Source organism: Rhodococcus sp. 1168, assembly GCF_002091955.1.
In the GTDB taxonomy this organism is placed as follows: Bacteria; Actinomycetota; Actinomycetes; order Mycobacteriales; family Mycobacteriaceae; genus Rhodococcoides.
On record NZ_MKKY01000068.1, the window covers coordinates 57,672 to 112,840 of the forward strand.

Below are 55,169 nucleotides of genomic sequence, written 5' to 3' on the forward strand. Positions count from 1 at the left end.
GCACCCGATGGTGCGGGGCCCAACAGGTCTACGCAGGGATCGCCCCCATGGCAACGGGGGCGGGTTCAGGGTCAGCAAGAGACAGCACATCGTGCGCAGAACCAGCCGCAGACCAATCTGTCGACTCGAACTGGAGCATTGCCGGCCGGGTCACCTGCCGATGGACCGGTCACTCCCACCGCGCAAGCTCGTGGCGAAAGTCAGGGTGCAAAGGCTCAGCGGCGGGAGGATGCCAAGTCCAAAGCTGCCGTCATAGACGGTCCGACTCGCCATATCGAACGCAAGGATCTGGCGAAGGACATGCCGGACTTGTCGTCGGTTCGACATCCCGCGCCCAGTAGCGACGCACAGAAGGCTCCTGCCCCGGTTGCGGTTGCTGCGCGGGTAGAGGGCGAGCCGCTCCGTGCCACCATCCAGATCCGTAAGATCGATCCTTGGTCGACCCTGAAGATCTCGCTGGTGATCGCGGTGTCCTTGTTCTTCGTCTGGATGGTCGCAGTCGGGCTTCTGTACGCCGTCCTGGACGGCATGGGCGTCTGGGACCGACTGAACAGCGCCTTCACCGAGATCGTCAACGAGGACGGTGGTGGCGGACTGGTGAGTGCAGGTCAGGTATTCGGCTACGCAGCTGTCATCGGAATCCTCAATGTGGTGTTGTTCACTGCGCTGACGACGATCGGATCGTTCATCTACAACTTGTCATCGGACCTGGTAGGGGGCGTCGAAGTGACGCTCGCGGATCGGGACTGACACGGCATACGACGGCACCGCATCGAGCCGTTTTGGAGTACAGCGGCTCGATGCGGTAACCTCACTCCTCGGTTCGAGGAGAATAATTTCCTCGAATTAATTGGTCCCTGTGACCGAGGTTCGAGGGCCTATAGCTCAGGCGGTTAGAGCGCTTCCCTGATAAGGAAGAGGTCGGAGGTTCAAGTCCTCCTAGGCCCACAACCAGAAGGCGGAGAGGATGAGATTCGTGAAGATTCTCCTCCTCGCCGGTGCGGTTGTGACAGTGATTTCGACAGTGACGAAGCTGCGAGCAGTGCGTAGCGGAGACGGTGTCTGGCACGAAGTCATAACTGACTGAACGTCCTTTGGTGAGTTGAAACCGGTTGTCGGAGACCGGTTGTTGTAAAAGGAAAGTGAACATGTAACGTGTTGTTCGCTCGCCGGATAGACCCGGGGCCTTAGCTCAGTTGGTAGAGCGCTGCCTTTGCAAGGCAGATGTCAGGAGTTCGAATCTCCTAGGCTCCACAGTTTCACGAAGTAAGAGATGACGTCCAGCACCAGCTGGGCGTCATCTTTTTTGTCCGCCGGTTATGGTGGATATTCGTAACGATCCTCTCGACTCACCGACCTCGAGAGAGTACTCACCGACCTCGAGAGTGATGTCCCCGGTGACTCCTTTCGGACCGGGTGTCCTCGGCGAGTGTTAAGGTCCGGCACGTAGAGCGCGTCTGCCTACGTTTCACAAGACGCGACCATGGGAGGTGGGCCATGCCGAGCAGGTATCTGGGACGCCTCCGCGTGTACCCGTACAGGGCCATTCGCGCGTGAGAAGACTCGAGCTCGATGAAGCTGCTCTGACACTGCTGGTTTTCGTCGTGGGAACGACGCTTCTTTCCATCGCTGGCGGAAGCGCATCGTGGGACCAACTGGGATCAGCTGGTCGGCTCGCAGTTTTCGCGGCGGCGGCTCTCGGTGTCGCCTCGGTGGTAGTGCTTCTGAGATCGAAGCAGCCGAGCCCGAAGCGCACCATCGGCAGTGTCACATTCATGGCGACACTCGCGCTGGCGTTGACGTCGTCCGTCAGCACCGCCCTGCCGACACTTCTTGTCAGCGTGCAGTCCGCGATGTTCTTGGGTATGCATGTCGGGGCGTTCTGGTCCGAGCGTAACGCGGGCATATGGGCTGCGTTCGTCGCGCTTTCGACGGTTGTTGGTACCTCCGTGGCGCCGTACGACTCGCCGTTCATCGCATACATCCTCATTGCGCTCGGCGTAGTCGTCTCCACCGAAGTTTTCGGTACCTTTGCCCGGCGTATGCGCTATTCGGCGACACACGACGTTCTGACGGGGCTTCTCAACCGCTTCGGATTCGAATCCAAGATAGACAAGATGCTCCCGGTCTGTGTTGCTCGCGGTCTGTCGGTCAGCGTGGCTGTGCTCGATCTGGACAACTTCAAGCAGATCAACGATGAATACGGGCACATCGCAGGCGACGTGTTGCTCTCCCGCCTGTCGAAGGCGTGGAAAGCCGAGCTCACGCGACGGGACGTGCTCGGCCGACTCGGGGGCGACGAGTTCGTCCTGTTCATGCCGGGCGTTCACGAGGGAGAGGCCTGGCACATCATCGAGCGGCTTAGGCGCGCACATCGTGCCGAGTGGAGTGTCGGACTGGTCTGCATGCCCGCTACGTGTCGCTGGGCGGAGATATACCGGGCGGCCGACGCAGATCTGTACCGCGCCAAGCGCAGCAGACCGGTAGCACAAAGGCAGCCCGGCGCTGCTGACACCGACTCCACCGGCGAACCGGACTGGAGAATACAGCCCTGACGTACCGCCCCCGGAATCTATCCACAGCCTGTGGATAGATTCCGCCCGACGAGCTGAAGAAAGCGTTGACTGTGTTCTCACGTCGACCGACCGGACGACGATCGGGTAGTCGACGGGGGATGGTTGCATGGTTACCTGGGGTGACATCCGGCAGTGGGACCCGGAAAAGATCGGGCTGCTTTCGCGCTCATTGGTCTGCACGTCGGATGGGCTGATGGAGGATATGGCCACGCTCGAGCGATTGTCCGAGACCCTCGAGTGGACAGGGGCAGCCGCGGATGCAGCGCGCGTAGAAATCCACAGCCTTCGTGACGGGTATTTTCGCGCCGCCGATCAGCTGATATCGATCGGAACCTGTGTCGAGGACCTTGCGTATGCGATGTACCCGCTCGTGGCTTCGGTTCTGGAATGCGACCGCGAAGCCCAGGACAGTGATGCCGACATCACCGACGACGGTGGGGTTCTGGATCGAATGACGCTGTACTCCAGCGCGTCCGAAGATGCATGGAGCCTCGGTCGTGATCGCCTCAGGCGAATACGCGACCTTCGGGAACGAGCCACCGAACTTCTGACGCGTGCTCGATACCTCGACGCGCAGGGAGCATCGACCCTGTTGGCACTGTTCGATTCGGTAGCGGCGACAGGGGCGGCCGTCTCCACGATCCTCGCTGCTGCACCAGAATCCAAAGTTGCAGTACCGACCGAGACGGCGGTACCGACCGGAAAGAGTGCATCCGCCAACGCCGCGTTCTGGGATTCGCTCACGATGGCTGAGCGGACCCGACTACTGGTCGATCGACCCGATCTGATCGGAAACCTGGACGGAATTCCGGCGGTGGTTCGAGATTCGGCTAACCGACGGATGCTCGTTCGCGAAAGAAGCCGCCTCGAGGAAGCTGCCACCGATCTGGAGGATCGCTTGAACGACAACATTTTCGGCGGAATGTTGGACAACGCCGATGCGGGGTTGGTACAGACACGTAAACGTTTGGCCGCGCTCGACGCGATCACGGCCACCCTCGACCAGGGGGATCGTCAACTGCTGGTCCTGGACAATCGGAGTGGCGAAGACACCTTGGCCGCGATCGCGGTGGGCAACGTCGACACCGCTACTCACGTGGCGGTGTTCGTGCCCGGCCTCGACTCGGATGTCCAGGGGGACTTGGGGCGATACGACGACGATATGGATTCACTGAAAAAAACTGTCGAACAACTACTTCCAAAGGATCCGCCGGAGACTGCAGCCTGCGTGACATGGATGAACTACGAGGCTCCACACCTCGGGTGGAACCTGTTGAACCCGGACCGTTCTGTCGTCTCCGGCTCAGCGGCGATCGCCGGCGGAGAGCGGTTGTCGACATTTCTCGACGGCCTCGACGCCGCGCGTGCCGAGGACCCACATTTGTCTTTGCTCGGTCATTCCTACGGTTCGCTCACCGCCGCGTATGCGGTCCGCGGTGCCGACGACACTGGCGTCGACGAACTGGTTGTTGTCGGGTCGCCAGGATTGGGAACCGGGACCGTCGCGGAGCTGTCCCTACCGCCAGGTCACGTATTCGTCGGTGAAGCGTCCGACGACACGGTCGCGGACCTCGGGGCCTTCGGCACCGATCCGAGCCGTCTCGACGGAACCGAACAGCTTCCTACCGAAGGCTCGGGATACCTACCGGCCGAGGGGCACGGAGGGTATTTTGCCGAGGGCACGGCCGCGCAGCACAACAGCGCGCTGGTCGTTGCCGGGCGCGCCTCCGAATTGGGCGGACGCGCGCCCGGCAACGACCGATAGCTACCGCTAGGGGTGATCGAGGGCGTCGGTCTGCCCGTTGGCAGCGTGCGAGACCTCGGACTCGTAGTCGGCGAGACTGGGTGGCGCGTCAGCGGGCGGCTGGAAAGTGTTGCGACGTCGAGTGGCCAGAACTGTGACGCCGGCAACTGCCCCGAACAGCGCTCCGAATACCAAAATGCGCTTCGTACGAGGTGAGACGCGAGGCTCGCCTTTTCGCTGGGCTGGACCGCTCTGCTTATGTCGGGCAATTTCGCGTCGGGCAAGCTTCAGTCCCCGGGTGGAGAGCTGGAGTCCGACGCTCGCTGCACCGCCACCGAAAACTTTCGCAGCCTGCACGGCAGAGCCACCAGTGGTCGCCGCAATTCCACGAATCCGGCCGGATTTCGATGTGCTCGTCATGGCTTCACTGTTCCATATGCAGGCGTAGAGCCAGGAATGAACACATCGAAGGACCGTTGCCGACCGCTCGGTAGAGCGTCAATGGCACGATGGAGGGGTGACTTCACCAAACAAGACCTCCACTGCCACGTTGCACACCAACCACGGCGACATCGTCATCGATCTTTTCGGCAACCACGCGCCGAAGACGGTCGAGAATTTCGTTGGGCTCGCGGACGGATCGAAGGACTACACCTCGACGAACGCGTCCGGCGGAAAGACCGGACCGTTCTACGACGGCGCCGTCTTCCACCGCGTCATCGACGGCTTCATGATCCAGGGCGGAGACCCCACCGGAACGGGTTCGGGTGGACCGGGCTACAAGTTCGGCGACGAATTCCACCCCGAGCTCTCGTTCGACCGCCCCTACCTGCTGGCCATGGCCAACGCGGGTCCGGGAACGAACGGATCGCAGTTCTTCATCACCACCGGCAAGACCCCGCATCTGAACCGTAAGCACTCCATCTTCGGTGAGGTGACGGACGAGGCGTCGAAGAAGGTAGTCGATTCCATCTCCGGAACTGCTGTCGGCCGTGGCGATCGTCCCGTCGAGGATGTCGTCATCAACAGCGTCACCATTGCGTAATCGTTCTCTCCTGAGAAACGCTCACACCACCAATTCAGGTGCTCGACAAAATTCACCGTAGAGGAATTTCACCATGACCGACCCCGGCTGGGGTGGCGCGCCCGGCGATCAGCCAACCCCACCCCAGTCGAGGTGCGTCCGGCATCCCGATCGAGCGACCGGACTGGCGTGCTCGCGATGCGGACGCCCAGCGTGCCCCGAATGTCTACGACCTGCAGCAGTCGGGCAGCATTGCGTCGACTGCGTGCGTGACGCCAATGCTTCGGTACGGCCGATCAGGACTGTCGCCGGTGCTCGGGCGGGATCGACGTACGGACTCGTCACGTACATCCTCATGGCCCTCAACGTCCTCGTCTTCGCGGTGACGGCGATGCAATCGCGCGATGTGATGGGCAATACCGACGCATCGTCGCTGTTCAACGCGTGGGCGCTGTTTCCACGCGCGGTCGCTACCGGTGACGTCGAGCGCCTCATCGGCAGCGGCTTCCTGCATATCGGGCCGATCCACCTGCTCGTCAACATGTTCGCGTTGTACATCATCGGCCGCGACGTCGAAATGATTCTCGGTCGAAGCCGATACCTGGCGGTCTACTTCGTCTCACTACTCGGCGGCAGTGCCTCGGTCATGGTCCTCGAGTACCCGCTCACCGTCACCGCAGGAGCTTCCGGAGCGATCTTCGGGCTGTTGGGTGCGCAAGCGGTCATTCTGCTGAAGCTTCGGCGCAGCCCGACTCCGATTCTCGTGGTTATCGGCCTCAATATCTTCATCAGTATTTCGATCCCCGGAATTTCGCTCTGGGGGCACATGGGCGGCCTCGTCGCCGGCGCTGCTGCGACCGCCGGCATCGTGTTTCTGCCCAGTCGGAATCGAACACCGCACATCGGGTGGATCGCCGTCGGTGCCGTCGCAGCCGTATGCGTGGCAATCATCGCAGTTCGCGTGCTGTCGCTTCGCTCGATGATGGGTCTGTAAAACCCACCAACACCGTCGGAACAACCCGCCCGGCTCGTCAGCCCGCGGGTACGAACCCGTGCCGGACGAGCTCGTCGAACACTGTCTCCGGGCTGGTTCCGAGATCCCAGCGACCGAAGATGATCAGCCGATCCTCGCTGTCACCCGCGCGTTGGACGTCGATTTCGATCATCGGAACGCGCCGCCCGAGTCGGGGGTATCGAGCGAGCTTGATTCGCACGATCTCGCTCGGGAGGTACGCCTGCACTCCCGACAGGCGCTTCATCGACAGTGTTCCGTCGACGATCGCCAGTCTCGGCCGCTGCAGGGCAGCGAGTCCCGCGATCGTCCACAGGCCGATAGCCGCAATCGAGATGAGAAGTCGGCCCGTGGCGTCGGTACCGGTCAACAATGCCGCTCCGAACAGTGCGAATCCGCCCAAGATCATGGCGATGACAGCCGAAAGAGGCGTCGCCCAGCTCAATCTATCCACAGGCTGTGGAGACTCGGAAAAGTTATCCACAGGCTTCATCCACATTGGGGATGAATGACACGCGTGTAACTAACTGCCGACGGGACCGTGTCATCGCCACTTCATGGTCATGACGAGACCGACGACCATGAAGCCGAAACCGATCAGAAAGTTCCATGCACCGAGGTCGTTCATCCACGAGATACTGTCGGCAGCCAAGTAGTACACGATGAGCCATAGCAGCCCTACCAGCATGAACCCGAGCATCACCGCCACGAAAAGTGGGCTCGACGGGCCGGCCTTCAGCGCTCCGGCGGATCTGGTGCCGGGTGCAATGGAGTAGTCCTTCTTTTTCCGAACCTTCGATTTCGGCATGTTCAACCCTTCGTAGTGTGCTGACGCTCGTACAGACGACTTACCGGTACACGACCCGTCGACCTGTGGATAACGGTTGTGGACAACTGCAACAGGTAGCGTCCTCGCTAGTAGAGTTTCGCACTGTTATCGCCCCAACACTGCTTTGCCTGGCGTTGTTATCCACAGGCCCGGTTTTTTCGGACCGGTCACCGTATGCCCATACACGCTAGCTCAGCGCAATCTCACGAGAGAGCATCGGATGAAACCATGATCGAGGAATCGACCACCAGAGAGCGCCTCGCGGCGCGTGGCTGGCAGATCTTGGTTCTCGTCGTATGCCTTGTCGTCGGGGTACTCCTGGCGACCACCAGAGTCGTATCTCAAGGTGACGAAATCCGTCGAAGCGACACCACCAGGTTGTCGGATCTGGTCGGGGCAGCCCAGAGCAGCAGTGACGATGCCGAGTCGATCAGAAACGACCTGGCCCGGCAGGTCGACGACTTGCAGCGCACCGCGGGTTCCTCCGACGTCGAAGTGGGACGTGCGCTGGCCGCGGCCGATCCGCTCGCCGCCCAGGCGGGGGTCGAGCCGGCATCGGGGCCAGGTGTGGTCGTGACGTTGACCGACGCAGCCCGCGGCCCGGACGGGCGGTACGCATCTGACGCGTCGCCGGACGACCTCGTCGTGCATCAACAGGACGTGCAAAGTGTGCTCAATGCACTGTGGACCGGCGGCGCGTCGGCAATGGCCATGCAGGATCAACGGATCACGAGCCAGGTCGCGCCGCGCTGCATCGGTAACACGCTTCTGCTGGGTGGGCGCACGTACAGCCCGCCCTACGTGGTGACGGCCTTGGGAGACCCCGAGCGACTCTCTGCGGCCCTCGCCAACAATCCGGGTGTTCGGGTGTTTCGGCAGTATGCGCTTCGTTACGGGCTGGGTTTCGAAGAAACACGTTCCGACGCCCTGACCGTGCCCGGCTACACCGGACCGATACGGATCGGATTCGCACAGCCTGCGCGGTGAGCGCCTTTGCAGTAGTCCGCCACAGAGTCGCTAAGGACGTCGGGGCGATTCGTGCTCGACGCGCTCGCCTATCCTTGCCCCATGCGCATTCTGGTCGTCGACAACTACGACAGCTTCGTTTTCAACCTCGTCCAGTACCTGGGCCAACTGGGAGTCGACGCGACAGTCTGGCGTAACGACGACGACAGGTTGACCGACCGGGCCGCCGTCGTTGCGGACTTCGACGGCATTCTGCTCAGCCCAGGGCCGGGGACACCGCACCGAGCGGGAGCCACGATGGATCTCGTGACCGCGGCCGCTGCGTCCGGTACTCCACTGCTCGGGGTGTGTCTGGGACACCAGGCAATCGGTGCGGCCTTCGGTGCGACCGTCGACCGCGCGCCTGAACTACTGCACGGAAAGACCAGCATCATCCACCACACGGGCGTCGGCGTCCTCGAGGGACTACCCGAGCCGTTCACCGCTACTCGATACCACTCGCTGACCGTCGTCGAGGACACCATCCCCGATGAACTCGAGGTGACCGGACGCACCGACTCCGGCCTCGTGATGAGCATGCGCCATCGGACGTTGCCGATACACGGCGTCCAGTTCCACCCCGAGTCGATTCTCACTCAGGGTGGCCACCGGATACTGTCCAACTGGCTCGCCGTCTGCGGACTCGAGCAGGACGAGCGCCTCGTGGTCGAACTCGAGGCGCAGGTCGCACTCGCGTTCAGCTGACGCTCTATTTACCGGGGTGGAATTCCCAGGGTTCCCACGTTCACGTTGAGCGACTGGGACTTGGTGATTTCCGAGCCGGCGGGTTCGGCCTGATTGACGATTCGCCCCACCAGGGTCGGGTCGAGCTGACTCTGCGGGGTCGAGGTGATGTTGGCTGAGGTACCCGTCCATCCGGCTGCCTCGAGTGCCGACAGTGCTTGCGCCGGCGTCATCCCGACAAGATCGGGCATGGGGATTTTGTCGCCGTTCGACACGCGCAGTGTCACGGTGTCACCTTCGGCGGCGTTCGATCCACCTGCCGGGCTCGTCGAGACAACCTCTCCGACGGTCTGACCCGAGTCGATGTTCTCGATCTGAACCTTGAAGCCGGCAGCCTCGATGTTGAGACGCGCTACGTCGACCTGCTGGCCAGTGACATCGGGAACACGGATCTGCGACGGGCCACTGCCCAACGTGATCTTGACGGCGGAGCCGACGGTGATGCCGACACCGGTCGACGGATTCTGTTCGACCACCTTGTCGAGATTCTCTGGTGTCGAAGCCGCTCGTGCCACGGAAGTGTCGAGTTCGAGACCGATCGCGGACAATGCCTGAGTTGCCTGTTGAGCAGTCTTGCCGGCCAACGCCGGAACCTGCACCTGCTCCGGACCGGTCGAGATATCGAGGTCGACCGTGCTCGGCAAATCGACCTGCGTTCCAGCGGGTGGCTGCGAGGCGATGACTCTGCCCGCGGCGATCGTGGGATCGGGCTTCTCGCGGGTCTGGACCCGAAGTCCTAGGTCTGCAAGAGCTGAAGTCGCCTCCGCGGTCGTGAGATTTGCGACGGTGGGGATGGCGACTCGATCCGGTGAGGAATCGCCGCCGAGAGACAACAGGAACGCGGTGATGATGCCGACCACGACTATCGCTGCCAGCGCGATCACTGCTATTCGCAGTCCTCGACGCTTCGAGGTGTTGTCTTCGCCGCGTTGCGCCGGAGGCTGCTCGGCCGGCCGGTCGGTGTCACCCGATCGGAACTGTGACTCCCGCGAGTCCATCGAGCCGAGGATCGTGGTGCGGTCCTCGTCGTTCATGACGGTGGGCGCCGAGGGGCGCTGCCCGCCGAGCACTCGCACCAAATCGGTGCGCATGTCCGCTGCCGACTGGTAGCGGTTGGCCGGGTTCTTGGCCATGGCCTTGAGAATGATCGAGTCGAGCTCCCGCGGGATCGCAGAATTGACCGAGGACGGTAGTTGCGGATCTTCCCGCACATGCTGATATGCGACAGCTACCGGTGAGTCCCCCTTGAACGGGGGCTCACCGGTCAGAACCTCGAACAGGACGCAACCGAGCGAATACACGTCCGAGCGGGCGTCCACCTGCTCGCCTCTGGCCTGTTCGGGGGACAGATATTGAGCTGTTCCGATCACTGCGGCGGTCTGCGTCATCGGACTCGCGCTGTCCGCAATCGCGCGGGCGATACCGAAGTCCATCACCTTGACTGCACCGGCGTTGTTGATCATGACGTTCGCTGGTTTGACGTCGCGATGCACGATTCCGTTGCGATGACTGAAGTCGAGAGCCGCACAGACGTCGGCGATGACCTCCATCGCGTGGCGCGGTGTCATCGGACCGTCGGCGCGGACGATGTCACGCAAAGTATTGCCGTCGACGTACTCCATGACGATGAACGGCAGCGGACCGGCTTCGGTCTCGGCCTCACCGGTGTCGTAGACCGCCACGATCGCGGGATGGTTCAGAGCTGCCGCATTCTGCGCCTCGCGGCGGAACCGAAGATAGAACGTGGGATCGCGAGCGAGATCTGCTCGCAGCACCTTGATGGCTACATCACGGTCGAGTCGATTGTCGCGCGCAAGGTGGACCTCGGACATGCCACCGAAGCCGAGAATCTCACCCAACTCGTAACGGGAGGAGAGACTGCGGGGAGTCGTCATGGTTGTCCTTGTCGATCAGGTCCGAGTTGCGGTTTGGAGGCGCCGCCGGCTCCGGTGTCACCGGAATCTTCTTCGTCACCAGCGCCGGGCAGCGACGGGAGAGTCAACCGCGGCAAGGTGAACTCAGCGCTCGTCGTCGTCGCCGCTGGGGCCGTCGTTGTCACCGGCGGCGCGGTGGTCGTGGTCGGCGGTTCCGTCGTGGTGGTCGTCGGGGGCGGGGTAGTCGTGGTGGTGGTTTCCCGGGTGGTGGTCGGTTCCGTGGTCATCGGTTCCGTGGTTGTGGTGGTCGTCGTGGTCGGGGCAGGCTTCGTCGTCGGCGGCGTGAACGGCGCCGGTGTTCCCTCCCCACCCGTCAGCAGCACGTATCCACCGATGATGATCGCCAGCGCCAGGAGGCCGGCGCCACCCCAAGCAAGGGCTTTCTGGGCAGAGGTCATCCCCGTGGGTTCCGGCGTGGCGGGAACCGCAGCGCCCGTTGACGGCCCGGTGTATCGGTTCTGCGACGTCGGCATCATTTGAGTGCTGTTGGGATTGGTGCCGGGAGCGGCCACGACGCCGGGCATCAGTACGCGTCCGGTACCCGGACCACGACCGTTTCCTGGAGCTGGAGGTCGTCGACCGGCACGCACCGCGGCCACAGCGTCTGCGAACTCGCCGCCGTTCGCGTACCGGGCGACGGGATCCTTGGCCATGGTGATCTCGATGAGCTCGCGCACCGATGGCGGTAGATCTGCGGGCAGCGGTGCAGGCATCTCGCGGACATGTTTCATCGCGACGGTGAGCGCACCGTCGCCGACGAACGGCCGCGTACCCGAGAGCACTTCGTAGCCCACGACACCGAGGGAGTAGACGTCGCTCGCCGAGGTAGCTTCGTCGCCGAGAGCCTGTTCGGGAGCAATGTACTGGGCTGTCCCCATGACCATGCCGGTCTTGGTTACCGGGGAGGCGTCGACAGCTTTGGCGATGCCGAAGTCGGTGATCTTCACCTGACCTGCGGGGGTGATCAGAATGTTGCCCGGCTTGACGTCGCGGTGAACGACACCTGCCGTGTGCGCGATCTGTAGCGATCGACCGGTCTGCTCGAGCATGTCGAGGGCATGCCCGAGTGGCAGCTTCCCGATCCGTCCGAGTACGGCGTTCAACGGCTCACCGTTGACGAGTTCCATGACGAGATAGGCCAGGGACTCGCCTGCTTCGTCGCGCGTCTCGCCGTAGTCGTAGACCCCGGCGATACCGGGGTGGTTGAGCTGCGCCGTCGTACGCGCCTCGAAACGGAAGCGCGCCAAGAACTCCGGATCCTCGGAGAACTCGGCTTTGAGAACCTTGACGGCAACCTTGCGGTCGAGACGATTGTCCATCGCCTCCCACACCTGGCCCATACCGCCCGTGGCGATCAGCCGTAGGAGGCGATAGCGCTGTGCGATGACGGCACCATTTTTCAGTGGCATGTTCTCAGGTCACCTCCCTTGCAATCCGGCAGCGATGACCGCGCGCCCGATCGGTGCGGCAACCGAACCACCGGTGGCTGCAAGTGCACGGTCGCCACCGTCCTCGACGAGTACGGCGATCGCAATCTTCGGTGCCTCGGCCGGCGCGAAAGCGATGTACCACGCGTGCGGAGGTGTGTTTCGAGGATCGGTCCCGTGTTCGGCAGTGCCGGTCTTCGACGCGATCTGCACGCCGGGAATCTTGCCCTGTGATCCGGCGTTGTTCTCGGCACCGATCATCAAATCGGTCAGAGTCGAAGCGACCTCCGTGCTGATGGCCTGGCCTTCCGATTGTGGCTTGGTGGTCGACAGGTCCGACAGATCCGGTGCCTGCAGCTGACTGATCAAGTGCGGCGCCATCCGAACTCCGTTGTTCGCCACTGTTGCTGCGATCACGGCATTCTGTAGCGGCGTCAGCGCAACATCTCGCTGACCGATACTCGTCTGGCCCAACGCAGCATCATCGGGGATGGATCCGATCGTGCTGTCGGCGACGGGGAGCTGCAACGACGTCGTATCTTCCCCGATGCCGAATGCACTCGCGGTATCTCGAAGCGCATCGGCACCGGTCTTGATGCCGAGCTCGACGAAGGCGGTGTTACAGGATCGAGCGAACGCCTCACGTAGCGACGCCGTCGCCCCGCCACCGCACGTGCTGCCGTTGTAGTTCTCGAGGGTGGTCTGGGTGCCGGGAAGGGTGATGTTCGACGCCGCCGTCAGCTGATCGTCAGGTGTGGCGCCGTTCTCGAGGGCCGCCGCCGTGTCGAGGACCTTGAAGGTCGATCCCGGCGGGTAGGTCGCCGATACCGCACGATTCAGCAACGGCTTGTCAGGATCGGCGTTCAGTGCATCCCACGCCTCGGTGGTCTGTTGTCCGTCGTGGCTCGCCAACGAATTGGGGTCGTAGCTCGGTGCACTCGCCATCGCCAGGACGTTGCCCGTGGAGGGCTCGATCGCGACGACGGATCCGGTGTAACCCTTGGACGTGAGCTGGTCGTATGCCACCTGCTGAACGACGGGGTCGATGGTGGTCACCACGTTGCCCCCGCGCGGGTCGCGTCCGGAAATCAGATCGAAGAGGCGACGACCGAACAGACGATCGTCCGAACCGTTGAGCACCTGATCTTCGGTGCGCTCGAGGCCACTGCTCGAGTAGAGCATCGAGTAGAACCCGGTGACCGGCGCATTCGCCAACGGGCTCGACGTCGCAGCCGGATTCGACGGGTAGGTGCGCAGGTATTTGTATCGGTCGTCGGTGGCGAGCGATGCGGCAAGGACCTGACCCCCCGCCGAAATCTGTCCGCGCTGGCGGGAGTACTCGTCGAGTAGAACGCGCGAGTTACGCGGGTCGGTCCGCAGATCGTCCGCCTTGATCACCTGCAGGTAGGTGGCATTGGCGAGAAGGGCCACGACCATGACCATGACGGCGATGGAGACCCGTCGAAGGGGAGTGTTCACGGGCGTTTCACCATTTCGGTCGGCGCTTCCGCGATCGGTGTCGCCACCACAGGCTTCTTGTTCGGAACGGCAGGCTCACGCGCCGCGTCGGAGATCTTGATCAACAAAGCCAGCAGTAGATAGTTGGCGAGTAACGAGGATCCGCCGTACGACATGTACGGGGTGGTGAGTCCGGTGAGAGGAATCAGCTTGGTTACTCCACCCACCACGACGAACAACTGAATGGCGATGGTGAACGCGAGACCGGCAGCGAGAAGTTTGCCGAAGCTGTCCCGAACCGCGAGCGCGGTGCGCAGGCCTCGGATGATGAAGACCAAGTAGAGGACCAGGACTGCAGTGAGTCCGATGAGTCCGAGCTCCTCGCCGACCGTGGCAATGATGAAGTCGGTCTTCGCGAACGGGACCTGCGACGGACGACCACTGCCCAGACCGGTTCCCGCGAGGCCACCTGTTGCGAAGCTGAACATCGACTGGACGATCTGGTAGCCGGTGTCGTTGTAGTCCTCGAACGGATGCAGCCAGGTGTCGGTGCGGATCTTGACGTGTCCGAAGACTTGATAGGCGAACAGGAAGCCGATCAACAGCAGCGCGAATCCGATGATGAGCCAGCCGACGCGTTCGGTGGCGATGTAGATCATCACCAGTACGGTGCCGAAAATCAGCAGCGAAGTACCGAGGTCCTTCTCGAACACGAGAACAGCGACCGAGACGATCCACACCAGCAGAATCGGACCGAGGTCGCGCGCACGAGGAAAATCCATTCCGAGCACATGTTTGCCCGCAGTGGTGAACAGTTCACGCTTGGCGACGAGGAGCGAGGCGAAGAAGATCAGCAAGAGGATCTTTGCGAACTCACCGGGCTGAAGGCTGAAGCCGGGCAACCGAATCCAGATCTTCGATCCGTTGACCTCGGAGAACGCCGACGGAAGCAGTGCGGGAATGGCGAGCAGCACCAGACCTGCCAGACCGACGGTGTAGCTGTAGCGCGCCAGCGTGCGGTAGTCCCGCAACAGAACCAGCACGGCAATGAAGCCGGCGATCGCAAGGGTCGTCCACAGAACCTGCTGATTGGCGTCCGGCGACGGGATTTCCTGACCCAGGTAGGCGGCCGATTGCTGGTCGGCGAGATCGAGGCGATGGATCAGCACGAGACCGAGACCGTTCAACAGCGCCACGATCGGCAGCAGCAGCGGGTCCGCGTGTGGGGCGAACCTGCGGACCGCGAGATGCGCCACCGTGACCAACGCCAGATACGCCAGCGAGTACTTGACGAGATCGAGGGTGATGGTTTGTTCCTGGCTTGCCTCTACCAACACCAAGGACATCGTGGTGATCACTACCGCTATCCCGAGCAACAACAACTCGACGTTGCGTCGGTTCGACTGAACGGGTGCCGGAGCAAATCCTTCCGGCGGACTCGGAAAGGATGCCCCCGCAGACGAATTGGAGCTCATCAAATACCGGCCCTACAGTTCTGACCTGCTACTTGCGGTGCGGACGGTGCTGGGGTGGGCGTTGGTTCGGGGAGGACCGGTGGCGGGGCATCGGCCGCCGGTGGCAAGGCCGGGGCACCGGGTGGCGGTGGCACGGGTGGCACCGGTGTCGTGAGGGCCGGTGTCGTGAGGGCCGGGGTCGCAGGCTCGGGTTCGGGTTCGCACAGCGGCAACAGATCACCGGAGGCGAGCTGCTTCATCTGTCCGTTCGCATCGTCGAGCTTGCCCGACGGAAGTCCGGCTCGCACCTGTTCCCGAGCGGCGGGCACCAGATCGTCGACCTCGAAGACGTCACACGAGCTCGAGGCAGAATCCGGGCCGCGCAGGGTGAGCGCGCCGTCTGCGTCGAGGCAGCCGATGGCGTGGACCGTCTGAAGCGAGTAACCCAGTATCGAACCCGGCACTCCGCGCATGACGGCGACGCGGTTGTTCTCCTCGCCGACGTAGTAGTTGCTTCGAATCGCCGCATTGGCAACGAAGGCACCGCCGACCAGCAATGCGATGAGTGTCAACGCGATCAGTGACCAGCGAAGCTTGTGCGGCTTCTTCTCGGGTTCCGGTGCGGGAGCAGCGATTCGCTTCGGAGTCGACCTCGGCGGTCGCATTGCCGCAGCACGACCGGCGGCGGTGTTGAGCGGTGGTGAGTACTCTTCTTCCTCGGTACTGGCCGCACCCCCGACGATCGGGTGACTCTGGCCGTAGTCGAGGTCGATGACGTCCGCGACGACGACAGTGACGTTGTCCGGTCCACCGCTTCGCAGAGCAAGTTCGATGAGGCGGTCGGCGCTCTCGGCGCAGTCGCCCTCGTTCATGGTGTTCTCGATGGTTTCGTCGCTCACCACGTCGGACAGTCCGTCCGAGCAGAGCAGGTAGCGATCACCCGCACGAACCTCACGAACGGTCAGCGTCGGTTCGATCTCGTTGCCGGTCAATGCCCGCATGATGAGAGAGCGCTGTGGGTGTGTGTGCGCCTGCTCGGGTGTGATCCGGCCTTCGTCTACGAGAGACTGAACGAAGGTGTCGTCGCGAGTGATCTGCGAGAGCTTGGTGTCGCGAAGCATGTACGCCCGCGAATCGCCGATGTGAACGAGGCCGATCTTCTTGCCTGCGAAGAGAATTGCAGTGAGCGTCGTGCCCATCCCGTCGAGTTCGGGTTCGTCTTCGACCTGATCGGCGATGGAGGCATTGCCCTCCCGGGTCGCGGCTTCCAGCTTGCCGAGGAGGTCGTCACCGGGCTCGTCGTCGTCGAGGTGGGCGAGGGCAGCAATCATCAACTGCGAAGCGACCTCGCCCGCGGCGTGTCCGCCCATCCCGTCGGCCAGCGCAAGGAGGCGCGCTCCTGCATAGACGGAGTCTTCGTTGTTCGACCGCACGAGTCCGCGGTCACTGCGGGCCGCATAACGCAGTACAAGAGTCACGGGCGCAACTCGATCACAGTTTTGCCCACACGCACCGGAGTGCCGAGTGGGACGCGGACGGCAGTGGTCACCTTGGCCCGGTCGAGGTAGGTGCCATTGGTCGAACCGAGATCTTCGACGTACCAGTCACCACCGCGTGGCGAGATCCGTGCATGTCTGGTCGACGCGTAGTCGTCGGTCAGCACGAGTGTCGAGTCGTCGGCGCGGCCGATGAGAACCGGTTGCGTGCCGAGCGAGATGCGGGTTCCGGCGAGACCGCCCTGTGTTACCACTAGATTCTTGGCAACCTTCTGTTTGTTGAACGAGGGAAGAACCTTCGAGCCTCGGGAATAGCGTGCAGGCATACGCATGCCGGACGCGGCATATATGTCGCTACGTAGGGTTCGCAGGACGGCCCAGACGAAGAACCAGAGCAAGAGTAGAAAACCCGCTCGGGTCAGCTGCAGAATCAATCCCTGCACAGCCGTCCACCTCCTTTGCCACATCTGTGTCGACCAGCGTGGAGAACACGCCGGTTCCTTCCCCCATGCACGCACCACGTGCAGACGTTTTCACACACAGCATCCTAGAGAGAAGCTGTGTGTGTCGATCACCATACTGGCGGGGTGCGCTAAACGATGCGGACCAATATTTCGGAGTGTCCGGCGCGGATGACGTCGCCGTCTGCCAACTGCCAATCCTGAACCGATGCGCCGTTGACGGTGGTGCCGTTGGTCGAACCTAGATCGGACAACATCGCGACGCGTCCATCCCACCGAATTTCGACGTGTCGCCTGGAGACGCCGGTGTCCGGGAGCCGGAACTGGGCATCTTGGCCACGCCCGATGATGTTCTGGCCTTCGCGGAGCTGGAAGTAGCGGCCACTGCCGTCTTCGAGCTGCAATGTCGCGGCCAGGCTCTGAGCGTCGTTGTACGCGGGCTCGGCGTAACCGTAGTCGGGCTGTTGATATCCGCCCTGCTGGTACCCGCCCTGCTGGGACTGATAGTCGTATGCGGGCTGCTGATACGACGCGGGCTGTTGGTAGGCCACAGGCTGCTGTGCGGGCTCGGCGTAGCGCTGGTCCCCGTAAGCCTGCTGGGGCTCGCCGTAGGCCTGCTGCTCTCCGTAAGCGGGCTCGGCGTACGCCTGCTGGCCATACGCCTGCTGGTCCACGTAACCCTGCTGGTCCACGTAACCCTGCTGGTCCAGGTAACCCTGCTGATCGGAGTAGGCCTGCTCGGGCGGCGGCTGAGCCGAGTACCCCTGCGAGTAACCACCCTGCTCGTAACCCTGATCCGAATACGACTGCTGGTCGTACCCTTGATCGCTGTAAGCCTGCTGTTCGTAGCCCTGGTTGTACTGATCGGCTCGGGGCTGACCCTGCTGCGGGGGAGCCTCGGAATCGGCACCGTAAGCGCCGTTCGCATACGGAGCGCCGTTGCTGCGCGCGTCGTATCCGTTCTGGTCGCGTGCCGGCGCATAACGCGGATCTTGGCCGGGAGCCGGATACCCGTTGCGGGCGCGCGGATCGGGGCGAGAGCCGTCGGCGGGTTCGCGTTGCGGGTCGTAGCCTGGGTTCTGCGTCATGGGGCCGGCTCCTGATGTCGACTTAGGTGGGGCTGACGGTCGCGGGGGGCGTTGGCCGGCCGCCGAGGCGTTTCCGGTTGCAGTCGACGATCGTCCCACATCGGGATCGACCGAACCACTGGCCCGGAACTGACCGGTGTGCAAGGTGGGCGACGGTTCGAATCGAACCACGACATCCCCGTACGTCTGCCAGCCCTGATCACGAATGTAGTCACCGAGGTGGCGCGAAAAAGCCTTCACGGTCAGATCGTGATCTGCGGCGAGTCCGTCGTGGTCGGAACTGTTGATGGTGATCACATAGCTGTTCGGTGCGAGGTAGTGGCCGCCGTCGAGTGGACGGACCAGATCCGACGCTTCCTGCTGAAGCGCTGCTTCGACTTCTTGCGGAACCACTCCGCCACCGAATACTCGGGCGAATACGTCACCGACCGCGCCTTGCAGCTTTCGCTCGAAACGCTGGACAATTCCCATGGTGACCTCTCCTCCCATCTAGTGCTCAGGTCTGCATTGTTCCTGCTCGAGGAACGAACTTCGTGTTGGAACCGAACGCGTGACCGCGAGCGCGTGTCGGCTCGAGGTCTTCGTCCATGCATGATATACGTTGCGGGCCGGTAAGCACCCGTGCGCTGAACGGTCGATATCTCGATTTCTTCGTCGCCCGATGTGCATGTTAACGTTCACCGGTCACCCGGGCGGGTGGCGGAATGGCAGACGCGCTGGCTTCAGGTGCCAGTGTCCTTCGGGACGTGGGGGTTCAAGTCCCCCTCCGCCCACAACACTGGTCGCAGCTGATTCGTTCGCTGCGGCCAGTGGTTTATTTACGACCGAGATGTCGCGATGAACAGAGAGAGGCCCGACCGAATTCATTCGGTCGGGCCTTCCTTTTTGCCCCGGTCAGGCCCCCTTCTTGATCATCTCGGCGCACTTTTCACCGATCATCATCGTGGTGATGTTGGGGTTGACGGCGACGATTTTCGGCATGATGGACGCATCGGCCACGCGCAAGTTGCGAACCCCCTTTACTCGCAACTGCGGATCCAGGGGTGCGTCGGGATTGTCGGCCGCGCCCATCGATACCGAGCCTGTGGGGTGGTAGACGGTGTTGTGGGTGCGCGTGATGTAGTCGGCGATCTCGTCGTCGGTGCGCACTTGCTCACCCGGGAACAATTCCATTCCCGCCCATTCGGCCATGGCAGGCTTCTCGACGATCTCGCGGGCCAGCTTGATCCCATAGGTCATGACCTGCATGTCGTACGGGTCCGAGAAGTACTTCGGATCGACCCGCGGCTTGTCGCGGAAGTCTCGGCTGCGTAGACGAACTGTGCCGCGCGAACGTGCGTCCGTGACATTCGGGGTCAGACAGAACGCGTTCTCCGAGGTGGGATAGCCCTGGCGCAACGTGTGCATGTCGAACGGGGTGTTGCCGAAGTGGAACATCAGGTCCGGTCGGTCGCGTTGCTTGTCGATGCGGGTGAAGATTCCTATCTCCCACCACTGCAACGACTCGGCGACCATCGGCTTCTTTGCGTCCCACGAGATGACGCCCTCCGGATGATCCTGCATGTGCGAGCCGACTCCAGGTGAGTCCACCACCACCTCGACGCCTATTTCGCGCAGGTGGTCGGCGGGCCCGATACCGGAGAGCATGAGCAGCTTGGGGGAGTCGATCGCACCGGCCGAGACGATGACCTCGCGATCGGCATGGATGGTGTCGGTGTGCACGAGGTCCGGGTTCAAAACCTGGACGCCCGTGCATCGTTTGTCGCCGTCGATGATCAGCTTTTTGACCCAGAGTCCGGTGAGGATCTCGAGATTGGTGCGCGTGTTCATGATCGGGTGTAGATACGACACCGACGACGAAGACCGCACACCGTCCTCCAGCGCGTTCACCTGGAAGAACCCGGCGCCTTCGACAACCGTGCCGTTGTTGAACTGCACGGTGGGGATGCCGGCTTGCTCACACGCTTGGAGAATCGCCACACCTGCCGGGTCCACGGCTTCGATGTTCCGGATGCGTACCGGCCCGTCGTGACCGTGGTTCGTGCCCGCTTGATCGTTGTTCTCGAGCTTTCGAAGCAGCGGGAGCATCTGCTCGGAATCCCAACCGACGGCGCCGTACTTGTCGGCCCATTCGTCGAGATCCTCGGCAGGCGGCCAGAAAGCGATGCACGAGTTGTGTGAGGAACAGCCGCCCAGCACCTTTGCCCGCGACTGGCGCATGAACGAGTTACCGTGCTCCTGCGGTTCGATCAGATAGTCCCAGTCGAAACCAGATCCGAGCAGTGCAGGCCAGCGGGTGAGCTGGAGGACGGCGTCGACGCCGACGTCGCTCGGGCCGGCCTCGATCAACGCGACGGTGACGGACGAGTCCTCACTGAGACGTGCTGCCACCGCCGCGCCGGCGCTGCCACCGCCGACGACCACGTAATCGAATCGCTTTTCGGACATGTTTCTTGCGCCTCTCCTCGAATCGAACCGAACCGGACAATCGGTGGTGTGCTCAGTGCTGAGGGAACCAACCGGTGACTGCGGGCCGGAGGTTCTGGTAGATGTGCTTGATCTCCTGGTATTCGGCCAGACCGGTCGGACCCAGTTCGCGGCCGTTGCCCGACATGCCGAATCCGCCCCACTCGGCCTGTGGCAGGTAAGGGTGGAAGTCGTTGATCCACACGGTGCCGTGGCGCAACCGCGCAGCCACGCGTTCGGTCTTTCCGGCGTCTTGGCTCCAGACACCGGCGGCAAGCCCGTATCGAGTGTCGTTGCCGATGGCGATCGCCTCCTCTTCCGTGCGGAAGGTCTCCACGGTGACGACGGGACCGAAGCCCTCTTCCTGCACAACCGACATTGCGGTGTTGCAGCCGTCGAGGACCGTCGGCAGGTAGTAGAAGCCCGACTCGAGTTCACCGGTGCCCCATTCGGCGCCGCAGCCGACGACGGCCCCTTCCGCGATGCCTGCGTCGACGTAGGCGGTGACCTTGTCACGATGATCGGCGGAGATGAGGGGACCTGTCTCGGCCGCTTCGTCGAACGGCCCGCCCAAGCGAATCTGCTTGGCGCGGCGGATCAACTCCTGAACGAAGCGGTCATGGATGGATTCCTCGACGATGAGACGCGCTCCTGCCGAGCACACCTGGCCGCTGTGTACGAAGGCTGCGTTGAGGGCATTGTCGACGGCCGCGTCGAAGTCGGCGTCGGCGAAGACGACATTGGGGTTCTTTCCGCCGAGTTCGAGCGCCACCTTCTTGACCGTCTGCACTGCCGCGGCACCGACGACGCGGCCCGTCGCGAGCCCGCCGGTGAACGAGACCATGTCTACATCGGGATGTTCCGACAGCGGCGCGCCCGCGGTGGCACCGGCGCCGAGCACGAGGTTCGCCACGCCCGCCGGTAGTCCGAGCCCGTCGAGCACATCCATCAGGAGCATCGCAGTGTGCGGGGTGAGTTCGCTGGGCTTGAGTACGAAGGTGTTGCCCGCTGCGAGAGCGGGTGCCACCTTCCACGCCACCTGCAGCAGCGGGTAGTTCCAGGGGGTGATCATTCCGCAGACACCGATCGGCTCGTAGACGACCTTGCTCACGACGTCGGGCATGCCCGGGTCCACGACTCGCCCTGCCTGCTGCCCGGCGAGCACGCCGAAGTAGCGGAAGCTGGCACTGATGTCGTCCATGTCGATTTCGCTCTCCACGAGGCGCTTGCCCGTATCGAGTGACTCCGCGCGGGCGAACTCGTCCTTACGTTGTTGAATCGCATCGGCGACCCGTAACAACAACGCACCACGTTCGGTCGCAGGAGTGGAACTCCACATTCCCGCGTCGAATGCGCGTCGGGCGGCGGCGATGGCGGCGGCGGTATCGGCACCATCTGCTTCGTCGACGGTGCCGACGAGCTCGCCGTTCGCCGGGCAGTGAATCTCCCGAGTTTTGCCGTTGACCGCGGAGGTCCACTCACCATCGATGAACAACGTCTTGGGCATGAGGCTGGTCTCCTTGCTGCATGGGTTGTGCTGTCAGGGCTGTTCGTGCGGGTGGAAACGGTCAAGAACCGCTGTTCTCCTCGATCTGGAGGAAAGCCAGATGCCCCTCGTAATGGTCGAGGATGTCTTCTATCACCTGGTCTTTCGTGTATCCCATGATGTCGTAACCCTGACCGGAACCACCGTCCAGATAGACCTCCATCCGAAAGTACTCGTCCTCGGTACGAGGCAGAGTCAGCCCGAAGGACGGGACGGCGACCTTGCGGCGCCAGACCTGATAGTGGAACGGATGAGCATGGTCTGCGCCGACCTCGAGTTCGTACATGTCCTCGGCGTCGTCGACGGGCCCGCATCGAGCATCGATCCCTTGCGCCCGCATTTCTTCGACGACCTCGTTGAAACTCGGCAACACCACCTGGCGTCCGAATTCCCGAACGCGATCTTCACCGGGAAATCTGAGAACCTGACTGAGTCGATGCCGCCAGGTCCAATCGACTCCGCGGTTGCCTCCGATGCGGACCGAAAGTGAACCCGGCAGGCTCTGCTCGACGCTTTCGATTCGGAATGTCTCCACTCTCAGCGATCGGTAGAGCCCGATCATGACGAGGATGATGACGAAGGCAAAGGGCAAGCCCATGATCACCGCAGCATTCTGCAAAGCTCCGACACCGCCGACGAGGAGCATGGCCACGGTCAGGCCGCCGGTCGCCAGTGCCCAGAAGATGCGGAGCGCCGCGTTGCCGTCGTGCTGCGGGCTCGGCAGATGCGAGGAGAGGTTGGCCATCACCAGTGCGGCCGAGTCCGCGGACGTGACGTAGAAGAGAAGTGCGGTGAAGGTGGCGAGGGCGGCGATGAAGATGAATGCCGGGTAGTCCCTGAGGAGTTCGTAGAATGCGCCCTCCGGGTTGAGGATCGCTTGTTCTCCGAATTCGCTGTCACCGCCGCGAACCCGCTCGAGGGCAGAGTTTCCGTAGACCGAGGCCCACATGAGGATGTACAGAAAAGGGATCGTCAGTGTCCCGATTACGAACTGGCGGATGGTGCGGCCTCGGGAGATCCGCGCCAGGAACAGGCCGACGAACGAGGCCCACGCGATCCACCAGGCCCAGAAGAACAGGGTCCAGTCGGTCATCCATGTGCCGGTGTCCTCGAATGCGAAGGTCTGACCGACCATGTTGGGGAACAGCCGGACGAAGTCGCTGACGTTGAGAACGAGGGCGTCGAGCAGGAACTGGGTCTGGCCCATGACGAGTACCCAGATCGACAGTGCGAACGCCAAGAACACGTTGAGAAGCGAGAGAATCTTGATGCCCTTGTCCACGCCCGAGGTGGCCGAAAGTGTGGCAATCGCAACACCGACCGCAACAATGCCGATTTCGACACCGGTGCTGACCTCGAGTCCGAAAACTATGTTCAATCCCACGTTGATCATCACCACGCCGATTCCCAGCGAGGTCGCCACGCCGAAAATCGTTCCGAGTAGCGCAGCGAAGTCGACGGTGTCGCCGAGCACACCTTTGACGCGTTTGCCGAAGATGGGCGCGAGTGCCGAGCGGATCGCCAACGGCTGGTTCTTTCGATATGCGAAGTACGCCAACGCAATCCCCATCAAAGCGTAGAGACCCCATCCGCTGATTCCGTAGTGGAAAAGCGTCCATACGGTCGCCTCGCGGGCAGCATCTACCGAACCGGCTTCTGTGCTCGGCGGTTGGAGATACTGCGTCACCGGCTCGGAGACGGCGAAGTACATCAGATCGGTGCTGATGCCGGCAGCGAAAAGCATCGACGCCCATGACAGCAAACCGAACTCGGGTTGCGAGTGAGCGGGCCCGAGCTTGATTTTTCCGAATCCCGAGAGGGCCAGGTAAACAACGAAGACGAGCACGATCGCGACCAATGCCACGTAGAACCACCCGAACCAGTCCGACGTCCACGTCACTGCGCTGCCGAGGACACTCTCCGCGTTCTCCGGTGCGATCAGTGCCCAGATCGTAATCGCAAGCGTGAACAGCGCGGCGGGTACGAAGACCCGCCAGTTCACCCGCGATCGAGGTTCCGGTTCTTCGGCCACATCTGGCTTGGATCTCTCGACCGATGAACTCACGAATCTGTTCCCTTCTGTTGCCTGCGCACTCGGACGGTGGTGTGGGCACTGTGTTCGCAAACACAGCAAAACACTGGAGATGACGCTTCCGTGGTCCTTACCCTAGCCTCGCTGGACCCCGGCTCTGGGCCCTTTGAGCTGCGAGAATTCGACGTAGCACAGGATGCAAGGTCCAGTCCGTGGCACACCGTTTCGGACGACTACGGCACCGCCTTCGTCTCCCTGCGGAGGCCGGATCCGCCACCGCCGGGTCGGACTGTCGATGCCCAATGCACTGGTCGCCGAGTGCAATCCGGCTTTCGACCGGACTGTGGTCGACAGTTCTGCGCTCGGCGGGCGCACGCCCGACAGCCGAAGGTGACGAATTACACCGACGTAGTTTCCCGATGCCCTTCGGTAACACCCGGATTGTGAGCCCGACTTCGTTTCCGGGTAGTGCCACGCTCGAGTTGTTCATCGCGAACGAAAGCAGAGCGCAAGGCCGATATGGACGCACAGAGAGTTTTGCGAAACCCCAGGTCGAGAGCATAAATAGGTTAACCTTATTTGCAGTGTTACCTGGGTACTGATTTATCGTTTGTCATAGGACCGGCGTACAAACGGCCGATCCACCCGAACGAGGCTTGCGTGTGCCCCCGAGCTGATCTGCTCGACGGTAGGCAAGGCCCGACGCTCGGGGGTGCTGCTTCAACGGCGAACGGCACCCAACAGCCGTCCGCGACGGCCGGCGATCTGTGCCGAGCCGCTCTGGCGTACTTGAAAGCTGGACTTATCCGAAGGCTAGGTATGAAGCACACTCCGGGCCCGCAAGGCCTCTACGATCCCCGTAACGAGCATGACTCCTGTGGAGTGGCGTTCGTGGTGGACATACACGGTCGCCGTAGCCGTGACATCGTCGAAAAAGCCATCACTGCGCTGGTCAATCTCGAGCATCGGGGCGCCGCCGGCTCCGAACCCAACACCGGTGACGGTGCTGGAATCCTCATCCAGGTACCAGACGCGTTCTTGCGAGCCGTCGTCGATTTCGAACTGCCCGCCGCGGGTGCGTACGCCACCGGAATCGCTTTTCTGCCGCAAGGCAAAGCCGATGCTGCTCGCGCGTGCGAGGACGTCGAGAAGATCGTCGCGAACGAGGGCCTGACCGTCCTGGGCTGGCGTGATGTTCCCACCGACGACTCCTCTCTAGGGGCGCTCGCACGAGATGCGATGCCTACGTTCCGTCAGTTGTTCTTCGGCTCTTCCGATTCCTCCGTTACGGATATGGATCTCGAGCGCCGCGCATTCGTCATCCGCAAGCGCGTCGAGCACGAGCTCGGCGAACAAGGACCCGGCAAAGGCGGCCCCGGCCGCGAGACCGTGTACTTCCCGTCCCTGTCCTCGCAGACGTTCGTCTACAAGGGCATGTTGACGACCCCTCAGCTCAAGGGCTTCTACATCGATCTGCAGGATGATCGTGTCGAAAGCGCACTCGGGCTCGTGCACTCACGATTCTCGACCAACACGTTCCCGTCCTGGCCGCTGGCGCACCCGTTCCGTCGCGTCGCGCACAACGGCGAGATCAACACCGCGACCGGCAACGAGAACTGGATGCGCGCCCGCGAGGCTCTCATCACCTCCGACGTCTTCGGTGGTCCCGACGCGCTGAAGAAGATCTTCCCCGTCGTCACCCACGGTGCAAGTGACACAGCTCGTTTCGACGAAGTACTCGAACTGTTGCACCTCGGCGGCCGCAGTCTTCCGCATGCCGTGCTCATGATGATCCCCGAGGCCTGGGAGCGTCACGAGAGCATGGACCCCGCCCGTCGTGCGTTCTATCAGTACCACTCTTCGCTGATGGAGCCCTGGGACGGGCCGGCCTCGGTGTGCTTCACCGACGGCACCCTCATCGGAGCAGTGCTGGACCGCAACGGTCTGCGCCCGAGCCGGCTGTGGGTCACCGACGACGGCCTCGTCATCATGGCGTCCGAGGTGGGCGTGCTCGACATCGATCCGGCGAAGGTCGTCAGCAAGGTTCGTCTTCAGCCCGGACGGATGTTCCTCGTGGACACCGCTCAGGGTCGCATCGTCTCCGACGACGAGATCAAGGACGAGCTCGCTGCTGAGCACCCGTACCAGCAGTGGCTCGACGACGGTCTCACCGAGATCGACGATCTACCCGACCGCCCGCATGTGCACATGCCGCACGATCGCGTTCTGATCCGTCAGCAGATTTTCGGGTACACCACCGAAGAGCTGAGTGTTCTGCTCTCGCCGATGGCGAAGAGCGGAGCCGAGGCCATCGGCTCGATGGGTACCGATACTCCGATTGCGGTTCTCTCTGCCCGCCCGCGGATGCTGTTCGACTACTTCTCGCAGCTGTTCGCGCAGGTCACCAACCCGCCGCTCGACGCGATCCGCGAAGAGATCGTCACGAGCCTCGGCGGCACCATCGGACCGGAGGGCGACCTGCTCGCCCCGGGCGCCGACGCGTGCAAGCAGATCGTGCTCCCGACGCCGATCCTGCACAACGATGACCTGTCCAAGCTGATCCACATCAACGACGACGGCACGCAGGAAGGCCTGCGTTCGGTGGTCGTGCGTGGTCTGTATCCGGTGGCCGAGGGCGGCGAGGGGCTTCGACAGTCGCTCGAGGCGATTCGGGCACAGGTGTCTGCCGCGATTTCCGGTGGAGCGCGCATCGTCGTGCTCTCCGATCGTGAATCCAGCGAGAAGCTCGCGCCGATCCCGTCGCTGCTGCTGACTTCGGCGGTTCATCAGCACTTGGTCCGCGAGAAGACCCGCACCAAGGTCGGCCTGATCATCGAGTCCGGTGACGCCCGCGAGGTGCACCACATGGCGCTTCTCATCGGTTTCGGCGCGGCAGCGGTCAATCCGTACATGGCGTTCGAGTCCATCGAGGACATGATCGAACGCGGTGCCCTCGCCGATATCGAGCTCGACAAGGCCGTCGCCAACTACATCAAGGCGGCAGGCAAAGGTGTCCTGAAGGTGATGTCCAAGATGGGCATCTCGACGTTGGCGTCGTACACCGGTGCGCAACTGTTCCAGGTGATCGGCCTCGCGCAGACCCTGGTGGACGAGTACTTCACCGGACTCAACAGTCAGCTCGGTGGTATCGATCTCGACCAGATCGCCGCTGATGTGCAGACGCGTCACGGCATCGCCTATCTCACCAACCGGCACGAGCGCGCGCACCGTGAGCTCGAGACGGGCGGCGAGTATCAGTGGCGTCGCGAAGGGGAGTACCACCTCTTCAACCCGGACACCGTGTTCAAGCTGCAGCACTCTACTCGCACCGGCCAGTACGACGTCTTCAAGGAATACACGAAGATGGTCGACGACCAGTCGGAGCGCCTGGCATCACTGCGCGGACTCTTCCGCTTCAAAACCGAAGATCGGCAGTCCATTTCGATCGACGAGGTCGAACCGGCCTCGGAGATCGTCAAGCGCTTCTCGACGGGCGCGATGAGCTACGGCTCCATCTCCGCCGAGGCGCACGAAACACTGGCGATCGCAATGAACCGCCTCGGCGCCCGCTCCAATTCGGGTGAAGGCGGAGAAGACGTCTCGCGTTTCGAGCCCGACGAGAACGGCGACTGGCGACGCAGTGCGATCAAGCAGGTCGCGTCGGGACGCTTCGGTGTCACCTCGCACTACTTGACCAACTGCACCGATATTCAGATCAAGATGGCTCAGGGCGCGAAACCTGGTGAGGGTGGCCAGCTTCCGGCGCACAAGGTGTATCCGTGGGTTGCCGAGGTTCGGCACTCGACGCCGGGTGTCGGCTTGATTTCGCCTCCGCCGCACCACGATATCTATTCGATCGAGGATCTGGCGCAGCTGATCCATGATCTGAAGAACGCCAACCCGCAGGCGCGCATTCACGTCAAGCTCGTCTCTGAACTCGGCGTCGGCACGGTCGCAGCGGGTGTCTCCAAGGCGCACGCCGATGTGGTCCTCATCTCGGGTCACGATGGCGGTACCGGTGCAACGCCGCTGACATCTGTCAAGCACGCAGGCGGGCCGTGGGAACTCGGTTTGGCCGAGACTCAGCAAACGTTGCTGCTCAACGGTCTTCGTGATCGCATCGTCGTCCAGGTCGACGGACAGCTCAAGACCGGGCGCGATGTGATGGTTGCGGCTCTGCTCGGTGGCGAAGAGTTCGGTTTTGCAACCGCGCCTCTCGTCGTGACGGGATGCATCATGATGCGCGTGTGCCATCTCGATACGTGTCCTGTCGGTGTTGCCACGCAGAACCCGCTGTTGCGCAAGCGTTTTGCGGGCCAGCCGGAGTTCGTGGAGAACTTCTTCATGTTCATCGCCGAGGAAGTTCGCGAGCTGATGGCCGAGCTCGGATTCCGCACGCTCGACGAGGCCGTCGGCCAGGTTGCACTACTGGACACCACCGCAGCCAAGGACGCGTGGAAGGCATCCAAGCTCGATCTGTCGCCGATTCTCGACGAGGTCGAGTCGGCGTTCATGAACCAGGACCTCTACAACACCGGTACCCAGGATCATGGCCTCGACAAGGCACTCGACCAGCAGCTCATCGTGCAGAGTCGTAATGCTCTGGACAAGGGCGAGAAGGTGTCGTTCTCCTCGAAGATCACCAACGTCAACCGCACGGTCGGCACCATGCTGGGCCATGAGGTGACCAAGGTGTACGGCGGCGTCGGCCTGCCCGAGAACACCATCGACATCACCTTCACCGGCTCGGCGGGTAACAGCTTCGGCGCTTTCGTGCCGGCTGGAATGACACTTCGCCTCCACGGCGACGCCAACGACTTCGTCGGCAAGGGTCTTTCCGGTGGACGCATCGTCATGCGGCCCTCGCTCGATGCACCCAAGGGTTTCGTCGCCGAGGAGAACATCATCGGCGGCAACGTCTTCCTGTTCGGCGCGACCAGCGGTGAAGCCCTCATCCGAGGCGTCGTCGGTGAGCGTTTCGCAGTACGTAACTCCGGTGCGGTGGCCGTCGTCGAAGGTGTCGGTGACCACGGTTGCGAGTACATGACCGGTGGCAAGGTCGTCGTCCTCGGCGAGACTGGTCGAAACTTCGGTGCCGGCATGTCCGGCGGCGTCGCATTCATCTTCGACCCGGCCAAGACGTTCGAGGCGAATCTGAACACCGAGCTCGTCGATATCGAGGACATCGAAGGCGAAGAGTTCGTCTGGTTGAAAGACATCGTCACCCGTCATCACGAGGAAACGGGATCCGAAGTTGCAGAGCGAATCCTCAACGATTGGTCACAACAGGTGAACCATTTCGTGAAGGTCATGCCGCGCGATTACAAGAAGGTACTGCTGGCCATCTCCGAAGCCGAGAAGAACGGCGCGGACGTGGACGAAGCGATCATGGAGGCAGCTCGTGGGTGACCCACAAGGATTTTTGAAGCACACGGTTCGTGAACTGCCGAAGCGTCGACCCGTCGACCTGCGGCTGATGGACTGGAAAGAGGTCTACGAGGACTTCCCCAAGGAAGCTTTGCAGACGCAGGCGAGCCGCTGCATGGACTGTGGTGTTCCGTTCTGCCACAACGGCTGCCCCCTGGGGAACCTGATTCCCGAGTGGAACGACCTGGTGTTCAAGGATCGCTGGCGCGAGAGTATCGACCGCCTGCACGCCACGAACAACTTCCCGGAGTTCACTGGACGACTGTGCCCTGCCCCGTGCGAGGCGTCGTGTGTATTGGGAATCAACCAGGATCCCGTGACGATCAAGCAGGTCGAGGTCGAGATCATCGACAAGGCCTTCGAAGAGGGCTGGGTCACTCCCGTCTACCCGACGTTCCTGACGGGCAAGAGCATCGCCGTCGTCGGTTCGGGACCTGCGGGATTGGCCGCCGCCCAACAGCTCACGCGTGCCGGACATACCGTCACCGTGTTCGAGCGGGCAGACCGCATCGGTGGACTGCTGCGCTACGGCATCCCCGAGTTCAAGATGGAGAAGCGCCACATCGACCGCCGTCTGGCACAGATGGAGGCCGAGGGCACGGTGTTCCGCACAGGTGTCGATGTCGGAGTGGACATCTCTGCTGAAGAATTGCGCGCAGACTTCGACGCCGTCGTTCTGTCCGGTGGTGCTACCGCGTGGCGCGATCTGCCGATCGAGGGACGTGAACTCGAGGGCATCTACCAGGCGATGGAGTTCCTTCCCGGTGCAAATCATGTGCAGCAGGGCGATTACGACGCTCCGCCGGTCACCGCGAAGGGCAAGAAGGTCGTGATCATCGGTGGTGGTGACACCGGTGCAGACTGCCTCGGTACCTCGCATCGTCAGGGCGCCGAGAGCGTCCACCAGTTCGAGATCATGGCTCGCCCGCCGGAGGAGCGTGCGACGTCCACTCCGTGGCCGTTGTACCCGTTGATGTTCCGCGTCGCTTCGGCTCACGAAGAAGGTGGCGAGCGAGTGTTTTCGGTCAACACCGAGCGTTTCGTCGGTGCAGACGGCAAGGTCACCGGACTCGAAGCGCACGAGGTCGAGTTCAAGGCAGGCAAGTTCGAGAAGGTCGAGGGCAGCGAGTTCACCCTCGAGGCCGATCTGGTGCTTCTTGCGATGGGCTTCGTCGGTCCCGAGAAGCCGGGGCTGCTGACCGATCTCGGCGTGGACCTGAACGAGCGTGGCAACGTCAAGCGCTCGAACGAGTGGGTCACCAACGTGCCCGGTGTGTTCGTTGCCGGTGACATGGGCCGTGGGCAGTCGCTCATCGTGTGGGCCATCGCCGAAGGTCGTTCGTGTGCGGCTGCCGTCGATACGTTCCTCGAAGGTGTGACGGCCCTCCCATCGCCTATCGTCCCCACCCAGGCGCCGCAGCGCTGATCGGTTGTGCCAGAACGAGGTTATGGACGGAAAGCAGGTTTTTCCGCTCCATAACCTCGTTTTCGTTTCCGATGGTGAGATGTCCTGGTTTTAGGTAGCCTCCGTTTACCGATTGGGCATCGATTCGACATCTGGGAGTGGCATCCTCACCCTCGAAGTCGAAAGTCCGCTACTGCAGTGAGGCCGCAACCATGCGCGTGAAGAAGTTCGTCGCCACCATCGGAGCAGTCGTGGCGGTCGCCGCTGGGACGTCGGTCCTGTCGACGGCGACTGCGTCGGCCGATCCGAGTGGTTGCCCGGATCTGTACGTGGTCGCGATCCCGGGGACGTGGGAGACGAGTTCGGGCGCGGCGCCCAAGCCAGGCATGCTCACTGCCGTCACCGACCGCATCGCGAGTTCTTCCGTGCGCACCGATTACGTGTCGTATCCGGCCACCGCGTTTCCTTGGGAGGGTGGGGTCTACGGGGAGTCTCGCGCGATCGCCACGGCGAATGCGGGCGGGATGCTCGAAGCGATGGCCGCGCAGTGCGGTGCAACGAAGTTCGGCATCATCGGCTACAGCCAAGGTGCCGACGCGGCAGGCGATCTCGCTGCATCGATCGGAACGGGCCTCGGCGTCGTGCCGGCGAATCGGGTCGTCGCGGTCGGTCTCATCTCCGATCCGAAGCGTTCCGACGCTGATGCCTTGATCGGCCCCGAGGTCGTCGGTACCGGTGTCGGTGGCCCGCGCGTCGGCGGGTTCGGTTTCGTCAGCCCGGTGGTGAAGACCTTCTGCGCGATCGGTGATCTGTATTGCTCGACGCCCAAGGACGACTACATTTCCCGGCTGGCAGGTTTCCTCGCGGTCTCCTCCGATCCGAACCCCGATGTGATCGCGAAGGCGCAGCAGGAAGCGCAGATTCTCATCGGCGATCTGTCGGCAGCGGGCGGGCTTCCAGTACTGCAAAGTCAGCTGACCGATCAGGCGAACGAGCAGCGCCGCCGTGAAATCGAGGCGTTCTATCGTTCCGGGATCCACCAGGAATACGGAAGTTACGCCGTCGACAGCAGTGGAACGAGTGCCACGTCGTGGTTGGCGAACTACTTGCGCGATCAGGCCTGAGAAGGTCCGGTTTCGACACCGGTCGGCCGGGTCCGCAGCAGGAGACAGACCACTATCGCCGCTGCACCCATCCCTAGTGCGCTCCACGTGGCGGCGAGGGTGAGCCCGTCGACGAACCCGGCTGCTGCAATCTCGCGCAGTGCCGAATCCAGCGGTGGCGGAAGGTAGTCGGCAACGGTCATGCCGCCGCCGACGGTCTCGGATGCCGGCCCGGCTATGTCCGGCGGCGTATCAGGGGGCAGGGCGTCCTCGAGTCGGTGGCGGTAGACAGTCGATCCGATAGTTCCGAGGATGGCGATACCGACGGCGCCGCCGAGTTCGGCGCCGGTCTCCGACAGCGCCGAGGCTGCGCCTGCTTTCTCCGGTGCTGCAGCTGTGAGGACGATGTCGGAGTTGAGCGTCGAAGAGGCACCGACTCCGAGCGCCAGCAGGGACATGCCCACTACCAGAAGCGGCAGTCCGGAATCGGGTTGGATGAATGCCATCGTCGCGGCGCCGACGGCAATCAACGCGAGTCCGCCGGCGATGATCGCTCCGGTCGAGACGATCTTGCTCAGGCTCGGCGCGAGTACCGCCCCGGCTCCGGCTGCGATTGCGGGGATCAGGAGCCACAGACCCGCCTCCAGTGGCCCGAGTCCCACGATCAGCTGCAGATACTGCGAGGCGAATAGACTGAATCCGGTGAGCGCGAAGATCACCAGGAATTGAACGAGTACTGCTGCGCTGAAGGCACGTTCGGCGAACAGGGTGATGTCGATGAGTGAGTCGCGCCCTCGCCCTCGCCGTTGCCTTCGCAGGAACAGCAAGCCCAGAACAATTCCGGCGGTAGTCGTGGCGTCCCGGATCGGGATCCTTGAACTCCGACACCAACAGCGGCGCCGAGATGAGCAGGACGACCATGATCGGAATATTGATCAGGAACACCGAGCCCCACCAGAAGTGCTCGAGCAATGCCCCACCGATGACGGGGCCGAGGGCGCCGCCTCCGGCGAACCCGGCGGTCCACAGTCCGATCGCTTCCTTACGTTGGCCTGGGTCATGAAACATGTTGCGTATCAACGATAATGTGCTCGGCGCAATGGTGGCGCCGCCGATGCCCAGAAGTGCTCGCGAGAGAAGAAGTATCTCGGGTGACGTCGAGAAGGCTGCGAGCAGCGATGCAGCGCCGAATACGACTGCACCGATCATCAGAAGTCTGCGACGGCCGATCCGGTCACCGACAGAGCCCATCGTGATGAGCAGACCGGCCAGAAGGAAGCCGTACAGGTCGAGAATCCACAGTGTTTGGTTGCTGCTCGGGTCGAGGTCTGCGGTCATGAAGGGAAGCGCCAGGTAGAGCACCGACATGTCCATCGAGACCAGCAGGATCGGAATCACGAGAACACTCAGTCCGAGCCAATCCTTGCGGGTTGCCTTCGGGGAGTCGCCGGTCATGGATCTCTACTTCCGCCGCAATCACTTCTTTTGTTCGCCAACGCCGATGCGGATGACCCACATGACGGTACCGTCGAATTCGGTGGTTGCCTCTCAGGTGGCCACATACGAGAGGACGCAGTATGCCCAGTGAGCTGAAGGTTGTCGCCACCATCACCGCCAAGCCGGAGTCGGTCGATGTCATACGAACCGGTCTGGCAACGCTGGCCGAAGAGTCGGCGAAGGAGAGCGGGAACGTCTCCTACGAACTGTTCGAGTCAGTCTCCGAGCCGGGCACTTTCGTCACCATCGAGGTGTGGGGATCGCAAGAGGACCTCGACGCACACATGCAGACACCCCACCTGCAGAAGGCGCTCGGCGAGTTCGGCGCGCACCTCGCCAGTGCGCCGTCCATTCACCCGCTACGCGTAGTCGGCTAGTTCTTCGCTCGCTTCGCTGTCGCCGGGTTCGGTATCGAGAGTTCTGTAGACGATCCCGGAGACAGCGAGGAGAGCGACGGTCAGGCCGATAGCCAGCCAGCCTGTCGAGGTGACCTGTCCATATCCGATCTCGCTCGCGCCCGCCGCGGTGTAGCTCATCGGCATGAACGCCGACAGGTGCCCCCAGATCGAGGCACTGCTCGCATAGGCAGCTCCGCACACCACGACCTGGACGAGCACTAGGCCGATGTCGACCGCTCGGCCGCCGACGTTGCCGAGCAGTCGTTGGATTGCGCCGGCGGGCGGCCGAATAGGCGGCCGCGGAAGCGACGAGGAACAGACCCGCTGCCAGTAGGGCGCCGATCCCCGTGTCGGGCGCGGTGAACGCGAACGCCAGTGCTGCACACACCCCGACGGCGAAGACGGCGACCGCGGCGACCCTCCAGCCGAGGCGAGAATCGCCTCTGAGGACCCGTACCAGGCTAACCGCACCGACAGCACCGACCGCGACCAGAGTTGCAACCAGATACGGCGTGCTCGACGCGGCTGCCTGCGTCACCTTGGCCTCCGAAGTACGGGCCGGTGAGCCCGCGCCCAGCTCCTTGGCCGTCGGGAGTCCGGCGGTTGCTTCTTGGACATTGGTCGCGATACCGCTGACGATTCCGGAGACCGGGCCGACGGCCGTCACCAACTGGTCGGTTCCGGCTCGAAGTTGACCGCCGCCGGCGTCGAGCTGGCCCAGTCCGTCTCGAAGTTGGACGGTAGCGTCACCGAGCTGTCCGGTGGCAGTGAGGAATTGGCCGGACGGATCGTTCAGCTCACCGGACAGTTGCCGCGCACCGCCCTTGAGGGTCTGCAGCTGATCGAGCGTCGACGGACCGAATCCCTGAGTGTTCAGGGTGTCGATCACCGAGCGAATCTGGCCGGAAATGGCGTCGGATCCGGGGTGCGGGAAGCTGTCGATTTGTTGTGCGGTGGCTTCGAGCTTCGCCGTGAACTCACCCTGCTGAGCGCCGAAGCCGGCGAGCTGGTCGACAAGTTGATCGACTCCGCCGCTGATCTGGGAAGCACCGTCGCCGAGTTGCCCGATGCCGTCACGGTATTGGCCGAAGCCGTCGGCGAGCTGAATCGTGCCGTCGTGAGCTTGGGTTATTCCGTCGGCGAGGACGATGACGCCGTCGTTGAGCTGCTTACCGCCGTCGGTCAGCTGGGAGACGCCCCCGGACAGGAAGCTGATGGGCAATCCCGCTTGCTGCAGGCTCTTCCTCGAGGTGGCCAGGGGGTCGCCGGTGGAGGCTGTGGGTGAACCCGCTGCCGTGTTCGTGGTGGCCGGCACCGAGTCTTCGGGGCTCAGGTCGTAGCCCGCACCGAGTGCGAACGCTCCTGCTGCTACCAGCGGAAAGGCTAGAGCGACGAGAGCGACGAGAGCGGCGGTCGGTTGCCGGAGGATTCGAAATTTACCCATGGTGGTTTCGAGGCTAACCGGCCCCTGACGCCACTATGACCCCGCGAAGCGGTGGTGTGGACTGAAACACCGCCCTGAGCAGGCACTTCAAGAGCTCTCTGTGGAGTTGGCGAATCGGTCTCTGTTGCGAGGCAGTAGATCCCACACGTGCTGCGTCTCGTTGACCGCCGCGACCGATCGACTACCGTTGCGGGAGTAGAGGATTCGAGTGACCGAACAGTAGTCGATCGGGAATCCGAGAACCGTGGGGGTGTGCAGGATATCTTGCAGCGCGATGTTGATGACACCGCCGTGGGCGAACACCACAACCGTATCGGTGTGTTCGACTCCCGAGACTGCTGCTTCGATGCCGGCGAGTACTCGCGCACGAAACGTATCCTCGTCGACCTCCTCGGGCAGGTGTCCGGCCTTGATCCGGTCGAATGCGTCGCGGAACTCGGTGCGCGCAAGTTCGATCGGAACGTAGCCGCCGAAATCTCGGTCGTACTCGGTGAGACGCTCGTCGGACTCCAGCGTCGATGCCAGCTCGGCGGCCAACACCGAGCCGGTCTGCTGGGCGCGGAGTTGAGTGCTCGAGACCGTCTTGGCGATCGAAAACCGGGCCAGCGCGGCAGGGATGCGGGCGGCCTGTTCGTGGCCGAGTTCGGCAAGTGGGGGATCGGCGGTGTCTTCGGAGCGCTGCGGGAGCGCATGGCGAACCAGTATGAGCTGCACGTGTCTACTTAACCACCTTGCCTACCTGACCACCGCGCCTACCTGACCACCGCGCCTACCTGACCACCGCGCCTACCTGACCACGAGACTGCGGCCGTTTCGGATCGTCAGCGCGCGGAAGGCCTGCACGTGGCTCGCCGGTATGCGCTCGGACCAGACCATGCCGATGCGTCGTCGGGCAGTCGGATCGGCCAGGGGTACTTCCACCGTCTCGTTTTGTGGCCCGCGAATTGTGGGAAGAATACTGATGCCCAAACCGGCTCCGACCAGTCCGCGGATCGTGTGGATGTCCTGTCCTTCGAACGCGATGTGCGGGGACATGCCTGCCTCGGCCCACAGGCCTTCACAGATCGAGCGCATGCCGAATCCGTGACCCATGGCGATATAGCGCTCCTCGGCAGTGTCGATGACGTGCACGGCGCGGCGACCGGCCAGGCGATGTCTGGTGGGTACGACCATGACCAGCCGCTCGTCGTAGAGCTGGAAGGAATTGGCATCGGTGTGCTCGGTACTGAGCGAGACGAAGGCGAGGTCGGCGGAGCCGTCGTCGAGGCGGTCGAGGCAGCGCGAGCGTGCACCCTGATCGAGATCGAATGTCACGGCCGGGTGACCGGTTCCGAACGCCTTGATCAGTGCCGGCACGATGTCCTCGCCGAGCGTGTTCTGGAATGCGATGGAAATTCGGCCGCGGGCCTTCGCGTCGTGCTCGCTCATTGCGTCGAGGCCGGCCTCCAGATCGACCAGGGCCCGTTGCAGATAGGGAATCAGGGTTCGGCCCGCGGCCGTCATCGCGATATCGCGTCCGCGACGCTCGACGACAGCGACCCCGAGGATTGCTGTTGCCCGGGCGATCTGTCGGCTCACGGTCGGTTGTGGGAGCCCGAGCAGGTGGGCGGCTTCGGTGATGTGCTCGGTTTCCGCGACGGCGACGAGCGTCGGGATGAGGGGGAGTAGTTCTTTCGATTCCGCGCGCACCTACGCAATGATATCGCTGGCGTATGGATCGACGAGTGTACATGCATTGGACGCATGTACACGGCAGAGATAGCGTAGAAGAAATGAGATCATCGACGACCGATGCGGGCGCCGACCTTCTCTGGGAGGGGCATCCTCGCGGGTCGCGCGAATACAAGCGTCTGGTTGCGGCTTTGTTGTTCGCGGGTATCGCGACTTTCGCGCAGCTCTACTCGGTGCAGGGCATTCTTCCGCTCATCGCGGCCGGCCTCGACATCACCCCGTCGCAGTCCTCCCTCGCGGTCGGATCGGCCACAGTCGGGGTCGCGGCCGCGGTCCTGCCCTGGTCGGTGGTCGCCGATCGCATCGGACGAGTCCGCGCGATGACCATATCGGTGATCGCCGCAACGATTCTGGGATTGATGGTTCCGCTGTCTTCTTCGCTGCCGATGCTGCTGTCGATTCGCTTCTTCGAAGGCGCAGCGCTCGGCGGTCTCCCCGCGATTGCCATCGCCTACCTGAGCGAGGAAGTGCACGGCAAACACACTGCGCTCGCCGCAGCGACGTACGTCTCCGGTACTTCCCTGGGTGGCTTGCTGGGCCGGATCGTGGCCGGCCCAGTTGCGGAGTACACCAACTGGCGCATCGGAACCTTGACGGTGTCGGTGCTCGCCGCGGTCGCGGCTGCCCTCTTCGTGTGGCTGGCACCGACACCGCGCAGATCTCCCACCGTCTCCCGCGACGGCCCCTCACTGCCGAGACGTCTGTGGACCAACCTCCGCGAGCCCGGCATGCTGACCCTGTACGGCCAAGGCTTCCTGCTGATGGGCGGATTCGTCGCAATCTACAACTACCTCGGCTTCCGTCTCGAAGCCGGCCCGTTCGGGCTCCCGCAGTCCCTCATCAGCCTCATCTTCGTGGCGTACCTCAGCGGAACCGTGTCCTCGCGCATCGCCGGACAACTGGCGGTCCGCCACGGCAGAAGCGTCGTGCTCGCCGGTTCGACGGCCACCATGGCCATCGGCGTCGCACTGACCATCAGCACCAATCTGATCGTCATCCTGGCCGGCCTGGTTGTGCTGACCATCGGATTCTTCGCCGCCCACGCCATCGCGTCGGGATGGACGGGTCAGCGTGCAGTGGTCGGACGCACGCAAGCGACGTCGTTGTACAACCTCTTCTACTACGGCGGATCCAGCGTTCTCGGTTGGCTCGGCGGAGTGGTATTTCAGATGTACGGCTGGACCGCGATGGCGCTGTTCGTCATCGGTCTGACCGTGACGGCCGGTGGATGGGCATTGCTACAGGGCACACGACTGAAAACCACGCTCCCGGCCCCGACGCCCCAGGTCACACCGCAGCACTGAGTGCGACGGCCAAGGGGACGACGCTCAGACAGCAAATCGCCAGTATCAACAACGCGATGACGCCGCGACGATCCCATTTCTGCTGAGCTCCGGCGGCCGCCGAGACGAACAGGACGAATCCGATGCAGACCGAGCCGATGGTGATTGCGACGGGTGTGGACAGCACGACTAGCTGGTCTTCATGCTGCCCCAGCCGACATATGCGTCGACCGAGAGGTGACCGGTGATCCGCGGCTGGTCGCGCACCGGGTACTTGTCGCCGGTGTAGTGGGTCGAGATGCGGTCGATGTCGACCAGATCCGGATCGTCCTGCAGCGCGATTGTGCCGTGAATGGTGATGTGGGTGTACCAGCTGGCCTCGTCGAGCACCGAGATGGACACCCTGGGGTTGCCGCGGATGTGCTCGAGGCGCTTACGCCCGGCCTCGAAGTTCAAGACGATCCGGCCATCCTCCCACAGGTACCAGGTGGGGGCGGTGATGGGAGTTGCATCTGCTCGTACCACCGCCATGACTGCGGGGTTCGGCTTCTTCAGCAGCTCGATGGCCTCTGGCGGCAACGGTGGTTTCGGCATGACGCAACTCTACTTCCGGCCGAGAACGAACGAGGTCGGTCTCGGCCGGAAGAGAGAACTACAGGGTGGGGAGTTTGACGATCTGCCCGGCGTAGGACAAGCCGGCTCCGAAAGCGAGGAGCAGCGCGGTGTCGCCCGCCTTGGCCTTGCCGGTGCGGAGCAGTTCCTCCATGGCCAACGGAATCGACGCGGCCGAGGTGTTGCCGGTCTCCTCGATATCGTTGGCGACGACAGTGTCGTCGCCGAGGTGCAGGCTCTTGGCGAGCAGTTCGGTGATGCGGCTGTTGGCCTGATGCGGGATGAACGCGTGCAGTTCCTCGGTCTTGATGCCCGCGGCGTCGATCACCTTCTGTGCCGCCTTGCCCATTTCGAACGCGGCCCAGCGGAACACCGAGATGCCGTTCATTCTGATCCAGGGACGCTCGGCACCCTCTGTGGTGATGTAGTCGTACCAGTCGATCGTCTGGTAGATCGCATCCGCCTGTGAACCGTCGGAGCCCCAGACGGCAGGCCCGATCTCGGTCTCGTCGCTCTGGCCGACCACTACCGCGCCCGCGCCGTCGGCGAAGATGAATCGCGTCGTGCGGTCGTACGGGTCGGTGGTCTCGCTCAGCTGCTCTGCGCCGATGACGAGGACATACTTGGAGGTTCCCGCCTTGACCAGATCGGAAGCGACGGCAAGGGCGTAGCAGAATCCTGCGCAGCCGGCGCCGATGTCGAACGCGGCAGGACCCTTGGTGCCGAGTGCGTGCGCAACCTTGGCGGCAGCCTGCGGGGTCTGCTCGAGGTGTGTCGACGTCGCGACGATGACGGTATCGATGTCCTCGGCCGAGACGCCGCTTGCCGCGAGAGCCTTCTTGCCGGCCTCGATGGCCATGAATACGACGTTTTCCTCGGGCTTGGTGAAGCGGCGATTCTTGATGCCCGTCCGCGTCTGAATCCACTCGTCGCTCGAGTCGATGGTTTCGCAAATTTCGTCGTTGGTCACCACCCGCTCGGGGCGGTGGACACCCAAGCCTAGAAGCTTGGACTGTCGGCCGGAAGTTGTGCTGATCGATGCACCCATCTGTGTTCCTCTCGTGCTACCGCGCCATCGCCGAACTGTGGATCGGGTCTTGGGCTACGGGCTCGGGAAGACACGTTACGTGCGTGGAGTTCGGTACGTCACACCAGTTCGGCGATCAGGCCTGCCACCTCGGCAGGGCGGTCGATCATCGCGTGATGATGGGCGTGCGTGACGCCCGTGAATTCGGCGCCGAGATAGTGGGCCAATCGCCGTTGCTTGGCGATCCAGCGTCGTCCCCATGGTGTCGGCCGACCGGTATGGGCGGCGGCGACGGTGACCGGCACATCCGGCATCGGATGGCTGCGCCTGATCCGGTTGAGTTCGAGTGCCATATCCGGGTAGACGAAGTCCTCCACCAGCACCGCTTCGAGGTACGACGGTGTCCGATAGATCTGTGCAATCCAGTCGTAGGTTTCGATCGGAATGCCGTCGGGAGGGATGGACTGATTGAGAATGCGTCGCACGGTCGTTCCGAGTACTCGCTGCAGTCCGAGTGTTGTCAGTGTCCTCGAGAGGGCATATGCCGCCGAAATACGACAGCCCCTCGGAATCAGATGCCACGGATCGCGCTCCGCGCTCGAGTCGAGCAGCAGGATTCCCGCCGTACGCGACGGGTACAGCCGAGCGAACGCCTCCGCGTAGAACCCCGCGATCGAGTGTCCGACGATTACAGCTGGGGCTGGCAGCTCGAGGGCGTCGAGAACACCGAGAATGCGAGCTGCCTCGGCCTCGACGGTGGGCGTGTGGCCGCGCGGAAACGATTCGCTGAACCCGAACCCGGGTCGGTCGAACACGACGACCGTGTGAAATGCCGACAGAATCGCGGCCGTGTCGTTCCAGTCGAACCAATTGCCTCCGAGTCCGCCGCACAAGACGATCGGCGGACCACCACCGGTCACCATGACGTGGGTGCGCAGTCCGTCGACTACGACGAACCTGCCGGGAGGTGATTGTTTCATGTGAAACATTCCGATTTTTCGTTACTGTCGCGGCTTCGCGAGGGGGAAGGCCAAGGTCTCGCGGATGCTGCCACCGGTGATCAACATGACGACGCGATCGACGCCCATGCCGAGGCCACCTGTTGGCGGCATGCCGTACTCGAGTGCCTGCAGGAAATCCTCGTCGAGCGACATCGCTTCCTCGTCACCGCCCGCCGCGAGAAGAGATTGTTCGGTCAATCGGCGACGTTGATCGACGGGGTCGGTGAGCTCGCTGTACGCGGTACCCAGTTCCACACCCCACGCGACGAGATCCCACTTCTCGGCGACACCCGGAATCGATCGATGCGGACGGGTCAACGGCGACATCGAAGTCGGGAAGTCTTTGTAGAAGGTGGGGAACTTGGTGTCGTCCTCGACGAGATGCTCGTACATCCCCTGTGCGACGGCGCCTGCATCCCAACTCTTTTCGTATGGAACGTCGTTCTCCTCGCAGAGTCTGCGAAGTTCGGCGAGTGAGGTGTCGGGGGCGACCGGGACGCCGAGCTTCTCTGCGACGGCCCCGTGCAGTGTTTTGACGGGCCATTCACCGGAGATATCGATTTCGATCATCTCGCCGTTCGGGCCGTCCGGTCGGAGGACTATTTCACGACCGTGTGCGGCGATAGCGGCCTGCTGAATGAGCTGTCGGCACAACACCATCGCTTGCTCGTAGTCACTGTGCGCTTCGTACGCCTCGAGAATGGTGAACTCCGGGTTGTGCTTGAAGTCGGCGCCTTCGTTGCGGAACACTCGACCGATCTCGAATACCTTGTCCATGCCGCCGACGCACAGCCGTTTCAAGTACAACTCGGGTGCGATCCGCAAATACAGATCGAGGTTGTAGGCGTTGATGTGGGTGATGAACGGGGCCGCGTTCGCTCCGCCGTGAACCTGCTGCAGGATCGGCGTCTCGACCTCCATGTATCCGCGGTTCGACAGTGAGTCCCGCATCGATTTGACGACGTTGCTGCGAGCGATCATCAAATTCCTTGTGCTGCGGTTGATCGCAAGATCGATGTAGCGTTGACGCACCCGAGACTCAGGGTCTTTGAGGCCCTTCCACTTGTCCGGCAGCGGATGCAGGCATTTGGCATTCATCCGCCAGTCGCCGGCGAGCAGTGAGAACTCACCCTTGTTGCTTCTTCCGATTACTCCGCTGACCTCGATCAGATCACCCAGGTCGAAGTCGGCATCGAATTCGTCCAGCTTGTCCCCGACGCGCGCGCGGTCGAACAACACCTGAATGTCTTCGGTCCAGTCCCGCACGATCGCAAAGGCGACCCCGCCGTAGTCCCGAATCCGCAGTAGGCGACCGGCAATCCGAACCGTCGTTCCTTGGGGGGCCGCCAATGCCTCGGCGACGGAATGCGTCGGCGGATGTGCGACGGGGTAGCCCGCAGTGCCCTCGCCCTCGAGGCGCTCGAGCTTGGAGATCCGGACGCGAACCTGGTCGGGGCGCCGCGGTCCCTGCGGCTGCTCGTCTTCCTCCTCTAAATTTTGCGGTCCGCTACCGTCACTGTGGATGTCGGTACTGTCGGCGAGAGCTGCCGGCACAGCCACGTGGCTACCGGTGTGTTTGCGTGCGCGCCGGAAACTCGGCAGCGTCAGGAAGCCCTCGGCGATCGCAGATGCGATGCCGACCTTCGGTAGTACGCGACTGTCGGCGAAGCACAGATAGCGCGGTTCCCAGTCGGGTTGATACTTCAAATTCGAGCGGTACAGCGCCTCGAGTTGCCACCACCGCGAGAAGAACACGAGCATCGAACGCCAGATCCGCAGTACCGGCCCAGCTCCGATTCGACTGCCCTCCTCGAACACGGATCGGAACACCGCAAAGTTCAACGAAATCTTACTGACACCGAATTGATCTGCACCGGTTGCCAGTTCGGTGACCAAAAGTTCGATCACTCCGTTGGGGGATTGGGGATCGCGTCGCATCAGATCCAACGACACACCGGTCCGACCCCATGGCGCCAACGACAGAATTCCGACGGTCTTCTCACCCTGCGTGGCTTGAACCAGCATGCAATCGCCGTCGAGCGGATCACCGAGGCGTCCGAGCGCCATCGAGAATCCGCGCTCGGTCTCGGTGTCACGCCACGCGTCGGCGCAGTCGATGATCTCGGCCATCTCGGGTGCAGGAATGTTGCGGTGACGACGTATTTCCACCGTTACACCCGCCTTGCGTGCACGTGTGACGGCTTGGCGGACCGGCCGCATATCGCGGCCGTTGAGGTTGAACTTCTTGGTGTACAGGATGGCTTCGTCGCCGAGTTCGAGGACGTTCAGACCGGCTCGCTTGTAGGCCGTCGCGCCGATTTCGCTGGCCCCCATCACTGCAGGCGACCAACCGTACTTTTCGGCCAACTCGAGCCACGCGTCGATGGCGTGCGGCCACGCCTCGGGATTGCCGATGGGATCACCGCTGGCCAAGCACACTCCGACCTCGACGCGATACGTGACCGCAGCCTTACCGCTCGGGGCGAACGCGACACCCTTGTCACGCCGGGTGGCGAAGTAACCGAGGGAGTCGTCCGCTCCCCATTTGTCGAGGAGGCCGCGCAGTGCCGACTCGTCGCTACCCGTCAGCGCATTGGTCGAACGCTGCGACCGGAACAGGGTGACCACGGCCGCGAGCAAGGCGAGTGCGCCGAACAGACCGAGCAGAGTATTGACGAAACCGTGTGGGTGACCACTGAATTGCTCGTTGTCGACCGTCGCCAATGCCGTGACGCGGTTGAAGGCCCACAGGAACGTCTCGTTCTCCGGGAGCGTGCCGGGGAACAGTGCGACCAGAGCCCAGCCGAGCAGGGTGCCGACTATCGCGCCCAGAACCAGAACTCCGAGAGCTTTCCATACGGCGCCGCGCCGTACGCGGGTGTAGAACTCCTTGCGTGCCGCCACCAGAATGCCGATGACGACGACGTGGACGCACAGGGCGACCCAGGCGTTGGCGTTCTTCTCCTGGATGCCCTCGGCGAGATCGGTAAGTGCGAAGAGCACGAGATAAAGCGTCAGGAACCACCAGGCGATGCGCTTACGGCTTGCCAATGCTGCCGCGGTGAGACCGACTACCAGCGCCCACGCCAGTGAGGTGTCCGGGGCATCGATGTAGAAGTTGTTCACGTACTCTCGCGGCACTCGTATGGCTTCTCGCAGCGACGGGGAGATACTCCACAGAAACACCAGCACTGCGAAAGTGCCGAGAATCAGCCCGGCAATGTGTGGAACCTGCGCCAGCCGACCGTGTTCGGGTGGCGCGAAGGACCGCGCGGGCTTCTCCTCCCCGCGAGCGGACTTCTTCGGTGACACCGATGTGCTCGTCAAGGCCCACTCCTGCCGTCAGCGCTGTCGACTACTCAGGGCCAACGGTAACGCCGACGACAGGTTCAGGGGGGATCATTCGGCAGTCGAGAGACCGCGCGCCTTGGTTAGGAGGCTTTCCAGGACCGCCAGATCAACTTCTCGACGATGATTGCGGGACCTTCCGGCCGAGCGGAAGCGTATTGGTCGTACTTGTCCACGAGGGCATCGATTGCTGCTTTGCCCTCGTCGGAATGGGCGTCGACGACACGGGCCGATCCGCTGGCGCGAACCCACCACAGGTTGTCCCACTCGTCTTCGTAGTTGTCGACGATGAGGCCCACAGCCGGGTCGGCGCGGATGTTGTCCAGGCGCTGGAGTTTACGGGTGGATTTGGGCTTCCAGTCGATGGCAGTGACGATGCGATCGTCGACGACGGCGAAGACGACAGGCACGAGATGTGGTGTGCCGTCGGGATTGATCGTGGACAGAATTGCTCGTTGGGCGGCGGAAAAGCGAATGGTGTCGTCGGCGATCTTCACAGTTGTTTCCTTGTCGATCCGGGGTGCGTGAAAGCTCGCGCGCGGTCATGCAGAGGCGCTGTGCGCGCCGTCCTGACATAGGACGTTCTCGAGCTGGACGGCTGTCATCGGACGACCGAGAAGGTGGCCTTGCCCGAAGGTGACTCCCATGTCAGCGCAGGAAGCCATTTGCTCGGGCGTTTCGATACCTTCGATAACAGTGTCCTTGCCCAGGTCGTGCGAGACGTCTACGACAGCTTTGCACAGCGCGGAGATGGCGCGCCTGCGCTGAAGGTTCTTGCTGTCGAAGTGCTGGGTGAGTGATCTGTCGATCTTGAGGATGTCGACGGGCAGGATCGCGAGGCGTTCGAGCGAGGAGAAACCGGAGCCGAAGTCGTCGATCGCGACGAGAACCCCATGTCGGCGCACGTCGAGTAGTTGGTACTGCACGGCGTCGACGTTGTGCAGCGACTTCGATTCCGCCAGTTCGATCACGACGCGTCCGGGCTCGATGCCGAGTGCGTCGATGACGTCGATGACGTCGGTGGCCAGTGTTCCTGCGGCGAAATGCAGCGGGCTGACGTTGATGCCGATCTGCGCCGCGATGCCGCGATGCTGCCAGGAGGCGATGGTCCGGCCGACCTCGTTGAGAATCCAGTTGCTCAGCGGGATGATGAGGCCGGCGTCTTCGGCGAGCGGGATGAAGGTGTCGGGCATCAGCAGACCCAGTTCAGGGTGATTCCACCGAATGAGTGCCTCGGCGCCGATGACGATGCCGGAGGAAATTTCGACGATGGGCTGGTAGAGCATCTCCAGTTCGTGTTCGGCCATGGCCACCCCGCGTAAGCGTTCGAGCATTTCCAGCCGAGTGCGGTTACTGTCGCGCAGGTCGGTCGAGAACACCTGGTGGCTGCTGCGCCCCAGCGATTTGGCCGCGTGCATCGCGGTGGTTGCGTCGTGAATGAGTTGAACCGGGTCGGTGTTCTCCGCGTCGGAGGTGGCTACGCCCACGCTGGCAGTGATGGTCAGCTTGCGATTGCCGAGCTCGAACGACGGCTCGAGGACGCTGACGAACCCGGCGGCAAGTGCGCGTGCCGCGATGGACTGACATCCGCGGGCGATGACCACGAACTCGTCGCCGGTCAATCGGCCGAGGGTGTCACTGGGCCGCGTCGACGCATCGATTCGGTGGGCGACGAGGCGGAGCAGTTGGTCACCCTGTGTGGGACCGAGGGCGTCGTTGAACTCCTTGAATCCATCGATGTCGACGAGTAGGACGCTGACTTCGTTGTCGGTGGTGCGCCGCTGCAATTCGCCACGCAACAGTGTTTCGATCTCGTCCCGGCTGGCCAGGCCTGTCAGCGGGTCCTGCCGCGAAGCCCCACCCAGCTCCGCCGCAAGCGCGGTGATGTCGGTGTGGGTGATGTAGAGGCCGCTACCGTCGGTGAGCAGCGCGGCTCGCATGCGGTACCAATAGTCGTTTTCGTGCGTGGACCAGCGGAAGTCGAAGGTATGCATCGCCGAGTCACCGCCCACGAGTCCCTGGAGTCCGGTCAGAACGATCGCTGCGTCCTGGTTTCCGGACTCGGCCGCAGCGCGCCACAAATCGAAGTAGTCTCCACCCGGAACGCAGTGCGAACCACCAGGCCGACTACCCCAGAACTGACCCCACAGTTGGTTGACCAGCACGATGGTGCCGTTTGTGTCGAGTACAACGGTTCCAGCGGGGACTGCGTCGAGCATGGTTTGGGCAAGCTCGTCGGTCCATTCGCTTCGACCGCTGCCGAGCCGTTCGGTCGTGACGTCCAGAGCCCAGATTGCGTAGCCACCCGAGCCCGGGTTGACCTTGTACGACAGCCACTTCTGCAGTGCGTACGAAAAATCTTCGACTACGCCGGACCAGCCGGGGAGGCTGCACTTGGCTAGAAACTCTGCCCGAGCGGCTTCGTTGAACCACGCCTCGAGTTCGCGTCCGAGAAGGCGATCGCGTGTCGTGTGCAGCAGATGCGCAGCGGCAGGGTTGGCATAGGTGATGACAAGAGAAGTGTTGACCAGCAGGAGAGCTTCGGGGATCGACTCCAGCTCATCACGTGGCGCTGAATGTGGATCGTCGATTCGTGGTCGGGGCATGGAAGGATCTCGGCTCATACTCCCCCCCTGTGACTGGTCGACCAAAGGCAAGAATAGCCCGAAAGTTTGCTTTCGCGCTAGAAACAGGGTGATTGCCTTGTTTTGATAGTTGTTTGAACGACTTTTGTCCGAAAGTCGCTCAGACCGAACCGACATTGGCCGGCTCCAACAACCGCTGAACCATGCATTGGAGAACATCGATCCCGTCGGTCGACAGTACGGACTCCGGATGGAACTGAACCGAGGCGAATCCGGCGCCGCGCAGCGCAGTGACGCCATGGGAGTCTATCGAGCATTCCACCCCTGAAATCTCGCCCGGCAGCGCGGCGAATGCGTTGTAGAAACCGAGTGTCCGACGCTCTCCGAACAGCTCGACCTCCCGCTGAACTCCCTGCTGCGGATGAGAAAGCGCGACGACGTCCAGACCGAGAATCCGTGCGAGAACCTGGTGACTCAGGCAGATCGCGAGTAATGGCGCCCCGTTGTCGAGTCGAGCGCGGACGGCCCGCTCCACTGCACGAATTCGGTTGTCGGGAGCAAGGTTCGGATCTCCGGGCCCGGGTCCACACACCAGCAGGTCGGCGTCGGTGCCGGAGTACTCCTCCCATCGAACAACCGATACGTCCATGCCGAGGTGGCGGAGCTGATGGGCGATCATCGCCGTCCACTGATCCTCGAAATCGACGACGACCGCTGTCCGACCCAGCAATTCGGGCAGTACGACCAGTGGTTGCTGGTCGAGCCAGAACGACGCCAGCTTCTCGTTGCGCAACGCCAACGCGTCGGCGACGCCCGGATAGGTGTCGAGACGGACCGCGTCCGTTCCGCGTGGACGTGCCGGTTCGATACCGAGGGCGGCGAGTACGCCGCCGAGCTTCGAACGGGTCTCGGCCACTTCGTGTTCGGGTACCGAGTTGCGCACGAGGGTGGCGCCTGCCGAGATTTTCAGCTCACCGGCAGGCGAGATCTCGCACGTGCGGATGAGGATCGGCGCATCCAGCGTGCTCACCCCGTCGACGCGCTCGAACAGTGCCAGAACGCCGGAATAATAACCGCGCCCGTTGGCTTCGTATCGCTCGATGACGCGTGCGGCATTTTCGATCGGTGAACCGGTGACGGTAGGTGCGAACATCGTCTCCCGCAGGATCTCGCGTGGATCCAGCTCACTCTCGCCCAACAGGATGTACTCGGTGTGCGTCAGGTGGCCCATCTGTTTGAGGCGCGGACCGATGACGCGGCCACCGTTTCCGCAGATGCGGCTCATCATCTTCAGTTCCTCGTCGACGACCATGAACAGCTCGTCGTTCTCTTTCGCATCACCGAGAAAGTCGAGAACACCTGCACCCGAGGGGCCTTCGACAGGGTGCCGGTAGGTACCGCTGATCGGATTCATCGTCGCCGTAGTGCCATCGAATCCGACGTGCCGTTCCGGGGTCGCACCTACGAGTGTGATCTGCGGTGTGTGAACGAAAAACGTCCAGTAAGAACCCGATTCACCGACCAACAGTCTTCGGAAGATTTCGAGTCCACTGGCGATCGGGTCGTCCAACTGGGCCCGAAAGTCGCGGCGAATGACGAAGTTCGCGCCCGCACCCCGGCCGATCTCGTCGGTGAGCACCCGCTCCACGACCGCAGCGTATGCGTCGTCTTCGGGCTCGAACCGGCCGTGGAGAAGGTTCAGTTCGGAGTTCGGAAGTGCGCCCAGCACCTCGTCGATACTCAGCAGGGCACGCTCGTGGACCTGCAGGTACTGCAGCGGGGATTCGTCGTCGTGGCATACGAAACCGCGTTCGGTGACCTGCCGAAATGGGACCAGTGCCAACACATCGGGGCCGTCGGCATGCGGATTCAATGGAATGTCGGAGAGGGACGGCGCATCGGTGACATCGCCGATCAGAACGTCGACACCGTGTTCGCGGCTCAGAATTGCGAACGGCGCGGAACCGGTGAGAGCCTTCTTCAAAACTTTCGAGGTCGGAGCTTCGTGCACGTCGATCAGCCTTTCGGATTAGCAGAAGGCTGCCCGCCGAGGGGCCCAGACAACAAAAAAATGGCCACCTCGAAAGGCGGCCACGGTTGGAAGTACGCAAAGGTGTGGGTGCCTAAGAGCGCCACCACCATGATCCTGCAACGAGAAGAGGTGCGTACATGTCGAGTGACTGTACACACTTGCGCCCGGGCTAGCTCGCCATCCGCATCAGTACTCGCTCGATCGCGTCGACGGCACGGTCCAAGTCTGCTTCGCTGATCGTCAACGCAGGCCGGAAGCGGATCGAACGACCACCGCAACCGAGCGCGAGGACGTGCTCCTCGGTGCGGAGGTCCTCGATCAAGCGGTCGCGACTCCCGGCGTCGGGCATCGTGAAAGCGCACATCAACCCGCGCCCGCGGACCTCGGTGACCATCTCGTGCCGCGTCGCCATGTCATCGAGGCGACACCTCAGGTGTCGCCCCAGTGTGGCAGCGCGCTCGATGAGCCCTTCGGATTCGACGATCTCGAGTATCCGCCGAGAACGCACCATGTCGGTGAGGTTGCCACCCCACGTGGAGTTGATGCGTGAGGAGACCGCGAAGACGTGATCGTCGAGATCGTCGACGCGTCCACCCGCCATGACGCCGCAGACCTGAACCTTCTTGCCGAACGCGAGCACGTCGGGGACGGCGTCGAGCTGCTGGAAAGCCCATGCGGTGCCGGTCATTCCGGCGCCCGTCTGTACCTCGTCGACAACGAACAACGCGTCGTACTCGTGGCACAGATCCCGAAGCTGCACCAGGAACTGCGGGCGAAAATGGTTGTCACCGCCTTCACCCTGAATGGGTTCGATTATCGCGCAGGCGATGTCGTGGGGATTCGCCTCGAAGGCGATCCGGGCCGCGGCAAGTGCGTTCGCTTCCAGCGCGTCCATGTCCACCCCACTGCGGATGTACGGCGACGGGATGCGGGGCCAATCGAATTTCGGAAACCGCGCGACCTTGTTGGGGTCGGTGTTGGTCAGCGACATCGTGTATCCCGTGCGGCCATGGAACGCATGCTCGAAATGCAGTACCTGCGTACCCAGTGCTGGGTCGATGCCGTGCTTACCGTTCCACCGACTCTTCCAGTCGAACGCGACCTTGAGTGCGTTCTCGACGGCGAGCGCACCACCTTCGACGAAGAACAGGTGCGGCAGACGCGGGTCTCCCAGCACTCGGGCGAAGGTATCGACGAACCGCGCCATGGCCACGGTGTAGACATCGGAGTTGCTCGGCTTGTTCATCGCCGCCTGCAGCAAGTCGGCGCGGAACGCCGCGTCCGACACCAGACCGGGATGGTTCATCCCGAGCGCCGAAGAGGCGAAGAACGTGAACAGATCCAGGTACGACGTGCCGTCCCTGGCATCGACGAGCGTCGATCCCTGGCTCTTGTCGAGATCGAGAACCATCTCGAATCCGTCGGCGAGCATGTGGCGACCGATGATGGCATGGACGTCGTGGGCGTCGACAGTCGATGTGGCCGCTGCCGCGCGCTGCAATACCTGCGTCATAGTGCTCAACATACGCGTTAATATTCCGTTAGCAAGCCCGTAGAACAGTATATTTTCCTGTCTGCGGGCATTCGGCTAGATTGAAATGACACTCTCCGGCTTCGAAAGGTGCGCACCATGCCCTCACCCGTCACCCACGATGCGTTGAGTGTCGAGACCCGCGCGATTCTTGGGCGACTCGGCGTTCGCGTCGATCTCGATGCCTCGACCGCAGCGACCACCTCGACCATGCCGATCGTGGCGCGCTCACCGATCACCGGTGGCAATCTGGCGTCCCTCGGTTCGGCCACGGTCTCCGACGTCGACGCGGTCATCGCCGACGCCAGGACGGCCTATGCCCAGTGGTCGAGTGTGCCGGCGCCCGTCCGCGGCGGCCTCATCCGTGAACTCGGTCAACTCCTACGTGAATACAAAGACGATCTCGGTGCGCTCGTGTCGATCGAGGCGGGCAAGATCGTCTCCGAGGGCCTCGGCGAGGTGCAGGAAATGATCGACATCTGCGACTTCGGCGTCGGATTGTCGCGTCAGCTCTACGGAAAAACGATTGCTACCGAACGACCCGGCCACCGAATGATGGAACAGTGGCACCCCCTCGGCGTCGTCGCCGTCATCACCGCGTTCAACTTCCCGGTGGCAGTGTGGTCGTGGAATGCCGTGCTGGCGTTGGTTTCCGGTGACACAGTGGTGTGGAAGCCCTCGGAGAAGACTCCGCTGACCGCACTCGGAGTGCAGGCACTGTTCGAGCGCGCCGCCGAAAAAGCAGGCGTGGACCCGAAAGTTGCACAGCTCATCGTCGGCGATCGGGTCGCCGGCGAAGCCCTCGTCGACGACCCGCGAGTGGCGCTCGTGTCGGCGACGGGCTCGACGCGGATGGGACGCGCCGTCGCACCTCGAGTGGCCGAGCGGTTCGGGCGGGCACTGCTCGAGCTCGGCGGCAACAACGCGGCGATTGTGACACCGTCCGCAGATCTCGACCTGACCACCCGCGGCATCGTGTTCTCCGCGGCAGGCACTGCAGGACAACGGTGTACGTCGTTGCGACGCGTTATCGTGCACTCGTCCATAGCCGAGGAACTCGTGGAACGGATCGCGCGCGCGTACGCCACCTTGTCGATCGGATCGCCCCTGGACCCAGACACTCTGGTCGGACCGCTGATCGACGCACCCGCCTTCGCCGGTTTTCAGAAGGCGCTCGACGCTGCATTGGCCGACGGCGGCGTCGTGCGTGCCGGCGGCAACCGCGTCGAGATATTCGGTGAGTACGCCTACTACGTCGAGCCGACCGTCATCACGATGCCCACGCAAACCGACATCGTCAAGCACGAGACGTTCGCGCCGATCCTCTACGTGCTCACCTACGACACGCTAGACGAAGCTATAGCCCTGCACAACGATGTGCCACAAGGGCTTTCGTCGTCGATCTTCACCACCGATCTGCGCGAGGCGGAGATGTTCCTGTCCGCAGCAGGCTCGGACTGCGGGATCGCCAACGTCAACATCGGACCGTCCGGTGCCGAAATCGGCGGAGCATTCGGAGGCGAGAAGGAAACCGGTGGCGGCCGCGAATCCGGATCGGATGCCTGGAAGGCGTACATGCGCCGGGCAACCAACACCGTGAACTACTCCAATGATCTGCCCTTGGCTCAGGGAGTGAAATTCACCTGAGCAGGCCGTCGACCAAGGCGTCGACGATCTCGTCCGTCGACGTCCCGGGGTCGATCGGATAGGTGAGCCGGTCGAGCAGCAGACCGTCGATCGCGTAGTGGAACAGCGCAACCTCTTTGGCGCCGCCGGGTAGTCCTGCGGCAAGGTTGAATTCGACGTCTGTGGCGAAGTTCGATCGCTGCCAGTCTCCGAGTATCTCGCCGATCTCGGGACGTCGCGATGCCTCGAGCCGTAACTCGAACAGGGCCAGCGTCACATCTGGATTGCCGAGTAGCCGTGCGACGATGTCGCGAATGTAGTCGGCGAACAGTGCAAGGCTCGGGACTTGTTCCGCCAGTGGACCGTGGACGACAGGATCTGGTGCGAGTCTTTCGCCGATCCGATCGATCAGGCCTGCGAAGACGTCGTGGCGGGACTTGAAGTAGTTCGACGTCGTTCCCTTGGGTACCGAGGCCTCGACGTCGATCGCCCGATGCGTGAGTCCGCGTGCACCTTCGCGCGCGAGGATGCGGAGACCGGCGTCGGCGAGCTCGGAGCGTCTCTGCGGATTGCGAGCCATGGAAAAAGCCTAGCGCAACCACGACGGCTGTCGTAGTCTTACAGCGACTACTACAGCTGTCGTGATTGGAGCGTCCTATGCGTGAACTGGTCTACTACGTCGCGGTCAGCCTCGACGGATACATAGGCGCCCCGGACGACACGTTCGACGCCTTCCCGATGCAGGGTGATCACATCGACATGATTGTGCGGGACTACACGGACACTCTTCCTACACTCGCACTCGAGGCATTGGGAATGACGCCGGATCTGACGCGCTTCGACACGGTCCTGATGGGGTGGAACACGTACGTCGCCGGGGGACCGCACCCGCCGGGTGGCCCATACGGTCATCTGAAGCAATACGTGTTCTCCCGGAACCACACCGACGTCGAACCTGCAGTGACGATTCCAAATGAAAGCCCCGTCGAACATGCTCGGAAACTCAAGCAGGAGAACGGCAGTGGAATTTGGCTTGCAGGCGGCGGCATCCTCGCATCGGAACTGGTCGACGAGATCGACCGGCTGATCATCAAGGTAAACCCGATCCTGTTGGGTTCGGGAAAACGGATCTTCGCCGAGCGCGAGTATGCGCCCATGCGAGCAGAGTTGATCGCCAGTACGCCCTACAGATCTGGGGTAGTGATCAACGAGTACGCCCGGTGATCGGGATCGTTCTTTGGACCGCGCACCCTTTTTGGTAACCGTGCACCCGCGTTTGCGTTCTTTGCCAGGATGATCGTGAGACACATCCTGGCAAAGTAGGCGGGGAATCGAGTTGCTTGTGATCGACATCGAGATCGGACGCACCCGCACGGGCGGGCGCACGTTTCCGGTTGCGTTTCGGATCGCGTTCGTCGAAGAGTGGGATCTGTGTACCGACCACGGATCGAAGGTTCGACTGATGCGTGAGCACAACCTCACCAGAGCGACCGTGCGGAACTGGCTTCGGAGCCGAGACGAGGGAGAATACGAAGCACAGATGGCTCCGGCCGCAGAAAAGAGGTCACTACGCCGCATGGAGAACTTCGACCGCGCCGAATTCAACAGACTCCGTAAAGAGAACCGCGAACTCAAACACAAACTCGCCCAGAGCGAGGCGGTGCAAGAGATCCTGGGAAAAGCGTACGAGCTCTTGGAAGGAATCACCACGAGCTCACCGAACGAGGACCCGACCGAGATTCCGGTAACACTGCTGAGCGCGAACGAATACGCACGGTGGCTCGAGCGCAACAAACTGTCCTGATCGCCCTCGTCGGCGCGCTCGTGGGAGCTGACGTCGGTGTCCGTGACGGATGCGAATTGGTCGGTATCGCACGCGCCACCTATTACCGAATAACACGCAACTACTCCCACTACCGCCCTGTCGTCGATCCGACACCGCACAAGGATCGACACCAACCAGCAGCACTGACCGCATCCGAACGGACTGCGATCGTGTCAGTCCTCGAAGCTGACGACTACGCCGATCTGTCTGTCGTTCAAACATATTGGCGTGCATTCGATGCCGAGAAAATTGACTGCAGCGAGCGTACGTTCTACCGGATAGCCGCCCAACAGGGGTTGGTCGGTGATCGTCGACGCAGCAAGCTCGGCGGTCTCGTCCAACATCGCAGCAAGCCGATCGTGCACGCCGGCGACGTCGGTGAACTGTGGTCCTGGGATGTCACCGAACTGCGGGGGCCACGGACCCAGGATCGATACAGGTTGTATCTGGTCATAGATGTGTTCTCCCGCTATCCGGTGGGTTGGCGTGTCGAATACTCGGAAGACTCTGCCCTGGCGGTAGCGATGTTCGCCCGCGCTATCGAACGATTCGGGGCACCTAACGGAGTGCACGCAGACAATGGTGCAGTCATGCGTTCGGATGCTCTGGTGAGATCTCTCGTCGCCGAGAACGTCGTCCCGACGTATTCACGACCGAGGGTCAGCGATGACAATCCGTTTTCGGAGTCATTGTTCAAGACCATCAAATACGACCTCAACTGCCCACCGCACTTCGATGACATCGAGCACGCCCGCACATGGACAACAGAGTTTCTTCATCGCTACGCCACTGAACACCGCCACAGTGGACTCGGACGGCACACACCACATCAGGTGCACACCGGCATCGCTGCTGACACTCAGCAACGACGCCAGCGTGCACTCGACCGGGCTTACGCCAACCACCCCGAACGCTATCGCGCAGCACCCTGTGCCCCTGACCTTCCCGGACCCACCGGGATCAACACCAACCTGTCTCGGACAGGTTGACAACTTCCG

At 62.7% G+C, this 55,169-nt stretch carries 43 protein-coding genes, 3 tRNA genes and 2 pseudogenes (1 of these 48 only partly in view); 19 read left to right on the forward strand and 29 right to left on the reverse strand.

Features of this window, described 5'->3' with window-relative positions; translation table 11 throughout:
- The 5 genes from BJI47_RS24645 to BJI47_RS12770 form a co-directional block, all read left to right on the forward strand.
- Window positions 1–750, forward strand: the 3' portion of a protein-coding gene (locus BJI47_RS24645; protein ID WP_254900572.1) for a DUF3566 domain-containing protein. Its footprint begins 147 nt before the window's first position; 750 of the gene's 897 nt are visible here — the last part of the coding sequence; its start codon lies off the left edge, out of view; its stop codon occupies window positions 748–750.
- Between the two features lie 124 nt (window positions 751–874).
- Window positions 875–948 (forward strand) — tRNA-Ile (locus BJI47_RS12755).
- A gap of 233 nt (window positions 949–1,181) precedes the next feature.
- Window positions 1,182–1,254: transfer RNA gene (locus BJI47_RS12760), tRNA-Ala, on the forward strand.
- A 299-nt stretch (window positions 1,255–1,553) separates the two neighbouring features.
- Window positions 1,554–2,555: a GGDEF domain-containing protein gene (locus BJI47_RS12765; protein WP_088944068.1), complete on the forward strand. Its 1,002-nt coding sequence runs from the start codon at window positions 1,554–1,556 to the stop codon at window positions 2,553–2,555.
- Window positions 2,556–2,682: 127 nt separating this feature from the next.
- Window positions 2,683–4,341 carry an alpha/beta hydrolase gene (locus BJI47_RS12770; RefSeq protein WP_088944069.1) on the forward strand — a complete coding sequence of 553 codons (1,659 nt, stop codon included), beginning with the start codon at window positions 2,683–2,685 and terminating at the stop codon, window positions 4,339–4,341.
- Between the two features lie 6 nt (window positions 4,342–4,347).
- On the opposite strand, the gene BJI47_RS12775 is transcribed toward BJI47_RS12770, so the two are convergent.
- Complete coding sequence (locus BJI47_RS12775; RefSeq protein ID WP_088944070.1) at window positions 4,348–4,740, reverse strand: hypothetical protein; 393 nt, start codon at window positions 4,738–4,740, stop codon at window positions 4,348–4,350.
- A 97-nt stretch (window positions 4,741–4,837) separates the two neighbouring features.
- On the opposite strand from BJI47_RS12775, the gene BJI47_RS12780 reads away from it, so the two are divergent.
- The gene (locus BJI47_RS12780) at window positions 4,838–5,365 is read left to right on the forward strand and encodes a peptidylprolyl isomerase (RefSeq protein WP_088944071.1); all 528 of its coding nucleotides are present in this window, start codon (window positions 4,838–4,840) and stop codon (window positions 5,363–5,365) included.
- 73 nt (window positions 5,366–5,438) lie between these two features.
- Window positions 5,439–6,338 (forward strand): rhomboid family intramembrane serine protease, encoded by a 900-nt coding sequence (locus tag BJI47_RS12785; protein WP_088944072.1) that lies wholly within the window; start codon window positions 5,439–5,441, stop codon window positions 6,336–6,338.
- Between the two features lie 37 nt (window positions 6,339–6,375).
- On the opposite strand, the gene BJI47_RS12790 is transcribed toward BJI47_RS12785, so the two are convergent.
- Window positions 6,376–6,855 carry a PH domain-containing protein gene (locus BJI47_RS12790; protein ID WP_176224831.1) on the reverse strand — a complete coding sequence of 160 codons (480 nt, stop codon included), beginning with the start codon at window positions 6,853–6,855 and terminating at the stop codon, window positions 6,376–6,378.
- 45 nt (window positions 6,856–6,900) lie between these two features.
- Window positions 6,901–7,164 carry a cell division protein CrgA gene (crgA, locus tag BJI47_RS12795; protein WP_088944074.1) on the reverse strand — a complete coding sequence of 88 codons (264 nt, stop codon included), beginning with the start codon at window positions 7,162–7,164 and terminating at the stop codon, window positions 6,901–6,903.
- Window positions 7,165–7,413: 249 nt separating this feature from the next.
- Here crgA and BJI47_RS12800 point away from each other — a divergent pair, with 249 nt between their 5' ends.
- Window positions 7,414–8,172 carry a DUF881 domain-containing protein gene (locus tag BJI47_RS12800; RefSeq protein WP_088944075.1) on the forward strand — a complete coding sequence of 253 codons (759 nt, stop codon included), beginning with the start codon at window positions 7,414–7,416 and terminating at the stop codon, window positions 8,170–8,172.
- An 81-nt stretch (window positions 8,173–8,253) separates the two neighbouring features.
- A complete protein-coding gene (locus tag BJI47_RS12805; RefSeq protein ID WP_088944076.1) occupies window positions 8,254–8,895 on the forward strand; it encodes an aminodeoxychorismate/anthranilate synthase component II in 642 nt (213 codons plus the stop codon).
- 8 nt (window positions 8,896–8,903) lie between these two features.
- On the opposite strand, the gene pknB is transcribed toward BJI47_RS12805, so the two are convergent.
- The 7 genes from pknB to BJI47_RS12840 all read right to left on the reverse strand — a co-directional run bounded on the left by pknB (window position 8,904) and on the right by BJI47_RS12840 (window position 18,723).
- Entirely contained in the window at window positions 8,904–10,829 is a 1,926-nt protein-coding gene (pknB, locus tag BJI47_RS12810; protein ID WP_088944077.1) for a Stk1 family PASTA domain-containing Ser/Thr kinase, read from the reverse strand.
- Window positions 10,826–12,277, reverse strand: coding sequence for a protein kinase (locus BJI47_RS12815; RefSeq protein ID WP_088944078.1), 1,452 nt, complete (start codon window positions 12,275–12,277; stop codon window positions 10,826–10,828). Before BJI47_RS12815 ends, pknB begins: the two co-directional genes overlap by 4 nt.
- Window positions 12,278–12,286: 9 nt before the next feature.
- The gene (locus tag BJI47_RS12820; protein ID WP_088944079.1) at window positions 12,287–13,774 is read right to left on the reverse strand and encodes a penicillin-binding protein 2; all 1,488 of its coding nucleotides are present in this window, start codon (window positions 13,772–13,774) and stop codon (window positions 12,287–12,289) included.
- Window positions 13,771–15,228, reverse strand: a complete 1,458-nt coding sequence (locus tag BJI47_RS12825) for an FtsW/RodA/SpoVE family cell cycle protein (RefSeq protein ID WP_084348235.1) — start codon at window positions 15,226–15,228, stop codon at window positions 13,771–13,773. The genes BJI47_RS12820 and BJI47_RS12825 overlap by 4 nt, the downstream gene beginning before the upstream one ends.
- Window positions 15,228–16,685, reverse strand: coding sequence for a PP2C family serine/threonine-protein phosphatase (locus BJI47_RS12830; protein WP_088944080.1), 1,458 nt, complete (start codon window positions 16,683–16,685; stop codon window positions 15,228–15,230). Before BJI47_RS12830 ends, BJI47_RS12825 begins: the two co-directional genes overlap by 1 nt.
- Window positions 16,682–17,146, reverse strand: coding sequence for an FHA domain-containing protein (locus BJI47_RS12835; protein WP_084348233.1), 465 nt, complete (start codon window positions 17,144–17,146; stop codon window positions 16,682–16,684). The genes BJI47_RS12830 and BJI47_RS12835 overlap by 4 nt, the downstream gene beginning before the upstream one ends.
- A 149-nt stretch (window positions 17,147–17,295) precedes the next feature.
- Window positions 17,296–18,723: an FhaA domain-containing protein gene (locus BJI47_RS12840; protein WP_088944109.1), complete on the reverse strand. Its 1,428-nt coding sequence runs from the start codon at window positions 18,721–18,723 to the stop codon at window positions 17,296–17,298.
- Between the two features lie 219 nt (window positions 18,724–18,942).
- Here BJI47_RS12840 and BJI47_RS12845 point away from each other — a divergent pair.
- Window positions 18,943–19,025 (forward strand) — tRNA-Leu (locus BJI47_RS12845).
- 121 nt (window positions 19,026–19,146) lie between these two features.
- Here the strand turns inward: BJI47_RS12845 and BJI47_RS12850 are convergent.
- The 3 genes from BJI47_RS12850 to betT form a co-directional block, all read right to left on the reverse strand.
- Window positions 19,147–20,700, reverse strand: a complete 1,554-nt coding sequence (locus tag BJI47_RS12850) for a GMC family oxidoreductase (protein ID WP_088944081.1) — start codon at window positions 20,698–20,700, stop codon at window positions 19,147–19,149.
- Window positions 20,701–20,752: 52 nt separating this feature from the next.
- A complete protein-coding gene (locus BJI47_RS12855) occupies window positions 20,753–22,225 on the reverse strand; it encodes an aldehyde dehydrogenase family protein (RefSeq protein WP_088944082.1) in 1,473 nt (490 codons plus the stop codon).
- A gap of 61 nt (window positions 22,226–22,286) precedes the next feature.
- On the reverse strand, window positions 22,287–24,329 hold the full coding sequence (gene betT, locus BJI47_RS12860) for a choline BCCT transporter BetT (protein ID WP_088944083.1): 2,043 nt from the start codon (window positions 24,327–24,329) through the stop codon (window positions 22,287–22,289).
- Window positions 24,330–25,115: 786 nt separating this feature from the next.
- Here betT and gltB point away from each other — a divergent pair.
- From gltB to BJI47_RS12880, 3 genes are all read left to right on the forward strand, one after another.
- Window positions 25,116–29,705, forward strand: a complete 4,590-nt coding sequence (gene gltB / locus BJI47_RS12870; protein ID WP_088944085.1) for a glutamate synthase large subunit — start codon at window positions 25,116–25,118, stop codon at window positions 29,703–29,705.
- Window positions 29,698–31,149 (forward strand): glutamate synthase subunit beta, encoded by a 1,452-nt coding sequence (locus BJI47_RS12875; protein ID WP_088944086.1) that lies wholly within the window; start codon window positions 29,698–29,700, stop codon window positions 31,147–31,149. The genes gltB and BJI47_RS12875 overlap by 8 nt, the downstream gene beginning before the upstream one ends.
- 191 nt (window positions 31,150–31,340) lie before the next feature.
- Window positions 31,341–32,252 (forward strand): cutinase family protein, encoded by a 912-nt coding sequence (locus tag BJI47_RS12880; protein WP_088944110.1) that lies wholly within the window; start codon window positions 31,341–31,343, stop codon window positions 32,250–32,252.
- Here BJI47_RS12880 and BJI47_RS24995 read toward each other — a convergent pair.
- The gene (locus BJI47_RS24995) at window positions 32,243–33,058 is read right to left on the reverse strand and encodes an MFS transporter (RefSeq protein WP_368655891.1); all 816 of its coding nucleotides are present in this window, start codon (window positions 33,056–33,058) and stop codon (window positions 32,243–32,245) included. The genes BJI47_RS12880 and BJI47_RS24995 overlap by 10 nt on opposite strands.
- Before the next feature lie 91 nt (window positions 33,059–33,149).
- Window positions 33,150–33,686, reverse strand: a pseudogene (locus BJI47_RS25000) (MFS transporter); the annotation flags it as partial.
- A gap of 122 nt (window positions 33,687–33,808) precedes the next feature.
- On the opposite strand from BJI47_RS25000, the gene BJI47_RS12890 reads away from it, so the two are divergent.
- Window positions 33,809–34,105, forward strand: coding sequence for a putative quinol monooxygenase (locus BJI47_RS12890; protein WP_088944087.1), 297 nt, complete (start codon window positions 33,809–33,811; stop codon window positions 34,103–34,105).
- Here BJI47_RS12890 and BJI47_RS24650 read toward each other — a convergent pair.
- The 4 genes and pseudogenes from BJI47_RS24650 to BJI47_RS12905 all read right to left on the reverse strand — a co-directional run bounded on the left by BJI47_RS24650 (window position 34,088) and on the right by BJI47_RS12905 (window position 37,259).
- Window positions 34,088–34,510, reverse strand: a complete 423-nt coding sequence (locus BJI47_RS24650) for a hypothetical protein (protein WP_254900578.1) — start codon at window positions 34,508–34,510, stop codon at window positions 34,088–34,090. The genes BJI47_RS12890 and BJI47_RS24650 overlap by 18 nt on opposite strands.
- 661 nt (window positions 34,511–35,171) lie before the next feature.
- Window positions 35,172–35,570 (reverse strand): annotated as a pseudogene (locus BJI47_RS24655) (phage infection protein); the annotation flags it as partial.
- Window positions 35,571–35,657: 87 nt separating this feature from the next.
- Entirely contained in the window at window positions 35,658–36,284 is a 627-nt protein-coding gene (locus tag BJI47_RS12900) for a histidine phosphatase family protein (RefSeq protein ID WP_088944088.1), read from the reverse strand.
- 72 nt (window positions 36,285–36,356) lie between these two features.
- Window positions 36,357–37,259 (reverse strand): LysR family transcriptional regulator, encoded by a 903-nt coding sequence (locus tag BJI47_RS12905; protein WP_254900573.1) that lies wholly within the window; start codon window positions 37,257–37,259, stop codon window positions 36,357–36,359.
- An 83-nt stretch (window positions 37,260–37,342) separates the two neighbouring features.
- Here BJI47_RS12905 and BJI47_RS12910 point away from each other — a divergent pair, with 83 nt between their 5' ends.
- Window positions 37,343–38,605, forward strand: a complete 1,263-nt coding sequence (locus tag BJI47_RS12910; protein ID WP_088944111.1) for an MFS transporter — start codon at window positions 37,343–37,345, stop codon at window positions 38,603–38,605.
- On the opposite strand, the gene BJI47_RS12915 is transcribed toward BJI47_RS12910, so the two are convergent.
- The 9 genes from BJI47_RS12915 to lat all read right to left on the reverse strand — a co-directional run bounded on the left by BJI47_RS12915 (window position 38,589) and on the right by lat (window position 50,702).
- Complete coding sequence (locus BJI47_RS12915; protein ID WP_088944089.1) at window positions 38,589–38,771, reverse strand: hypothetical protein; 183 nt, start codon at window positions 38,769–38,771, stop codon at window positions 38,589–38,591. The two genes, BJI47_RS12910 and BJI47_RS12915, sit on opposite strands and share 17 nt — an antisense overlap.
- Window positions 38,772–38,773: 2 nt before the next feature.
- Window positions 38,774–39,178: a pyridoxamine 5'-phosphate oxidase family protein gene (locus tag BJI47_RS12920; protein WP_088944090.1), complete on the reverse strand. Its 405-nt coding sequence runs from the start codon at window positions 39,176–39,178 to the stop codon at window positions 38,774–38,776.
- Window positions 39,179–39,236: 58 nt separating this feature from the next.
- Window positions 39,237–40,244: a beta-ketoacyl-ACP synthase III gene (locus tag BJI47_RS12925; protein WP_088944091.1), complete on the reverse strand. Its 1,008-nt coding sequence runs from the start codon at window positions 40,242–40,244 to the stop codon at window positions 39,237–39,239.
- Window positions 40,245–40,342: 98 nt separating this feature from the next.
- Window positions 40,343–41,212 carry an alpha/beta fold hydrolase gene (locus BJI47_RS12930; protein WP_088944092.1) on the reverse strand — a complete coding sequence of 290 codons (870 nt, stop codon included), beginning with the start codon at window positions 41,210–41,212 and terminating at the stop codon, window positions 40,343–40,345.
- A gap of 12 nt (window positions 41,213–41,224) precedes the next feature.
- Entirely contained in the window at window positions 41,225–44,536 is a 3,312-nt protein-coding gene (gene lysX / locus BJI47_RS12935) for a bifunctional lysylphosphatidylglycerol synthetase/lysine--tRNA ligase LysX (protein ID WP_254900577.1), read from the reverse strand.
- Between the two features lie 119 nt (window positions 44,537–44,655).
- Window positions 44,656–45,069 carry a TIGR03668 family PPOX class F420-dependent oxidoreductase gene (locus BJI47_RS12940; RefSeq protein WP_088944094.1) on the reverse strand — a complete coding sequence of 138 codons (414 nt, stop codon included), beginning with the start codon at window positions 45,067–45,069 and terminating at the stop codon, window positions 44,656–44,658.
- Between the two features lie 45 nt (window positions 45,070–45,114).
- On the reverse strand, window positions 45,115–47,196 hold the full coding sequence (locus tag BJI47_RS12945; RefSeq protein WP_254900574.1) for a bifunctional diguanylate cyclase/phosphodiesterase: 2,082 nt from the start codon (window positions 47,194–47,196) through the stop codon (window positions 45,115–45,117).
- Between the two features lie 121 nt (window positions 47,197–47,317).
- Window positions 47,318–49,168 carry an anthranilate synthase family protein gene (locus tag BJI47_RS12950; RefSeq protein ID WP_217808539.1) on the reverse strand — a complete coding sequence of 617 codons (1,851 nt, stop codon included), beginning with the start codon at window positions 49,166–49,168 and terminating at the stop codon, window positions 47,318–47,320.
- Between the two features lie 190 nt (window positions 49,169–49,358).
- Window positions 49,359–50,702, reverse strand: a complete 1,344-nt coding sequence (gene lat, locus BJI47_RS12955) for an L-lysine 6-transaminase (protein WP_088944095.1) — start codon at window positions 50,700–50,702, stop codon at window positions 49,359–49,361.
- A 117-nt stretch (window positions 50,703–50,819) separates the two neighbouring features.
- On the opposite strand from lat, the gene BJI47_RS12960 reads away from it, so the two are divergent.
- Window positions 50,820–52,367, forward strand: coding sequence for an aldehyde dehydrogenase family protein (locus BJI47_RS12960; RefSeq protein ID WP_088944114.1), 1,548 nt, complete (start codon window positions 50,820–50,822; stop codon window positions 52,365–52,367).
- Here the strand turns inward: BJI47_RS12960 and BJI47_RS12965 are convergent.
- Window positions 52,360–52,926 carry a TetR/AcrR family transcriptional regulator gene (locus tag BJI47_RS12965; protein ID WP_088944096.1) on the reverse strand — a complete coding sequence of 189 codons (567 nt, stop codon included), beginning with the start codon at window positions 52,924–52,926 and terminating at the stop codon, window positions 52,360–52,362. The two genes, BJI47_RS12960 and BJI47_RS12965, sit on opposite strands and share 8 nt — an antisense overlap.
- A gap of 77 nt (window positions 52,927–53,003) precedes the next feature.
- Here BJI47_RS12965 and BJI47_RS12970 point away from each other — a divergent pair, with 77 nt between their 5' ends.
- The 3 genes from BJI47_RS12970 (at window position 53,004) to BJI47_RS12980 (ending at window position 55,160) form a co-directional block, all read left to right on the forward strand.
- The gene (locus tag BJI47_RS12970) at window positions 53,004–53,570 is read left to right on the forward strand and encodes a dihydrofolate reductase family protein (RefSeq protein WP_088944097.1); all 567 of its coding nucleotides are present in this window, start codon (window positions 53,004–53,006) and stop codon (window positions 53,568–53,570) included.
- 118 nt (window positions 53,571–53,688) lie between these two features.
- The gene (locus tag BJI47_RS12975) at window positions 53,689–54,150 is read left to right on the forward strand and encodes a hypothetical protein (protein WP_176224659.1); all 462 of its coding nucleotides are present in this window, start codon (window positions 53,689–53,691) and stop codon (window positions 54,148–54,150) included.
- Complete coding sequence (locus tag BJI47_RS12980) at window positions 54,123–55,160, forward strand: DDE-type integrase/transposase/recombinase (RefSeq protein WP_217808503.1); 1,038 nt, start codon at window positions 54,123–54,125, stop codon at window positions 55,158–55,160. Before BJI47_RS12975 ends, BJI47_RS12980 begins: the two co-directional genes overlap by 28 nt.
- The last annotated feature ends 9 nt before the right edge of the window (window positions 55,161–55,169 follow it).

Excerpts from the sequence above, each read along its gene's own strand:
- BJI47_RS12770 (WP_088944069.1), top strand. The coding sequence starts at position 2,683 with ATGGTTACCTGGGGTGACATCCGGCAGTGGGACCCGGAAAAGATCGGG.
- BJI47_RS12775 (WP_088944070.1), bottom strand. The coding sequence starts at position 4,740 with ATGACGAGCACATCGAAATCCGGCCGGATTCGTGGAATTGCGGCGACC.
- BJI47_RS12785 (WP_088944072.1), top strand. The coding sequence starts at position 5,439 with ATGACCGACCCCGGCTGGGGTGGCGCGCCCGGCGATCAGCCAACCCCA.
- BJI47_RS12790 (WP_176224831.1), bottom strand. The coding sequence starts at position 6,855 with ATGTGGATGAAGCCTGTGGATAACTTTTCCGAGTCTCCACAGCCTGTG.
- crgA (WP_088944074.1), bottom strand. The coding sequence starts at position 7,164 with ATGCCGAAATCGAAGGTTCGGAAAAAGAAGGACTACTCCATTGCACCC.
- BJI47_RS12800 (WP_088944075.1), top strand. The coding sequence starts at position 7,414 with ATGATCGAGGAATCGACCACCAGAGAGCGCCTCGCGGCGCGTGGCTGG.
- BJI47_RS12805 (WP_088944076.1), top strand. The coding sequence starts at position 8,254 with ATGCGCATTCTGGTCGTCGACAACTACGACAGCTTCGTTTTCAACCTC.
- pknB (WP_088944077.1), bottom strand. The coding sequence starts at position 10,829 with ATGACGACTCCCCGCAGTCTCTCCTCCCGTTACGAGTTGGGTGAGATT.
- BJI47_RS12815 (WP_088944078.1), bottom strand. The coding sequence starts at position 12,277 with ATGCCACTGAAAAATGGTGCCGTCATCGCACAGCGCTATCGCCTCCTA.
- BJI47_RS12825 (WP_084348235.1), bottom strand. The coding sequence starts at position 15,228 with ATGAGCTCCAATTCGTCTGCGGGGGCATCCTTTCCGAGTCCGCCGGAA.
- BJI47_RS12840 (WP_088944109.1), bottom strand. The coding sequence starts at position 18,723 with ATGGGAATTGTCCAGCGTTTCGAGCGAAAGCTGCAAGGCGCGGTCGGT.
- BJI47_RS12850 (WP_088944081.1), bottom strand. The coding sequence starts at position 20,700 with ATGTCCGAAAAGCGATTCGATTACGTGGTCGTCGGCGGTGGCAGCGCC.
- BJI47_RS12855 (WP_088944082.1), bottom strand. The coding sequence starts at position 22,225 with ATGCCCAAGACGTTGTTCATCGATGGTGAGTGGACCTCCGCGGTCAAC.
- gltB (WP_088944085.1), top strand. The coding sequence starts at position 25,116 with ATGAAGCACACTCCGGGCCCGCAAGGCCTCTACGATCCCCGTAACGAG.
- BJI47_RS12880 (WP_088944110.1), top strand. The coding sequence starts at position 31,341 with ATGCGCGTGAAGAAGTTCGTCGCCACCATCGGAGCAGTCGTGGCGGTC.
- BJI47_RS12890 (WP_088944087.1), top strand. The coding sequence starts at position 33,809 with ATGCCCAGTGAGCTGAAGGTTGTCGCCACCATCACCGCCAAGCCGGAG.
- BJI47_RS12910 (WP_088944111.1), top strand. The coding sequence starts at position 37,343 with ATGAGATCATCGACGACCGATGCGGGCGCCGACCTTCTCTGGGAGGGG.
- BJI47_RS12920 (WP_088944090.1), bottom strand. The coding sequence starts at position 39,178 with ATGCCGAAACCACCGTTGCCGCCAGAGGCCATCGAGCTGCTGAAGAAG.
- BJI47_RS12925 (WP_088944091.1), bottom strand. The coding sequence starts at position 40,244 with ATGGGTGCATCGATCAGCACAACTTCCGGCCGACAGTCCAAGCTTCTA.
- BJI47_RS12930 (WP_088944092.1), bottom strand. The coding sequence starts at position 41,212 with ATGTTTCACATGAAACAATCACCTCCCGGCAGGTTCGTCGTAGTCGAC.
- BJI47_RS12945 (WP_254900574.1), bottom strand. The coding sequence starts at position 47,196 with ATGAGCCGAGATCCTTCCATGCCCCGACCACGAATCGACGATCCACAT.
- lat (WP_088944095.1), bottom strand. The coding sequence starts at position 50,702 with ATGACGCAGGTATTGCAGCGCGCGGCAGCGGCCACATCGACTGTCGAC.
- BJI47_RS12960 (WP_088944114.1), top strand. The coding sequence starts at position 50,820 with ATGCCCTCACCCGTCACCCACGATGCGTTGAGTGTCGAGACCCGCGCG.
- BJI47_RS12965 (WP_088944096.1), bottom strand. The coding sequence starts at position 52,926 with ATGGCTCGCAATCCGCAGAGACGCTCCGAGCTCGCCGACGCCGGTCTC.
- BJI47_RS12970 (WP_088944097.1), top strand. The coding sequence starts at position 53,004 with ATGCGTGAACTGGTCTACTACGTCGCGGTCAGCCTCGACGGATACATA.